Origin of the sequence: Enterobacter sp. Acro-832 (genome assembly GCF_011752745.1) — a bacterium.
Lineage (GTDB): Bacteria > Pseudomonadota > Gammaproteobacteria > Enterobacterales > Enterobacteriaceae > Enterobacter > Enterobacter quasiroggenkampii.
Genome location: NZ_VWWX01000001.1, coordinates 1,322,559 through 1,380,229 on the forward strand (window position 1 = coordinate 1,322,559; position 57,671 = coordinate 1,380,229).

At 57.5% G+C, this 57,671-nt stretch carries 51 protein-coding genes (2 of these 51 cut by a window edge); 11 read left to right on the plus strand and 40 right to left on the minus strand.

Translation table 11 applies throughout. The annotated features are described in order from the left end of the window. From F3J31_RS06070 to F3J31_RS06120, 11 genes are all read right to left on the minus strand, one after another. Window positions 1-387, minus strand: partial view of a peptide MFS transporter gene (locus F3J31_RS06070; RefSeq protein WP_167211921.1) — the 5' end (the start) only. It extends 1,158 nt beyond the left edge of the window; only the first 387 of its 1,545 coding nucleotides appear in the window; it begins with the start codon at window positions 385-387; its stop codon lies beyond the left edge, outside the window. A 300-nt stretch (window positions 388-687) separates the two neighbouring features. Beyond that, window positions 688-2,163, minus strand: a complete 1,476-nt coding sequence (der, locus tag F3J31_RS06075) for a ribosome biogenesis GTPase Der (protein WP_024908655.1) — start codon at window positions 2,161-2,163, stop codon at window positions 688-690. 112 nt (window positions 2,164-2,275) lie between these two features. Beyond that, window positions 2,276-3,454 carry an outer membrane protein assembly factor BamB gene (bamB, locus tag F3J31_RS06080; protein WP_167211925.1) on the minus strand — a complete coding sequence of 393 codons (1,179 nt, stop codon included), beginning with the start codon at window positions 3,452-3,454 and terminating at the stop codon, window positions 2,276-2,278. A 10-nt stretch (window positions 3,455-3,464) separates the two neighbouring features. Continuing rightward, entirely contained in the window at window positions 3,465-4,085 is a 621-nt protein-coding gene (locus F3J31_RS06085) for a YfgM family protein (RefSeq protein ID WP_008502136.1), read from the minus strand. A 13-nt stretch (window positions 4,086-4,098) separates the two neighbouring features. Beyond that, the gene (hisS, locus tag F3J31_RS06090; RefSeq protein ID WP_032622984.1) at window positions 4,099-5,373 is read right to left on the minus strand and encodes a histidine--tRNA ligase; all 1,275 of its coding nucleotides are present in this window, start codon (window positions 5,371-5,373) and stop codon (window positions 4,099-4,101) included. A gap of 80 nt (window positions 5,374-5,453) precedes the next feature. Further along, on the minus strand, window positions 5,454-6,572 hold the full coding sequence (ispG, locus tag F3J31_RS06095) for a flavodoxin-dependent (E)-4-hydroxy-3-methylbut-2-enyl-diphosphate synthase (RefSeq protein ID WP_008502138.1): 1,119 nt from the start codon (window positions 6,570-6,572) through the stop codon (window positions 5,454-5,456). A 26-nt stretch (window positions 6,573-6,598) separates the two neighbouring features. Next, window positions 6,599-7,615 (minus strand): cytoskeleton protein RodZ, encoded by a 1,017-nt coding sequence (rodZ, locus tag F3J31_RS06100; RefSeq protein WP_167211928.1) that lies wholly within the window; start codon window positions 7,613-7,615, stop codon window positions 6,599-6,601. 293 nt (window positions 7,616-7,908) lie between these two features. Beyond that, a complete protein-coding gene (locus tag F3J31_RS06105) occupies window positions 7,909-9,075 on the minus strand; it encodes a bifunctional tRNA (adenosine(37)-C2)-methyltransferase TrmG/ribosomal RNA large subunit methyltransferase RlmN (RefSeq protein WP_014171168.1) in 1,167 nt (388 codons plus the stop codon). A 169-nt stretch (window positions 9,076-9,244) separates the two neighbouring features. After that, complete coding sequence (gene ndk, locus F3J31_RS06110; protein ID WP_003860625.1) at window positions 9,245-9,676, minus strand: nucleoside-diphosphate kinase; 432 nt, start codon at window positions 9,674-9,676, stop codon at window positions 9,245-9,247. A gap of 156 nt (window positions 9,677-9,832) precedes the next feature. Next, complete coding sequence (gene pbpC, locus F3J31_RS06115) at window positions 9,833-12,157, minus strand: peptidoglycan glycosyltransferase PbpC (RefSeq protein ID WP_167211931.1); 2,325 nt, start codon at window positions 12,155-12,157, stop codon at window positions 9,833-9,835. 1 nt (window position 12,158) lies between these two features. After that, window positions 12,159-17,111, minus strand: a complete 4,953-nt coding sequence (locus F3J31_RS06120; RefSeq protein ID WP_167211934.1) for an alpha-2-macroglobulin — start codon at window positions 17,109-17,111, stop codon at window positions 12,159-12,161. Window positions 17,112-17,399: 288 nt separating this feature from the next. Between F3J31_RS06120 and F3J31_RS06125 the strand changes: the two genes are divergently transcribed. The 4 genes from F3J31_RS06125 to F3J31_RS06140 all read left to right on the plus strand — a co-directional run bounded on the left by F3J31_RS06125 (window position 17,400) and on the right by F3J31_RS06140 (window position 22,030). Then, complete coding sequence (locus F3J31_RS06125; protein WP_167211937.1) at window positions 17,400-18,944, plus strand: PTS transporter subunit EIIC; 1,545 nt, start codon at window positions 17,400-17,402, stop codon at window positions 18,942-18,944. A 12-nt stretch (window positions 18,945-18,956) separates the two neighbouring features. Further along, a complete protein-coding gene (locus F3J31_RS06130; RefSeq protein ID WP_167211940.1) occupies window positions 18,957-20,324 on the plus strand; it encodes a 6-phospho-alpha-glucosidase in 1,368 nt (455 codons plus the stop codon). Window positions 20,325-20,414: 90 nt separating this feature from the next. Further along, entirely contained in the window at window positions 20,415-21,260 is an 846-nt protein-coding gene (gene sseA / locus F3J31_RS06135) for a 3-mercaptopyruvate sulfurtransferase (RefSeq protein ID WP_032675337.1), read from the plus strand. Continuing rightward, window positions 21,260-22,030, plus strand: a complete 771-nt coding sequence (locus F3J31_RS06140; protein WP_167211943.1) for a MurR/RpiR family transcriptional regulator — start codon at window positions 21,260-21,262, stop codon at window positions 22,028-22,030. The genes sseA and F3J31_RS06140 overlap by 1 nt, the downstream gene beginning before the upstream one ends. A 17-nt stretch (window positions 22,031-22,047) precedes the next feature. Here F3J31_RS06140 and sseB read toward each other — a convergent pair whose 3' ends face one another. The 11 genes from sseB to trmJ form a co-directional block, all read right to left on the minus strand. Next, window positions 22,048-22,824, minus strand: coding sequence for an enhanced serine sensitivity protein SseB (sseB, locus tag F3J31_RS06145; protein ID WP_032648693.1), 777 nt, complete (start codon window positions 22,822-22,824; stop codon window positions 22,048-22,050). Window positions 22,825-22,965: 141 nt separating this feature from the next. Next, entirely contained in the window at window positions 22,966-24,252 is a 1,287-nt protein-coding gene (gene pepB / locus F3J31_RS06150; protein ID WP_024908644.1) for an aminopeptidase PepB, read from the minus strand. Window positions 24,253-24,312: 60 nt separating this feature from the next. Next, window positions 24,313-24,513, minus strand: a complete 201-nt coding sequence (iscX, locus tag F3J31_RS06155; RefSeq protein WP_003860650.1) for a Fe-S cluster assembly protein IscX — start codon at window positions 24,511-24,513, stop codon at window positions 24,313-24,315. A gap of 1 nt (window position 24,514) precedes the next feature. Beyond that, a complete protein-coding gene (gene fdx, locus F3J31_RS06160; protein ID WP_003860652.1) occupies window positions 24,515-24,850 on the minus strand; it encodes an ISC system 2Fe-2S type ferredoxin in 336 nt (111 codons plus the stop codon). Between the two features lies 1 nt (window position 24,851). Continuing rightward, window positions 24,852-26,702 (minus strand): Fe-S protein assembly chaperone HscA, encoded by a 1,851-nt coding sequence (gene hscA / locus F3J31_RS06165; protein ID WP_167211946.1) that lies wholly within the window; start codon window positions 26,700-26,702, stop codon window positions 24,852-24,854. A gap of 14 nt (window positions 26,703-26,716) precedes the next feature. After that, the gene (gene hscB / locus F3J31_RS06170; RefSeq protein WP_024908642.1) at window positions 26,717-27,232 is read right to left on the minus strand and encodes a co-chaperone HscB; all 516 of its coding nucleotides are present in this window, start codon (window positions 27,230-27,232) and stop codon (window positions 26,717-26,719) included. Between the two features lie 80 nt (window positions 27,233-27,312). Beyond that, a complete protein-coding gene (iscA, locus tag F3J31_RS06175) occupies window positions 27,313-27,636 on the minus strand; it encodes an iron-sulfur cluster assembly protein IscA (RefSeq protein WP_003860659.1) in 324 nt (107 codons plus the stop codon). Between the two features lie 13 nt (window positions 27,637-27,649). Next, window positions 27,650-28,036, minus strand: coding sequence for a Fe-S cluster assembly scaffold IscU (gene iscU, locus F3J31_RS06180; protein WP_003860661.1), 387 nt, complete (start codon window positions 28,034-28,036; stop codon window positions 27,650-27,652). Between the two features lie 24 nt (window positions 28,037-28,060). After that, window positions 28,061-29,275 (minus strand): cysteine desulfurase, encoded by a 1,215-nt coding sequence (gene iscS / locus F3J31_RS06185; RefSeq protein ID WP_008502157.1) that lies wholly within the window; start codon window positions 29,273-29,275, stop codon window positions 28,061-28,063. Window positions 29,276-29,394: 119 nt separating this feature from the next. Then, window positions 29,395-29,886, minus strand: a complete 492-nt coding sequence (iscR, locus tag F3J31_RS06190; protein WP_045399615.1) for a Fe-S cluster assembly transcriptional regulator IscR — start codon at window positions 29,884-29,886, stop codon at window positions 29,395-29,397. Between the two features lie 231 nt (window positions 29,887-30,117). Next, window positions 30,118-30,843 carry a tRNA (cytosine(32)/uridine(32)-2'-O)-methyltransferase TrmJ gene (trmJ, locus tag F3J31_RS06195; protein WP_008502159.1) on the minus strand — a complete coding sequence of 242 codons (726 nt, stop codon included), beginning with the start codon at window positions 30,841-30,843 and terminating at the stop codon, window positions 30,118-30,120. A gap of 131 nt (window positions 30,844-30,974) precedes the next feature. Between trmJ and suhB the strand changes: the two genes are divergently transcribed. Then, the gene (gene suhB, locus F3J31_RS06200) at window positions 30,975-31,778 is read left to right on the plus strand and encodes an inositol-1-monophosphatase (protein ID WP_003860668.1); all 804 of its coding nucleotides are present in this window, start codon (window positions 30,975-30,977) and stop codon (window positions 31,776-31,778) included. A gap of 59 nt (window positions 31,779-31,837) precedes the next feature. Here the strand turns inward: suhB and F3J31_RS06205 are convergent, their stop codons facing one another. Together F3J31_RS06205 and F3J31_RS06210 are read right to left on the minus strand one after the other, a co-directional pair. Beyond that, window positions 31,838-32,818 carry a nickel/cobalt transporter gene (locus F3J31_RS06205; protein ID WP_167211949.1) on the minus strand — a complete coding sequence of 327 codons (981 nt, stop codon included), beginning with the start codon at window positions 32,816-32,818 and terminating at the stop codon, window positions 31,838-31,840. Then, the gene (locus F3J31_RS06210) at window positions 32,809-33,447 is read right to left on the minus strand and encodes a DUF1007 family protein (protein ID WP_167211952.1); all 639 of its coding nucleotides are present in this window, start codon (window positions 33,445-33,447) and stop codon (window positions 32,809-32,811) included. The genes F3J31_RS06205 and F3J31_RS06210 overlap by 10 nt, the downstream gene beginning before the upstream one ends. Before the next feature lie 125 nt (window positions 33,448-33,572). Between F3J31_RS06210 and csiE the strand changes: the two genes are divergently transcribed. Continuing rightward, a complete protein-coding gene (csiE, locus tag F3J31_RS06215; RefSeq protein WP_126534752.1) occupies window positions 33,573-34,850 on the plus strand; it encodes a stationary phase inducible protein CsiE in 1,278 nt (425 codons plus the stop codon). Here the strand turns inward: csiE and F3J31_RS06220 are convergent. Beyond that, window positions 34,845-35,990, minus strand: coding sequence for a 3-phenylpropionate MFS transporter (locus F3J31_RS06220; RefSeq protein ID WP_167211955.1), 1,146 nt, complete (start codon window positions 35,988-35,990; stop codon window positions 34,845-34,847). The genes csiE and F3J31_RS06220 overlap by 6 nt on opposite strands. Before the next feature lie 173 nt (window positions 35,991-36,163). On the opposite strand from F3J31_RS06220, the gene F3J31_RS06225 reads away from it, so the two are divergent. Beyond that, window positions 36,164-36,586 carry a DoxX family protein gene (locus tag F3J31_RS06225; RefSeq protein WP_008502164.1) on the plus strand — a complete coding sequence of 141 codons (423 nt, stop codon included), beginning with the start codon at window positions 36,164-36,166 and terminating at the stop codon, window positions 36,584-36,586. A 53-nt stretch (window positions 36,587-36,639) separates the two neighbouring features. Here the strand turns inward: F3J31_RS06225 and glyA are convergent, their stop codons facing one another. Continuing rightward, window positions 36,640-37,893: a serine hydroxymethyltransferase gene (gene glyA, locus F3J31_RS06230; protein ID WP_008502165.1), complete on the minus strand. Its 1,254-nt coding sequence runs from the start codon at window positions 37,891-37,893 to the stop codon at window positions 36,640-36,642. 304 nt (window positions 37,894-38,197) lie between these two features. Between glyA and hmpA the strand changes: the two genes are divergently transcribed. Beyond that, the gene (hmpA, locus tag F3J31_RS06235; protein ID WP_167211958.1) at window positions 38,198-39,388 is read left to right on the plus strand and encodes an NO-inducible flavohemoprotein; all 1,191 of its coding nucleotides are present in this window, start codon (window positions 38,198-38,200) and stop codon (window positions 39,386-39,388) included. Between the two features lie 80 nt (window positions 39,389-39,468). Here hmpA and glnB read toward each other — a convergent pair whose 3' ends face one another. The 5 genes from glnB to purL all read right to left on the minus strand — a co-directional run bounded on the left by glnB (window position 39,469) and on the right by purL (window position 47,797). After that, the gene (gene glnB / locus F3J31_RS06240; RefSeq protein ID WP_003860685.1) at window positions 39,469-39,807 is read right to left on the minus strand and encodes a nitrogen regulatory protein P-II; all 339 of its coding nucleotides are present in this window, start codon (window positions 39,805-39,807) and stop codon (window positions 39,469-39,471) included. 80 nt (window positions 39,808-39,887) lie between these two features. Next, entirely contained in the window at window positions 39,888-41,225 is a 1,338-nt protein-coding gene (glrR, locus tag F3J31_RS06245; protein ID WP_045908542.1) for a two-component system response regulator GlrR, read from the minus strand. After that, entirely contained in the window at window positions 41,212-41,949 is a 738-nt protein-coding gene (gene qseG / locus F3J31_RS06250; RefSeq protein WP_023325881.1) for a two-component system QseEF-associated lipoprotein QseG, read from the minus strand. The genes glrR and qseG overlap by 14 nt, the downstream gene beginning before the upstream one ends. Before the next feature lies 1 nt (window position 41,950). Beyond that, the gene (gene qseE / locus F3J31_RS06255; protein WP_167211961.1) at window positions 41,951-43,378 is read right to left on the minus strand and encodes a two component system sensor histidine kinase QseE/GlrK; all 1,428 of its coding nucleotides are present in this window, start codon (window positions 43,376-43,378) and stop codon (window positions 41,951-41,953) included. Window positions 43,379-43,909: 531 nt separating this feature from the next. Continuing rightward, on the minus strand, window positions 43,910-47,797 hold the full coding sequence (gene purL / locus F3J31_RS06260; protein ID WP_167211964.1) for a phosphoribosylformylglycinamidine synthase: 3,888 nt from the start codon (window positions 47,795-47,797) through the stop codon (window positions 43,910-43,912). A 267-nt stretch (window positions 47,798-48,064) separates the two neighbouring features. On the opposite strand from purL, the gene mltF reads away from it, so the two are divergent. Then, on the plus strand, window positions 48,065-49,615 hold the full coding sequence (gene mltF, locus F3J31_RS06265) for a membrane-bound lytic murein transglycosylase MltF (protein ID WP_048029578.1): 1,551 nt from the start codon (window positions 48,065-48,067) through the stop codon (window positions 49,613-49,615). Here the strand turns inward: mltF and tadA are convergent. The 4 genes from tadA to murQ are packed head-to-tail and all read right to left on the minus strand — an operon-like array spanning window position 49,503 to window position 52,972. Then, window positions 49,503-50,042 carry a tRNA adenosine(34) deaminase TadA gene (gene tadA / locus F3J31_RS06270; RefSeq protein ID WP_045908538.1) on the minus strand — a complete coding sequence of 180 codons (540 nt, stop codon included), beginning with the start codon at window positions 50,040-50,042 and terminating at the stop codon, window positions 49,503-49,505. The genes mltF and tadA overlap by 113 nt on opposite strands. Before the next feature lie 24 nt (window positions 50,043-50,066). Continuing rightward, window positions 50,067-50,702 (minus strand): phosphatidylglycerophosphatase C, encoded by a 636-nt coding sequence (yfhb, locus tag F3J31_RS06275; protein WP_045908537.1) that lies wholly within the window; start codon window positions 50,700-50,702, stop codon window positions 50,067-50,069. A 3-nt stretch (window positions 50,703-50,705) separates the two neighbouring features. Beyond that, on the minus strand, window positions 50,706-52,067 hold the full coding sequence (locus tag F3J31_RS06280; RefSeq protein WP_167211967.1) for a PTS transporter subunit EIIC: 1,362 nt from the start codon (window positions 52,065-52,067) through the stop codon (window positions 50,706-50,708). An 11-nt stretch (window positions 52,068-52,078) separates the two neighbouring features. After that, complete coding sequence (murQ, locus tag F3J31_RS06285) at window positions 52,079-52,972, minus strand: N-acetylmuramic acid 6-phosphate etherase (protein ID WP_167211970.1); 894 nt, start codon at window positions 52,970-52,972, stop codon at window positions 52,079-52,081. A 117-nt stretch (window positions 52,973-53,089) separates the two neighbouring features. Between murQ and F3J31_RS06290 the strand changes: the two genes are divergently transcribed. Then, window positions 53,090-53,938: a MurR/RpiR family transcriptional regulator gene (locus F3J31_RS06290; protein ID WP_167211973.1), complete on the plus strand. Its 849-nt coding sequence runs from the start codon at window positions 53,090-53,092 to the stop codon at window positions 53,936-53,938. Window positions 53,939-53,984: 46 nt separating this feature from the next. Then, on the plus strand, window positions 53,985-54,245 hold the full coding sequence (locus F3J31_RS06295) for a YfhL family 4Fe-4S dicluster ferredoxin (RefSeq protein WP_008502177.1): 261 nt from the start codon (window positions 53,985-53,987) through the stop codon (window positions 54,243-54,245). Here F3J31_RS06295 and acpS read toward each other — a convergent pair. The 5 genes in view from acpS to rnc are tightly spaced (at most 33 nt apart) and all read right to left on the minus strand, a layout consistent with a single transcriptional unit that may run on beyond the window. Continuing rightward, window positions 54,242-54,622, minus strand: coding sequence for a holo-ACP synthase (gene acpS, locus F3J31_RS06300; protein ID WP_104950322.1), 381 nt, complete (start codon window positions 54,620-54,622; stop codon window positions 54,242-54,244). The genes F3J31_RS06295 and acpS overlap by 4 nt on opposite strands. Beyond that, window positions 54,622-55,353, minus strand: a complete 732-nt coding sequence (gene pdxJ, locus F3J31_RS06305) for a pyridoxine 5'-phosphate synthase (protein WP_045908533.1) — start codon at window positions 55,351-55,353, stop codon at window positions 54,622-54,624. The genes acpS and pdxJ overlap by 1 nt, the downstream gene beginning before the upstream one ends. A 33-nt stretch (window positions 55,354-55,386) precedes the next feature. After that, on the minus strand, window positions 55,387-56,094 hold the full coding sequence (recO, locus tag F3J31_RS06310) for a DNA repair protein RecO (RefSeq protein WP_023333058.1): 708 nt from the start codon (window positions 56,092-56,094) through the stop codon (window positions 55,387-55,389). Between the two features lie 17 nt (window positions 56,095-56,111). Then, window positions 56,112-57,017, minus strand: a complete 906-nt coding sequence (gene era / locus F3J31_RS06315; RefSeq protein WP_008502181.1) for a GTPase Era — start codon at window positions 57,015-57,017, stop codon at window positions 56,112-56,114. After that, window positions 57,014-57,671: the 3' portion of a ribonuclease III gene (rnc, locus tag F3J31_RS06320; RefSeq protein WP_003860711.1), read on the minus strand. Its footprint extends 23 nt past the window's final position; the window shows 658 of its 681 coding nt (coding positions 24-681); its start codon lies off the right edge, out of view; it ends in the stop codon at window positions 57,014-57,016. Before rnc ends, era begins: the two co-directional genes overlap by 4 nt.

Here is a 57,671-nt window from a genome sequence, read left to right on the forward strand (position 1 = left end):
GGAGCCGAGCACGATGAACATCAGGCCGATAAAGAACAGGTTGTTGCCCATCACCGCCGAGAGCGCAATCGACAGGTGGCCGAGCGCAATCAGGATCGAACCGTACCAGACGGCTCTCTGCTGACCGAGCCAGTTATCCGCCAGCCAGCCGCCCGGCAGCGCAGCCAGGTACATGGTACCGGCAAAGATACCGACAATCGCCGAGGCGTTTTCACGCGCCAGCCCCATCCCGCCGTCATAGACGGTGGCGGCCATAAACAGGATCAGTAACGGACGAATGCCGTAAAACGAGAAACGCTCCCACATCTCGGTGAAGAACAGCGAACCGAGCGGATACGGGTGGCCGAAGAACGTTCGGCTCTCTTTTTGATTAACAGTGGATTGCATAATTCTCCCGAAAGGTATGTCGTCGTACTTGTAAACACCAGCAGGTACGCCGGCCAGTTACGTATCTGGCCGATTTTTTACATGCGGCGAAAGGTTAGTTAACCATTTGATAACCAGGCGCTAGTTTTGTCTAGTACCGGCCCCTGGACTTTAAGATGAAAATTCGACGATTGTCTACTTTCTTAGATTTAAACATGGTTAAAAGTGAATAGTGATTGACTTCACACAGGGAAAACCGGCGGTATGATTGGGCAAAAAAAAGCCCGCGATCATCGCGGGCTTCCGTGAGAGCAGCAAAGCTTATTTGCTTTTCTTAATGTGCTTAATCAGGCGCTTACGCTTACGCATCTGGTTTGGCGTCAGGGTATTGCGCTTGTTGGCAAACGGGTTTTCCCCTTCCTTGAACTGGATACGGATAGGCGTGCCCATCACGTCCAGCGATTTGCGGAAGTAGTTCATCAGGTAGCGCTTGTAGGAATCCGGCAGGTCTTTCACCTGGTTGCCGTGAATCACCACGATTGGCGGGTTATAACCACCGGCGTGGGCGTATTTCAGCTTCACGCGACGACCGCGCACCAGCGGCGGCTGATGGTCTTCCGCAGCCATATTCATGATACGGGTCAGCATGGCGGTACTCTGACGACGGGTGGAGCTGTCGTAAGCTTCGCGCACGGATTCGAACAGGTTACCCACGCCGCTGCCGTGCAGCGCAGAGATGAAGTGCACGCGGGCAAAGTCGATAAAGCCCAGACGGAAGTCGAGGGTCTCTTTCACCTGCTCACGAACCTCGTTGCTCAGGCCATCCCATTTGTTGACCACGATAACCAGTGAGCGCCCACTATTGAGGATAAAGCCGAGCAGAGAGAGGTCCTGATCGGAGATACCTTCGCGTGCGTCGATAACCAGCAGCACGACGTTGGCATCTTCGATCGCCTGCAGGGTTTTGATAACGGAGAATTTTTCCACCACATCGGTGATTTTCCCGCGCTTACGCACCCCGGCGGTGTCGATGAGGACATACTCACGCTCATCGCGCTGCATCGGGATGTAGATACTGTCGCGGGTGGTGCCCGGCATGTCGTAAACGACCACGCGCTCTTCACCCAGAATACGGTTAGTAAGTGTAGACTTACCTACGTTTGGACGGCCCACGATAGCCAGCTTGATCGGCAGATCCTGCGGGTTGAAGTCGTCTTCAGGCTCTTCTTCTTCGCCCTCTTCTCCGTCTTCAAACTGCGCCCAGTATTCAGCGTCTTCGTCCACCTCTTCCGGCGGGTTCACTTCGTCAACCCACGGCAGCAGAACGGTTTCCAGCAGGCTGGTGACGCCACGGCCATGCGATGCCGCGATAGGGTAGATTTCACCCAGGCCCAGAGACCAGAAATCCGCGATGGCCTGATCGGCATCGATGCCGTCGGTTTTGTTCGCCACCAGGAAGGTTGGCTTTTCGCGTGAACGCAGATGTTTAGCAATAGCGGAGTCCGCCGGCATCAGTCCAGCGCGTGCATCCACCATGAACAGCACCACGTCCGCTTCTTCAATCGCCAGCAGCGACTGTTCCGCCATGCGGGTTTCCACGCCGTCTTCTGTGCCGTCAATACCACCGGTATCAATACAGATGAACTCGCGTCCTTCCACCTCTGCACGACCGTACTTACGGTCACGCGTCAGCCCCGGGAAATCCGCAACCAGCGCATCACGGGTGCGTGTTAAACGGTTAAAAAGAGTGGATTTTCCAACGTTAGGGCGCCCGACAAGCGCGACCACAGGTACCATGTTTGAAGCCTCATAAAATTCAAAATAACGTCGCTTTCGCGGCGTTTTTAAAAATGTCAAAACGGCTCCTGAGTGAACAGGAGCCGTTTAGTATACTACAACCGCCGGGTAATTAACGCGTGATCGCGTACAGCGTGCCGTCTTTTGCCTGAATCAGCAGTTTGCCGTCGGCCACAACCGGGTCGGTCAGGAAACCGGAGCTGTCGACTTTTTGCTGCGCAACAAAGCGGCCGTTATCCGGATCGATCCAGTGCATATACCCTTCGCTGTCGCCCACAACCAGGCTACCGTTGTACAGCGCTGGCGCAGTCAGCAGACGGTGCAGCAGGTCGCTTTGCGTCCACAGCGTCACGCCGCCTTCGGTACTCAGGGCCAGCAGACGGTCGTTCTGGTCAACCATATAGATGCGGTTACCCTCAACGATGAAATCATTTACCGAGCCCAGCTCACGTTTCCACATGATCTGGCCGCTGCGCAGATCCAGCGCGGTCAGGTTGCCGTTGTAGGCCAGCGCGTAAACCACACCGTTAACGATAACCGGCGTTGTGTCCACATCGCTCAGACGGTCAATTTCCGTTGAGCCAGTGGCCTGAGAGATACGCTGCTGCCAGATCATCTGGCCCTGCTGCATCAGCACGGCGCTCACGCGACCGTTGTCACCGCCCACAATGGCAGCACCAAATGCGGTAGCCGGGGCAGATTCGCCGCGCAGAGAGAGTGCAGGCATATCCAGGTTAACGGTCCATTTCACCAGACCGTCCGCTTCGTTCAGCGCCTGCAGCTGGCCGTTGCTGGTATGAATCAGCACCAGCCCGTCGCTTACTACCGGACGCGACAGGGATTCACCCGCCACGGTTGTTTGCCAGGCAATGGAGCCGTCGCTGCTGTTCAGGGCATAAACGTGCGCTTTTTCGCTGCCCACGTAGACGTGACCACCGGCAACGGTCAGGCCGCCAGACAGCAGTGCCGGCTTACGGGAGAACCAGCCGTCTTTTTCCGCCAGGTTAACGGACCACACTTCTTTCCCGTCATCCGCGTTCACCGCTTTCACGGTACCTTTGCGGTCAGCCGCATAGACAACGCTGTCTGCATACGCTGGATGAAGGTTGGAATAGAAATCACCAATCCCATTGCCCACGGAGACATCCCACGCGGTGGATGGGGTAAACTGGTTTTCAACCGTCGGCAGTGGGGACATTTTCACAACGTCTTCTTCGCCACTGAACAGTGAACAACCACTCAATAACGTAACAGAAAGCAGTCCTGGCAGAAGTAATTTACGCAATTGCATCGGGTCCCTCTCAGACGGACAAATTATTTATTTTCATCTGCATCATTTCGCTCAGCGCAGGTGAAGCATTGCTCTCTACGCCAGCTTGCCACGCTTTACGCGCGCCCGCTTTGTCACCTTTGCTCAGCAGTGCTTCACCGCGCAGATCGGCAACGATGGCAGCAAAGCCTTCGCCTTTGATGGTATCGAGCGTTTTCAGCGCATCGTCAGCTTTCTTCTGCTGAACCTGAATACGTGCCAGGCGCAGATTGATCACCGCTTTCAGGTTTTCATCACTGGCGGCAGCAAGGCCCTGAGACAGCTGTGCTACGGCTTTATCCAGTTCGTTCTTATCAACGTACTGCTGAGCCACTTCCAGCGCAGCCAGTGCACCGTAGGTGTTTTTGTTGTCAGCCGCAAATTTTTCTGCCGCCGTCAGCGTTTGCGGCTGATCGGCACGAATTGCGCTCACGGTATTTTCATAGGACAGGGACGCGCCGCGCGCGGAATCCGCCTGATGATTGTTCCAGTAACGCCAGCCTACCAGCGCACCGACACCTAAAATAACCCCAACAACCAGCGCTTTGCCGTTTTCAGCAAAGAAGCGTTTAATCGCATCGACCTGATCGTGTTCGTTCTCGTAAATTTCCACGCAGTCCTTCTCCTTAGCCCAATAGAGTGCGCAAGTGCGCCGCAACGCCGTCCTGCGTTACCGTTGTCTGCTCACCAGAGCGCAGGTCTTTCACCACCACTTCGCCGTTGGCCACTTCGGACTCACCCAGCACCAGTGCGATACTTGCGCCCCACTTATCGGCACGAGCAAACTGTTTTTTGAAGTTGCCGCCGCCATGGTTGGTCATCAGCTTAACGCCCGGCAGCGCATCGCGCACGCGTTCGGCAAGCTGCATTGCCGCAGACTGCGTTTCCGCGCCTGAGGCCACCAGGTATATATCGACAACGGAATCTGCTTTAAATTCCGGATTAACAGCCTGAACCAGCAAAACAAGTCGCTCAAGACCCATCGCGAAGCCTACAGCAGGTGCTGCGCGACCGCCAAGTTGCTCAACCAGACCGTCATAACGACCGCCCGCGCACACGGTGCCCTGAGAGCCGAGGCTCGTGGTCACCCACTCAAACACGGTACGGTTGTAGTAGTCCAGACCGCGTACCAGGCGCTGGTTTACGGTGTAGGCGATGCCAGCCGCTTCAAGCAGCTTGCACAGGCCCGCGAAGTGTTCGCGAGATTCTTCATCCAGATAATCACCCAGCGCAGGCGCATCGTTCAGCAGTGCCTGAACATCTGCGTTTTTGGAATCCAGAACGCGCAGCGGGTTGCTGTACATGCGACGTTTGCAGTCTTCGTCCAGCTTCTCTTTATGCTGTTCCAGGAACGCCACCAGCGCATCGCGGTAGTTAGCGCGCGCTTCCAGAGAACCGATAGAGTTCAGCTCGAGGGAAACGTGATCGGCAATACCGAGCGCACGCCACCAGCGGGCTGTCAGCATAATCAGTTCAGCGTCGATGTCCGGGCCCTGCAGGCCAAAGACTTCCACACCCAGCTGATTGAACTGGCGATAACGCCCTTTCTGAGGACGTTCGTGGCGGAACATCGGGCCGATATACCACAGGCGCTGCTCCTGATTGTACAGAAGACCATGTTCGATGCCGGCGCGTACGCAGCCCGCCGTCCCTTCCGGACGCAGGGTCAGGCTGTCGCCGTTGCGGTCCTCAAAGGTGTACATCTCTTTTTCAACCACGTCGGTAACTTCACCAATCGCGCGTTTGAATAACGGGGTCTGCTCTACAATCGGCAAACGGATTTCGCTGTAACCGTAGCTGCCGAGCACCTGCTTCAGCGTGCCTTCAATGCGCTGCCAGATGGCGGTTTCGCCAGGCAGATAATCGTTCATGCCGCGGATGGCTTGAATGTTTTTTGCCACGTTTATTCTCTTTCTATATACAAAAAAAACCCAAAGAATGGGTTCAATCATACATGGGAAGCTCGCGGCTTCCCATCACGTTATTTTTCAACCTGCTGAACGTTAATACGCTGTGTCTCGTCCATCATGGCGGCTTTCGCACGGATGCGGGCTTCAAGCTGGTCGATCATGTCGCTATTATCCAGACGATCTTTACGAACGCCATCTTCATAGAGACCACTTTTCTTGTTACCGCCGGTCACGCCCAGGGTTGACACCAGTGCTTCACCCGGACCGTTCACCACGCAGCCGATGATAGAGACGTCCATCGGGGTGATAATGTCTTCCAGACGTTGCTCCAGGGCATTTACCGTCCCGATCACATCGAACTCCTGACGCGAACAGGTTGGGCAGGCAATGAAGTTGATCCCACGCGCGCGAATACGCAGCGACTTCAGGATATCGAAACCGACCTTGATCTCTTCGACCGGATCGGCCGCCAGCGAGACGCGCAGGGTGTCACCGATCCCTTCAGAGAGCAGCAGCCCCAGACCGATCGCGGATTTTACCGAGCCGCTACGCAGGCCACCCGCTTCGGTGATCCCGAGGTGCAGAGGCTGGTCGATCTGCTTTGCCAGCAGGCGGTAAGATTCTACGGCCAGGAACACGTCGGAGGCTTTTACGCTGACTTTGAACTGATCGAAGTTGAGACGATCGAGATGATCGACGTGACGCATCGCGGATTCGAGCAGCGCCTGCGGCGTCGGCTCACCGTATTTTTCCTGCAGATCTTTTTCCAGCGAACCGGCGTTAACGCCTATACGGATAGGAATATTTTTATCGCGGGCGCAGTCCACGACCATGCGGATACGCTCTTCGTTACCGATGTTGCCCGGGTTAATACGCAGGCAATCGACGCCGTATTCAGCCACTTTCAGTGCGATGCGGTAGTCGAAGTGAATATCCGCCACCAGCGGAACGCTGACCTGCTGTTTGATCAGTTTGAACGCCTCAGCGGCATCCATGGTCGGGACGGAGACGCGAACAATGTCCGCGCCTACACGTTCTAATGCTTTGATTTGATTGACCGTCGCTTCCACATCGGTGGTGCGCGTGTTGGTCATCGACTGAACGGCGATAGGTGCCCCATCGCCGATTGGCACATTCCCAACGTAAATCCGTTTCGATTTTCTACGTTGAATCGGAGCCTGGTTATGCATGAAAAATCTCCCGCGTTGCCCGTCTGTTACTGTGCTGCTGATTGTTCGGCATTAACGGTAAGACGTGCAACCTGGTTAGTTCTGATAAAGCGGCTCAGGTCGACAGGTTTTCCTTGATACTGGATCTGTACCGCTGCCGGAGCGCCGATTTTAAGTTTATAGGGAGCCTGGCCTGTTAGGTTTAACGTGCCATCTTTACGCTGCAGGCCGCTGAACAGTTTTTTACCTGTCGCGTCAGTGACTTCCAGCCAGCAGTCGGCGCTGAAGTTCATTACCAGCGCGTTAGGATCGGCTACTGTTGTCGCCGTACCCGCCGGGCTGGTTGGCAGAGACGCTGCGGTATTGTCTGCAGGCTGAGTAGCTGCAGGCGCGTTCGCCGCCGTATCAACATTTGCCTGAGAAGGGGCAACCACCGCGTTTTGATCCTGAGCCTGCGGCGCAGCGGTGTTAGCCGTTGCTGCCGGGGCCTGTGCTGCACCAGTCGCCGATGCGTCTGGCGCTGCGGTCTGTGGCTCGCTGGAGGACGCCGCACCGTCGGTATTCAGCGGCACGCTCTGGGCGTTATCATTTCCGGCCTGGTTGAGTTCGGCGGAGGATTGATCGGCCATGGTGGTGATCTCTTCCTGCTGCGCCTTGTGGTTTTGCCACCACCATGCACCGGTCAGACCGACCACCACAAACAGCACCAGCCAGGTAAAGCTCATCAGCCAGCCATCACGTTTTTTACGACGTTTCCCCAGGGAGAAGGTCTGCATCGGCGCAACTTTTGCTGCACGGACCGGCGCCTGCTTCTCCATCATTGGCAGTAATTCGTTTTCGGGGATGTGCACCAGTTTTGCGTAAGAGCGGATATAACCGCGCAAGAACGTTGAAGCCAGATCGGCAGGCGCCTTATCTTCTTCAATATCGCGAACCGTGGAAACCTTCAGGCACAAGCGTTCCGCAACGGCTTGCTGGCTGAGTCCGAGTTGTTCACGGGCGTTGCGAAGACGAACGCCAGTGGAGAGTGCTTCATGTTGGTCGTGAGTGGCTTCAGTATTCATTCGCTACAACTACTGGTACGTGAAAAATAAGGGTTCAGGCGCCGGTGAGTCACAATGCCACCCGCACCGCGAAACTTCTGGTCAGTTAACCTTGAACAGAGAGTATAAGACTGTCAGCCCGGAGATGACAGTACAGCCCTGCCCGTACGGCTAAACTGTTGTTACGTCGTTACATACTGCCCGAAAGTCGGATGAAACGCACCGTAATTATTGATCAGTCTTCACGAATCTGACTGATTATTCAGTAAGGTTATGTCTCACGGCGCAGATAATGCGCCGCGAGTGCATAATAATCAAACAGCTTTAACCGCGATCGTCTCGCCCTGCATGCGTTTACGCAGGGTGCGCTTGGTACGGTCAATGACATCACCAGCCAGCTGTCCACATGCGGCATCAATATCATCACCACGCGTTTTACGCACGATGGTGGTGAAACCATACTCCATCAGTACCTTGGAGAAACGGTCGATACGGCTGTTCGAACTACGGCCATACGGCGCGCCCGGGAACGGGTTCCATGGGATCAGGTTGATTTTGCACGGCGTATCTTTCAGCAGTTCAGCCAGCTGATGCGCATGCTCGGTGCCGTCGTTGACGTGGTCCAGCATCACGTACTCGATGGTCACGCGGCCCTGGTTGGCGTTGGATTTCTCCAGGTAGCGACGTACGGCAGCGAGGAAGGTTTCGATATTGTACTTTTTGTTGATCGGCACAATTTCGTCACGAATTTCATCGTTTGGTGCGTGCAGGGAGATCGCCAGCGCGACGTCAATCATGTCGCCGAGCTTGTCCAGCGCAGGCACAACGCCTGAGGTCGACAGCGTGACGCGACGCTTGGACAGGCCAAAGCCAAAGTCATCCAGCATGATTTCCATCGCCGGAACGACGTTGGTCAGGTTCAGCAGCGGTTCACCCATCCCCATCATTACCACGTTGGTGATAGGGCGCGTGCCGGTGACTTTTGCCGCGCCCACGATTTTCGCGGCACGCCAGACCTGGCCGATAATTTCTGAAACACGCAGGTTACGGTTAAAGCCTTGCTGCGCGGTTGAGCAGAATTTGCACTCCAGCGCACAGCCAACCTGGGAGGAGACGCACAGCGTCGCGCGGTCTTCTTCCGGGATGTAGACGGTTTCAACGCGCTGATCGCCGACCGCAATCGCCCATTTGATGGTGCCATCCGCGGAGCGCTGCTCTTCCACCACTTCCGGTGCACGGATTTCAGCCACTTCTTTGAGCTTATTGCGCAGGACCTTGTTGATGTCAGTCATGTCATCAAAATTGTCGCTGCAGTAATGGTACATCCACTTCATGACCTGATCGGCACGAAACGGCTTTTCGCCCATCTCTTTGAAGAACTCGCGCATCTGCTGACGGTTCAGATCCAGCAGGTTGATTTTTCCATTTTTATTGGGAACCGCAGGAATGGCGACTTCGGAGGTATTCACTAATTCAGACATAATATTTACCGGCCTCGTTGTTACACGTTATGGCCCATGGAGGGTTGAATAGAAACGCCCCGGAAAGCGGTCTGCTCGTCCGGGGCGTTGCATTGTACAAAGTCTGGCGCAGGGATGCCACGTCTGGACGCGGCATTTACGAAAATAATGTGTAAACGAAACCGTTAAATTAACGGGTACGTGGACACACTTCGCCTTCTGCAAAGAAGAAAGCGATTTCGCGTGCGGCAGATTCAACAGAGTCAGAACCGTGGGTGCCGTTCTCGGTGAAGCTGTCAGCGTAGTCAGCGCGCAGAGTTCCTGCCAGCGCGTTGTCCGGGTTGGTTGCACCCAGCAGGTCGCGGTGACGCTGTACGGCGTTTTCGCCTTCCAGTACGGATACCACGATTGGACCGGAGGTCATGAACTCCACCAGGCCGTCAAAGAATGGGCGACCTTCGTGCTCAGCGTAGAAGCCGCGCGCCTGCTCAACGGTCAGGTGCAGCATTTTGGTGCCAACAATTTTGAACCCTGCAGATTCAAAGCGAGCGAAGATGCTGCCAATAACGTTTTTTGCCACCGCGTTTGGTTTGATGATGGAAAAAGTACGTTCAATAGCCATGATAACCTCTGTCAATGTTCTGTTGTTTTGCATACCTGAGTATGGTGTGGCGCGGATTATAATGAGCAATGGCGCCATTGCCTATGGATTCAGGTAACATTTTTTTAAAATAAGACGAGTTTTAGCAACAGCTCACATCAGAAAGCTGTTTTCAGGTCACTGAAGCGTAAAATTCACCGTCGCGACCTGCCCGGTCTCATCCATAACGAGTAACTGATAATCGCCCGACTTATCAAGCTGTAATGTGTAAACGCTTCCTTTCACATTCAGCGGTTCACCGTTCAAAAACCACCAGCGCTCACCGCTATTGCCGGTCGCCTGAAGCGGCAGCGAAACGCGGGATTCACCCGGGAGACGTTTAATAACGGCCCCTTCACGCACGCCGGTCAGAATGAGTGGTGCAGGTGCGTCCTGCAAGAGTGGAGGACAGGTTGTTGATGAAGGCGGAATCCGTACCGCACGACGCTCGGTTGCAGGCAGCCACGGCTCCAGCGGCAGCGGCCAGACATCCAGCACTTTTTCAGTAGCATCCGGGCAATCTGCGGCCACGCGTTTGCCGGTTTTATCCAGCCAGACCGGGAAACGGATCCCGCGTATGCCCTCCTGTTCGGGCAGGAGCAGCGTGGGCGGTTCACTCCCTTCCAGCAGCCAGGTCGACAGGCGACGTCGACAGTTTTCGCTGCCTTCCGGTAGCGACTGGCCGCCCGGCCAGCAGATCACGCCCCGCCCGACGCTTGCCGGACGCGGATCGCGCGGCAGGCGGGCTTCGTCTATCGTTGAGCGCGACTGAAGCAGGTTATTGACCTGGTTTAATAGCGGAACCGCGCTGGCAAACCCAAACTGTCCCGCCACGGGCGTGCCGTCCGGTCGTCCGGTCCAGATGCCTATCACATAACGGGCATTCAGACCGATGGCCCAGGCATCACGGTAGCCGTAGCTGGTACCGGTTTTCCACGCCAGCGGCGCAACCTGCGGTAGCGCATTATCCGGCAGCGGCTGCGCTTCATTGGCCAGAATACGGCGAATAATCCACGCCGAGCCCGGTGATAACAGCGGACGTTCAGTCAGCGGATCGCCCGGCTGCAGGCGCAGCCTACCCGTCTTACCGTGTCGGGCAAAAGCACTGTAGGCCGCGGCGATATCTGCCAGCCGCGCGCCTGCCCCGCCGAGGATCAGAGACAGATTCGGCTGCGCCCCCGCAGGCAGGATCAGCGGCAAGCCTGCGTTGCTCAGCATCCCGGCAAATCGTTTTGGTCCGTAGGCTTCCAGCACCTGAACGGCAGGCAGGTTGAGGGAGCGTACCAGCGCTTCACTCATGCTGACCGGTCCATGAAACCCGCTGTCAAAATTCCCGGGCCGATAGTCACCGGTTTTTCTGGGAACGTCCTGAAGCAGCGAGGCGGGATGGATCAGGCCATCATCCAGCGCCATGCCGTAGATAAAAGGTTTTAACACCGATCCCGGCGATCGGATCGCATTGACCATATCCACATGGCTAAAACGCGTGTCATCGTTGATATCCACCGATCCCACCCAGCCGCGCACTTTCATATCGGTATGATCGACCACGATCATCGCCAGCGAGCTGCGTGCCGGCAGGCGGGATTTCCAGTTCATCGCAAGCTCTTCCAGCTGCCGCTGCAGTCCGGCATCCAGCGTGGTGACAATTTTCGTGTCGCGACTTTTGCCGAGCATCATCCGAGCAAAGAGCGGCGCCAGCTGCGGCATCTGCCGGGGCGCCAGCCATACTGATTCTTCACGGGACTCTTTGACCTGCTTTGCGGACCAGACGCCCTGCGTCGCCATGCGGTCGAGCACTTTATTGCGCGCCGCTTCGGCCCGTTCAGGCCAGCGATCCGGGCGTAAACGACTCGGTGCCTGCGGCAGCACCGCCAGCAGCGCCGCGTCGGAATAGCTGAGCTGCGACGGCGGCTTGCCCAGATACGTCCAGCTTGCCGCTCCCACGCCCTGCAGCGTACCGCCAAACGGCGCGCGGTTGAGATAGAGCGTGAGGATTTCGCGTTTGGAAAGATGCCACTCCAGCTGCATGGCACGCCAGAGCTGGCGAATTTTACCGCCGAAGGTGCGCGGATGCGGGTCCAGCAGTCGCGCGACCTGCATGGTGAGTGTGCTTCCGCCAGAGATGACTTTCCCGGAACTGAGATCCTGCCAGGCAGCGCGCAGGACAGAAAGCGGGTTTACGCCGGGGTGATCCCAGAACCAGCGATCTTCGTACTGGATCAGCGCCTCAAGATAACGGGGAGAGACCTCTTCGATCGTCACCGGATAGCGCCAGATCCCGTCGCTATCGGCAAAACGCCAGAGCGGCGTGCCCTTCTCATCCACCACCACCCGGGCAGGGTTAACCTCTTTCAGCGGCAACGGCCACAGGCGGTCGGCGGCGACAATCAGCCCCCATAAAACGAGAAGCGCTCCCGCCAGCCACAGCCAGCGGGAGCGTGTCAAACGTGCCATTCGCATATTACGGAACAACAATCAGCGGGCCACTGGCCGCACCCGTTGCCCGCCACTGCGGCACATACATAGACTCGACCATCGGAACCGGCACCTGGTAGGTTCCCGGCGTCACGGCGCGCGCCAGATAAACCAGCGTAACCGGCTGACCTTCATTTACCGGCACGGCCGCCACAAAGCGGTCGTCGCGGAATTCCATATGCTGAATGTCCGCCTGCTGCATCTGGCTGAGCAGGTTCTGCACTTCGCTACCGCTGTCCTGCAGGCTGGCGCTGCTGCTTGCCAGGTTCTGGTTTTCCAGCTCCAGACCCGCAGGGAGGAGATCAACCACCAGCGCGTCCGGCACGTTCTGGCTGGCTTTGACTTCCAGCCATACCAGCACCAGCTCGCCGCTCTTCAGCGAAGAGAGCGATTTCGTGCTGCCGTCCGTTGCCAGAATATGGCGTTCAACCTGCAGCACGTTCGAGCTCGGCTGAGGAGCATAGTCAGGATAACCGGTGCTATCAAGGCGTACCCACAGCGGTGAAGTGCCGGTATTGGTCACCTGCAGCGCGCCAAGCTGGTCGCCGCTCACGTTTTGTACCTGCGCTTTATCGCCACCTGATGCGGAATCTGACAGGGAGGTTTTCGCCTGCCACGCACCCGACAAGGTTTGCAGCGAACGACCGGCCAGGAACAGCGCATTGCTCTCCTGAGTGGACAACCAGCGCTGGCTGAAGGCCTGCTCAGACAGGGCATTCAGCAGCGTATTTTGCGCATCCGGCAGAAGTTTGTACTCCTCCAGCAGAGAGAGCATCAGCGCGTTATCGCGAAGCTGGCTACCGAAATCGGCCATCCAGGTTTTGCTGTCGTTGCGCGGCGTTTTGAGCGCCAGATCCAGCGCCTGCTGGCTGCGCGGGGCATCGCCCATCAGCTTGAGCGCCATGCCCAACTGCATCAGCGGCAGGCCGGACGCCGCCTGAGCGTGACGATCCCAGATTTCACGCAGCGCGCCCAGCGGCGCTTTTTGCTGACGTGCCAGCACCAGCGCGGCATAGGCCTGCACGGCGAACTTGCTGGCCTGCGTATCGTCGCTGTAGCGAACAGACATCATGCCCGGGTCCTGCAGGTAGCGCAGCAACCGGCTATTGGCATTATTCACCGCATCGGCAGGCACGCTGTAGCCCTGCTCGCCCGCACGGACCAGGAAGTCGGTCACGTAGGCCGTCAGCCAGTACTCTTCCGGACCGTTTTTATCCCACAGCGCGAACCCGCCGTCTTCACGCTGCATCTGCAGCAGACGGGAAATACCGATATCAATGGCGGCACGGCGCTTATCGTCCGTATCACCTTTGATGCCAAGCGCCGTAAGCTGCGCCGCGTTGGTGTAGAGCGACGGGAACAGACCGCTGGTGGTCTGCTCCAGACAGCCATACGGATAGGCCTGCAGTTCGCGAATATAGCGCGCCAGGTTGAGCGGTGGTTTGCCGCTCAGCAGCAGTTGCCCCTGCAGGGTGGCAGGAGAGAAACCGTTGCTGTGCTGCGCCGGTGCAGTCCAGGATTCGCCAGGGTTCAGCATGGCACCGGTATTGACCGTCTGCGCCGGGAACGCCGGACGCACGCCGATTTTCCAGCTCTTCTGCTGCGGGGCGAAGGTCTCGCCTGGAAGCTGCAGGCCGGTCACCTGCGCGGTCACTTCACCGTCACCATAACCGTCCAGCGCGCGTACCGGAATAAACAGCGTGCTGCGCGCCCCCGGTGGCAGCTGAACCGGCTGAGGCTGCGCGCCTTCCAGCGCCAGTTTGCCTGTCGCGTTCAGGGCGATATTCAGCGTTTGCGGCTGGTCGGTCAGGTTAGTGATATCCAGCGTCAGCCGCGAGGTATCTCCGCTTGCCAGGAAGCGCGGGGTATTCAGTTCGGTAATGACCGGCGCGGCCACAATAATCTTGCTTTCGCTGCTGCCGAAATCCTCTTCCGTCCAGGCCTGCGCCATCAGACGCAGCTCACCGTTGAAGTCTCCAATCGGCAATGTAATTGTGCCTTCCCCGTTGGCATCCAGCGTGACCGGCTGTGCCTGCTGGGCAATGATGGTGACGTGGTTCACCGGCGGTTTGCCGCCGCGCTTCAGTTCATCCCCATCGCCACCAAAGCGCAGCGCGGCCAGACGGCCCTGCCCTTCAATGACCTGGCCGTAAATATCGTAGATATCCGCGCCGTAACGCTTCTGACCAAAGAAAGCCTGCCACGGATCCGGCGTGACGTAATCGGTAATATTCAGCACGCCGCTGTCCACCGCCGATACCAGGACATTCACCTTCTGCGGCACGGCCCCCTCTTTCACGCTGGCTTTCACCTTCACCGAGAGCGTCTGGTTTGGACGCATTTTCTGCGGGTTATCGAGCGCAATATTCAGGCGGCGATTTTCGTCACCCATCGGCAGATGCAGCAGGCCGACCGCGCGTTTCGGCGTGGCGGATTTGGATTTATCTCCGGGACGTACCACCAGTGTACTCAGGTAGAGGTCGTGACGCTTCCAGGCCTTGTCGACCGGGATAGCGAGATCCAGTCCGTTTGCCGGTACGTCGATCTCTTTCCACCACAGCGGCCCTTCGCTGGACTCGATCATCGCATAGCCCTTGCCTGCGGCTGGCGCGGCAATGTGCAGGTTGATGGTGTCGCCAGGCTGATAGGCTGGCTTATCCAGTTTCAAGGTCACACGGTCAGGGCGTGCCGCGCCGGTGCCGTCGCTGTTATCCTGCCAGCTGTACCCCGCCCAGAAGCGCACGCTGCTGACCATCTCATCAGGCGCTTTCACCTCCAGACGATAAGAGCCCCATTCCACCGGGAAGGTGACTTTACCCGTTTCATCGGCCTTAAGCGTCAGCTCCTGCTCACCTTCGACCAGATCTTTCTGATCGAACTGAGACTGCCAGCCTTCGCTTTCAGACCAGTTCAAGAAGTAGTCCCGACGCTCGCGAATCAGACGAACCTGTAACCCGGAAACGGCCTTTTTCGCGCCGCTGGCATCGGCATACACGATGTCGAAGCTGGCGTTGCCGTTCTCATCAACAATCGGTTGGTTGACGGTCGTATCGGTGCGGTAGTCGTAAACGGCTTTACTGGCGAACTGAGGGCGAATACCCGGCAATTCCGCTGCGGGCCAGATGGCCTGCTCAGCACGACGCGTCACCGGACGACCGCCCGACTCCAGCAGGCTGGCCTGCAGGATCAGTTGCAGCGGAGAGTGCACCTCTTTCCATTGGCTTTCGGTAGTAACCTGCCCACGTCCCTGCTCGTCCAGCGTAAGCTGCACTTCATCCAGGCTGCGGCTCAGGTTCTCTTCGGCGATATCACCAAACTGGAAGCCCGGCAGCGCGGCCACCGCGTCACGCAGCGGACGCAGGAAGAGCTGGCCCTGCAGAGAGTTACCGTTGGCCGGAGCGCCATACAGGTAATAGCCGACCACGTTAAAGTCGACGTTATCCTGCGGTGAAACCGGCGTTTTTTGTCCGCTCAGGTTGAGCGCCATACGCTCTGGCATGAAGTCTTCAACGTGGAAGTCCCACAGACGCTGCAGGTTATCGCCCGTGTTGGCGCGGATATGCCACATGCCGGTCTGCGCCCCGCTGTCCAGCGGATAGTTGAAGCGATAGAGTCCGTTCTCCGGCTTGACGACGATCGTACGCGCGACCTGTCCATCCGGTCGCAGCACGTCGAGCTTCACGGGCTGATCGGGAAGTGGCTTACCGTCACTGTCGCGCAGCAGGCCGTTGAGGATCACCGTTTCGCCCGGGCGGTAGAGATCGCGTGGGCCAAACATAAAGAACTGCTTGCTGTAGCCCGGACTCCCGGCGATATCAAACTCCGCCAGATCAAGAGCCGGTAGCTTGAGGTCAAGCAGCGTGGTCTGGCCGTCTTTACTGGCCAGGATCAGCGCGGCCTCTTTGTCGGTCTCAAGCTTTGCGTGGCCATCACCGTCGCTTTTCGCTTCGGCAAGCGTCTGCCCTTTATCGTTCAACAGGGTGACGGTGACGCCAGACTGCGCCGCACCGTTCTCCAGACTCTGGGTGAAGATGTCCAGGCGATTATGATAACGGTGAGCGGACAGGCCAATATCGCTTAAGGTAAAGAGCGTCGCGGCGTTGCTGTAGTTGTAGTGCCCGGCCTGGTTCATGACCGCGATATAAACGCCAGACTGCTGGAGCGGTTTAATATCCTTCAGGGGCAACAGTAATTTTTCGCGCGTGTTGCGCGCCGGATTAAGATCGAATCGACCGGTATAAACCAGCTCCGCCATCTTCAGCAGGTTGTCGGATTCCCAGTTGGTCAGCGAGTTACGGTACTCCCACTGGCTGACAAGGGAAGCCAGCGATTCCGGCTTCACGCGGTAGAAGTTGACGTCAACATTGTTGACGTTGAGCGCCATTACCGGCAACCCTTCCACCACCTTACCCGGCAGCAGCGAGCCGCGGCTGGCAAAACCAACGGTGGGTTCAACGTCCCGGGTGGTCAGGGCTTTCTCATAATCAATGCCGAACGTCGCCTTGTTCAGCGCCTGCAGGCCCCGTTCAACGGTGACGACCAGGTTGCGGTTGGGCTCCAGATGGCGCAGGCGAAGCTCTTTCAGGTTAGGCGCAAGTTCCCACGCCCCGTCAACTTTGCCGCTTTTTTTGTCCACGACATGCACGGTTTTCGCGAAATCCTGATCGGGATTCAGCGGAACCGAGAATGTCAGCACCAGCGTGGCGGCACCGTCGAGCTGAACTTCAGAGGCATCCAGCAGGGTCAGCGCTTTTCCCTGACTCTGGGCGGCGAGCTTAGCCAGCGTTTCAGCATTTGGCTTTTCCGCGGCTTTTGGTGTGGATGCGGTGGATGCCGCGGGAGCCGCAGCCTGAGATTTATCGTCGCTGTTATCACAGCCGACAAGCGTAAACGTGGTAAGCAGCGCAAGGGAGAGCGCGGCTAAGCGAAACGGTTTCATCCTTTGTCCCTGGCCCTGAGGGGGCCTGTTGGTCGTCGTCCGGATAAGTATTATCCGCAAGTTTCATTAATTCAAAAAGTCCAATTTTAGAATCTGGAAAGCGCCTCGCAGAATGGCAACACGCCGCTACGCCGTGATGGAACCGCGATCACAGCCCCAAACGTCACATGTTACCTTTCACGTCATTTGTTTTTAAAACAAGAGGATAGCTGGATAAGCGTCCCTGAAGGCTGCTAGTTTTATAACCATGACGCACCCCGAGTGCGCGGTTCAATAAGAGAGAAAGCCATGAAACGAGCCGTGAACGCCCTACAAAATTTCGGAAAATCATTGTACGGACCGGTGCTTATCTTACCGCTCGTCGGTCTGTTTATCGCCTTTGGTAACGTGCTGGGTAACGGTAATCTCGCTGAATACCTGCCCTTTCTTGGCCATCCGCTGATTCAGCATCTTGGTCAGCTTATCGCGAAATCGGCCGTGTCGGTGCTGGTGAACCTGGCGCTGGTGTTTGCCGTTGGTATTCCGATTGGTCTGGCGACGCGCGATAAAGGCTATGCCGCGCTGATTGGCCTGGTCACCTTTGTCGTGTTCATCAACGCCATGAACGTCACGCTGCAGCTGCAGGGCGCGCTGGCGCCTGCAGCCGAAATGAAGGCGGCCGGGCAGACCATGGTGCTGGGCGTCCAGGTGCTGGAGATGGGCGTTTTCGCCGGGATCCTGACCGGGGCGCTGTCGGGATACCTGTACAATAAATATTCCGGCGTACAGTTTAACGGCGCGATGGCGATTTACTCCGGCCACTGTTTTGTCGCCATTGTAATGCTTCCGGTCTCCATGGTGCTCGGCGTGGTGATGAGCGAACTGTGGCCGTTTGCCCAGCACGGCATTAGCGCCCTGGCGCTTGCCATCAAAGGCTCCGGACCATTTGGCGTGGCCATCTACGGCTTCCTGGAACGCATTCTGGTCCCCACTGGCCTGCACCATCTGGTCTATACCCCGTTCCTCTATACCGAACTCGGGGGCACGCAGGAGGTCTGCGGCACGGTGTATCAGGGTGCGCGCAATATCTACTTCGCTGAGATGGCCTGCCCGGACGTGAAGCAGCTCAGCAGCACGGTGGTGTGGGACGCCCGCGGCATCAGCAAGATGTTTGGCCTGCCCGCCGCGGCGCTGGCGATGTATATGACCGCCAGGCCAGAGCGTAAAGCGGCGGCGAAGGCGATTCTGATCCCGGCGGCGCTGACCTCGCTGCTGGTCGGCGTCACCGAGCCGATTGAGTTCTCCTTCCTGTTCGTCGCCCCGCTGCTGTTCGTGGTGCATGCGGTGCTGACCGGCATCGGCATGATGCTGTTCTCCCTGCTGGGCGTTCACGCCATCGGCGCCAACGGGATTATCGACTTCATCCTCTACAACCTGCCGCTCGGCACGGCCAAGTCCAACTGGCCGATGTACATCGTTGTCGGGCTGATCATGTTCGCCCTCTACTTCGTGGTGTTCCGCTTCCTGATCCTGCGCTTCAACATGAAAACGCCGGGTCGTGAAGATGAGGACCAGGAGACGCGCCTCTACAGCAAGCAGGAGTACCAGGCGAAGGGCAATAACGACGGTCTGGGCGAGTCCATCGTGGTGGGGCTGGGCGGCCGGGAAAATATTGAAGTGGTGGATAACTGCTACACCCGCTTACGCGTCACGGTAAAGGACGTCGCCATTATCGACGAGCCGCGTCTGAAGGCGACCGGCGCGAAAGGGATTATCAAACAAGGTAACAACGTTCAGGTGGTCTATGGGCTGCATGTCAAAAAAATGCGAGAAGCCGTTGAGACGTTTCTCTGAAAGGAGCTAAAGATGTTTACACCCCCATTCATTCTGTCGATTGCCGGCGGCGGCAGCACCTACACGCCGGGCATTGTGAAAAGCCTGATGGTGCGCCTGCAGGATTTCCCGCTGGCCGAAATTCGCCTGTACGATATCGACGAGGCGCGTCAGAACACCATTGCGCCGGTCGTCGAGAAGGTCATTCGCGACCACAGTCAGCACATCAAATTTACCGTCACCAGCGACCCGGAAGTGGCCTTCAGCGGCGCCCATTTCGTCTTTGCCCAGATGCGCGTCGGTCAGTATAAGATGCGCGAGCAGGATGAGAAGATCCCGCTGCGTCACGGCGTGGTGGGCCAGGAAACCTGCGGCCCCGGCGGGCTGGCCTACGGACTGCGCACGATCCTGCCGATGGTGGAGCTTATCGATCTGGTGGATCGCTACGCGCATGAAAAAGCCTGGATCGTGAACTACTCCAACCCGGCGGCGATCGTCGCGGAGGGCGTGCGCCGTCTGCGGCCAAATGCGCGGGTGCTGAACATCTGCGATATGCCGGTGGCCGCCATGCGCAATATGGGGGCGATTCTGGGTGTCGATCGCCGCAGGCTGGAAGTGGACTACTTCGGCCTGAACCACTTCGGCTGGTTTACCCGCGTGCTGGTGGACGGCGAAGACAAGCTCCCGGCGCTGCGTAAGCATATCGCTAAGTTTGGCCTGCTGACGGAAGATGCGGCTAAAACCGATCCGCAGCATTCTGACCCCTCCTGGGTGAAAACCTGGCGCAACATCAAGCCGATCATGGACAATTTCCCCGAGTATCTGCCGAACCCGTATCTGCAGTATTACCTGATGCCGAACCAGATTGTGGCGCACCAGAACCCGGACTATACCCGCGCCAACGAAGTGATGGACGGGCGCGAGAAAAAGCTGTTCGCCGCCGCCGAAGAATATCAACGCACCGGAATTTTACCGGATGCCTTCCACGTGGGCGTCCACGGCGAGTTTATCGTCGATGTGGCCTGCTCGCTGGCCTTTAACCTGCGAAGCCGCCATCTGGTGATGGTGGAAAACCGCGGGGCGATTACCAATTTGCCGTACGATGCGGTGGTGGAAGTTCCCGCTTATATCACCTCCGAGGGCCCAGAACCGATCCGTATTGGTCAGGTGCCGCTGTTCCATCAGACGCTTTTGCAACAGCAGCTCGCATCTGAACAGCTGCTGGTGGAGGCGACTATCGAAGGCAGCTATGAGAAAGCCTTGCAGGCGTTTACCCTCAACCGCACCGTGCCGACCATGGAACATGCAAAAGCCATTCTGGATGAGATGATTGAGGCCAACCGCGACTACTGGCCAGCGCTGCAAAAAGCCTGGCAGGACGGCGAACCGGTGAAAAAATAGGGGCTTGCTCGCGAGTTGAACGTGGTTTGCTTGTCGGTGTCAGAAAAAACACCGACAATCTTTTTTTACGGAAAAGAATGGAGGCAACCCATGTCCACCTCATATTTTGTCGCTGCCGACTGGCTGATTGAGCACGGCGACGATCCGGAAGTTCAGATTATCGACGCGCGTATGGCCCCTCCGGGACAAGAGCATCGTGACGTGCCCGGTGAATACCGTGCCGGGCATCTGCCGGGGGCGGTATTTTTTGATATTGAAGCCCTCTCCGATCACACCTCTCCCCTGCCGCACATGCTGCCGCGCCCGGAAGCGTTTTCCGTGGCGATGCGCGAGCTGGGCATCAGCAAAGACAAGCACCTCGTTGTCTATGATGAAGGTAACCTCTTCTCCGCGCCGCGCGCGTGGTGGATGCTGAAAAACTTCGGCGTGGAAAAAGTCTCGATTCTTGCCGGTGGGCTGGCGGGCTGGAAGCGCGACGAGCTGCCGCTTCAGCAGGGTGATGTCACGCTGCCGGAAGGTGAATTCGACGCGACCTTTGACACCCACGTGGTAAAACGCCTGACCGACGTGCTGGTCGTGAGCCATGAAAAAACGGCGCAAATCGTCGATGCCCGCCCTGCTCCTCGCTTCAATGCCGAAGCGGATGAACCGCGTCCGGGGCTGAAGCGCGGGCATATTCCGGGCGCGCTGAACGTGCCGTGGGGCGATCTGGTATTTGAGGGCGAGCTGAAAACTACCGACGAACTGCGCGCCATTTTTGACCGGGCAGGGGTTGATTTGCATCGTCCAGTGATTGCCAGCTGCGGTTCCGGCGTAACGGCCTGCGTGGTCATTCTGGCGCTCGCCACGCTAGGCGTAAGCGACGTCACGCTCTACGACGGCGCCTGGAGCGAATGGGGTGCGCGAGACGATCTGCCTGTCGAACCCGCAAAATAATGGATAACCGCCTGGCCACGCTGTTAACGCGCGGAGCGTCATTGACCCGCGCGGAGTATCGCGTCCTCGCCCACCTCACGGAGCATCCGCTGCTGGTGGGCAATATTACGGTTCGCGAGCTGGCGCAGGCGACGTTCGTTTCTACCGCCACCATTATGCGGCTGTGCCAGAAGCTGGGGTTCAGCGGCTTTAGCGAGTTTATCTGGCACTGCAAGCAGCTGCTCACCGACACGCCGCACATTGCCGTTCAGGGGCAATCGCCCCCTGAGCTCCCGGCGCTGTTTAATCAGTTTATCGCCAACTATCAGCACACCTTTCAGTGGGTCACCCAGGACAAACGCCAGCAGTTTGCTAACCTGCTGCGCCAGAAAGAGAGTTTCTTTCTCTACGGGGCCGGGTTCTCTTATCTGTTTGCGGAGTACCTGACCAAGAAGCTGCAGGTGCTGGGCAAAACGGCGTTTATCTCCGGACCGGGCGACAGCCGGAACATTTTTCTCAGCAATGCCGCTCGCTATCAGGTGTTTATTGCCGTCTCGCGCAGCGGCGAAACGGAGCAGGTGCTGGATAAAGCGCGGATAGCCAAAAACGTCGGCATGACCATCGTCGCGTTTACCCGCGCCTCGGCCAATACGCTGGCGGAGATGGCCGACGTTCACTTTGCGCTCTATGACGAAGCGGTACACTACGCCTCCGAAGCCGCAGGGGTGACGTCGTTTGAGTCGAATCTGGTGCTGCTGATGGATTTACTGCTGCTGGAAGCAACGGGGTGATATTCACCCCGCTGAAATCAGATGATGCGGTTGGTTTTGAGATCGCGCAGGAAGCCCCCCCAGCGACGCTCATAGAACGGCGTGATGTGCTCGGTAATAAAGTGGCTGATGCCCTTCTCACCGTTTTTCACCTGACAGATATCAATTGGTTCATCGCCCGGTAGCGTGTCGGTCGCCACGCTGCCCGCCGCCTGAACGATCTCGTCGAAATCGCCATCGGCTTCAATACCGATCAACAGCACCGGCTTTTCGTCCGCACGCTCTTTGATGGAGCAGAGAAACGCGCGCCTGACGGGCTTGAGCGTTTTGAACAACGTCGTCAGGGAATCAATCATCTGCGCGGGTGGCTCGGCCACTTCAGACAGCAGCAGCGTTTCGCCCCCTTCCAGCACTTCCTGCGTGCTGAGCGGGTTGCCCTCTTCGCCAATCAGGTGGCTGATTTCACGCGGCGTAAACTCTTTCCCGGTCGGCAGCTTGGCGTTGAGGAACAGCGTCTGGCCGAGCGTCATTTCAAACAGGGTACGCACCGGCATCACCACGAACGCCTGTTCGTCTTCAACCGCTTCCTGCAGCGCTTCTAGCGAGGTGAAGAACGGGATCACCGACGTGCCGTCGTCTTTCTCCCAGTGCAGCAGATCCAGCGCGCTGTCTTCTACGACCTGCTCACCTTCCGCGGCGGTACCCGGCACCCAGACGGTGGACTCCAGCAGCGTGCGGAAAAATGCCGGACGGTGGGCGGGCTCGGTCGCCGCCTGCTCCAGCAGGGTCTCTAATTCGTTTTTGGTATCTGACATAGTTTGGCTACTTCAAAAAACGCCGGGTGGCGCTTCGCTTACCCGGCCTACAAAACCGTAGGTCCGTGCAAGCGCAGCGCCGCCGGGCAATATGATGAATCCGAAGGCGCGCGTAAGCGTAGCGCCACCCGGCAAAAAAGATTACTCAGCCGTCAGCAGGTTCGCCACGGTACGCACACCCAGACCGGTCGCGCCCGCGGACCACTGCTCAACCGCCGCTTTGCGGTACGTTGCGGAGCAGTCAATGTGCAGCCAGCCTTCATGGTAGTTCTCAACGAAGTGAGACAGGAAGCCTGCTGCGGTGCTTGCACCCGCCGGGTACGCCGCGCTGGCGGTGTTGTTCAGCTCGGCAAAGTTGGACGGCAACTGGCTACGGTGGAACTCGGCCAGCGGCAGACGCCAGAACGGTTCGTTTTCCGCCGCAGCGCTGGCCAGCAGGCGTGCGGCCAGCTTGTCGTCAAAGCTGAACAGCGCGTGGTAGTCGTTACCCAGCGCGGTTTTCGCCGCACCGGTCAGAGTCGCCATGTCGATGATCAGCTCAGGCTTCTGGGCAGACGCGTCGATCAGGCCATCGGCCAGCACCAGACGGCCTTCGGCGTCAGTGTTCATCACCTCAACGTTTTTGCCGTTACGGTAGCGAATGATGTCGCCCAGCTTGAAGGCGTTACCGCTGACCATGTTGTCCGCGCAGCACAGGTACAGCTTCACGCGCTTTTTCAGACCGCGGGTGATGGCAAACGCCAGCGCACCGGTGATGGTGGCCGCGCCGCCCATGTCGGACTTCATTGAGTCCATGAACGCGCTCTGCTTCAGGCTGTAGCCGCCGGTGTCGAAGGTGATGCCTTTACCTACCAGGCAGGCAAAGACAGGGGCGTCTTTATCGCCGGTTGGGTTGTAGTCCAGCGCCAGCAGCACCGGTGGACGCTCAGAACCACGACCCACGGTGTGGATACCCATGTAGTTCTGCTCGCGCAGGTCTTCACCCTTGGTGATGCGGTAGGACATCTTGTCGCCCGCCACGCCACACAGCAGGTCAACGGCGCGCTGCGCCAGCTGCTCAGGGCCTAACTCTTCCGCCGGAGCGTTAATGGTGTCGCGTACCCAGTCGATGATTTGCAGACGGCTTTCCAGCTCTTTCTGACCGGCTTCGTCGAGGTTCGCCCACTCAATTTTGCGGGTGCCTTTCGGCCCTTTGTAACCCGCCCAGAACGCCCAGCTGCGGTCGGTGTCCCAGCCTTCGCCTTCCAGCGAGACATGCTTAATGCCCAGACCGTCAATTTTACGCGCGGCGCGCTGGATCAGGCCCAAATCATCGTTGCCCGTCAGGTGCAGGGTAATACCGTCGTTGTTGATGCTGTAGCTGGCTTTCTCGCCCCAGCGCGCGTCGGCGGGCTGCGTAGAGAGCGTAATCTTCATCGCTTCGGTCATTTTATTTTTCCTTATTAGCAACTAGCAAACGGGCCGCCTGAAGGCAGCCCGTTTTGTTATTTATTCTGCTTCATCTAACCAGACTAACAGAATCGCCTCCAGAATTTTTTCATTGGATGCGTTTGGATCGTCGTCGAAATCTTCCAGATCGCAGATCCACTGATGCATATCGGTGAATCGTACGGTCTTCGGATCGAGATCCGGGTTCGCGTCGTAGAGCGCTTCGCCGATTTCACGGCTGTCTGTCCACTTCAGTCCCATATTAATGCTCGCGTGCGTGGTTGATGGTGTAGCGTGGGAACTCCACGACCAGATCTTCATCGGTCACCGCAGCCTGGCAGCTTAAGCGGCTGTCTGGCTCCAGACCCCATGCTTTATCCAGCATGTCGTCTTCGTCTTCGGTGCTCTCGGCGAGAGAGTCAAAACCTTCACGCACGATGCAGTGGCAGGTGGTGCAGGCACAGGATTTTTCACAGGCGTGTTCCACTTCGATACCTGCACGCAGGGCAACATCGAGAATGGTTTCACCGGTCTTCGCTTCCAGAACAGCGCCATCCGGACAGAGGTCCGCATGAGGCAAAATTACAATCTTTGGCATATTAAACCTCGTCCACGGACTGGCCTTTCAGCGCGACGCGGACAGATTTGTCCATGCGGCGAGCAGCAAAGTCCTGGGTTTGTTTATCAACGTTTTTAATGGCTTCTTCTATTGCGTCAGCGTCATTACCTTCGGCCACGGCGCTTAAGCGCGCGGCGGCTTCGTCAATCACCTGGCGCTCAGCGGCGCTTAACAGCGCGGCATCGGCAGCGAGCGCGCCGTTCAGGCTCTCCAGCACGCGTGCGGCTTCAACTTTCTGTTCGGCCAGCATACGCGCCTTCACATCCTGCTCGGCGTAGCTCATTGAGTCCTGAATCATGGAGGCGATTTCGCCATCGGTCAGGCCGTAGGACGGCTTCACCTGAATGGACGATTCCACGCCGGTGGATTTTTCCATCGCCGTGACGCTCAGCAGGCCGTCGGCATCCACCTGGAAGGTGACGCGAATATGCGCCCCGCCCGCAGGCAGCGCCGGGATACCGCGCAGCGCAAAGCGCGCCAGAGAACGGCAGTCCTGCACCAGCTCGCGTTCGCCCTGCATCACGTGGATGGACATCGCGGTCTGGCCGTCTTTAAAGGTGGTGAACTCCTGCGCGCGCGCCACCGGAATGGTGGTGTTACGCGGGATCACTTTCTCCACCAGGCCGCCCATGGTTTCTAAGCCCAGCGACAGCGGGATGACGTCCAGCAGCAGCATTTCGCTGTCCGGCTTGTTGCCAACCAGAATATCGGCCTGGATTGCGGCACCTACGGCAACCACTTTGTCCGGGTCGATGGAGGTCAGCGGCGTGCGGCCAAAGAATTCGCCCACGCGCTCGCGCACCAGCGGCACGCGGGTCGAACCGCCCACCATGACTACTTCCAGCACCTCGTTCGTCTCAACGCCCGCATCTTTCAATGCGCGACGGCAGGCCAGTAAGGTGCGTTTCACCAGTGGGGCGATCAGATCGCTGAACTGATCGCGAGAGATCTCACCCTGCCAGCCCGCAACATTGACGGTAACCGTCTGCGCATCGCTCAGGGCGATTTTGGCGTCGATGGCCGCATCCAGCAGTTCACGCTGTACGCGCGCATCGCTGCGATCGCTGATGCCCGCCTGCTCGCGGATGTAGTCCGCCAGCAGATGGTCGAAGTCATCACCGCCCAGTGCGGAATCCCCACCGGTCGCCAGCACTTCAAACACCCCGCGGCTCAGGCGCAGGATAGAGATATCAAACGTCCCGCCGCCGAGATCGTAAACCGCGATCACCCCTTCCTGACCGGAATCGAGGCCGTAGGCAATCGCCGCCGCCGTCGGTTCGTTCAGCAGACGCAGCACGTGCAGACCCGCCAGACGCGCGGCGTCTTTGGTGCCCTGACGCTGTGCATCGTCAAAGTAGGCAGGAACGGTGATCACCACGCCGTCCAGATCGCCACCGAGCGTTGCCGTAGCGCGCTCAGCCAGCGCTTTGAGGATGTCAGCAGAAACACGAATCGGGTTCAGCAGACCGGCCGCGGTCGCAATCATCGGCAGGCCGTTTTCACTGGCCTGCAGTTGATACGGCAGATGCGGATAGCGGGTCTGAATATCGGCCAGCGAGCGGCCCATCATGCGCTTGACGGAGCTGATGGTATTCGCCGGATCGCGCGCGGCATTCGCGCGGGCGTCATAGCCTACCGCGTGACCCTGCTGCTGGTAGTGGACCACGGAAGGCAGCAGATGGCGCCCCTGCTCGTCAGCCAGCGTTTCCGCCTGGCCGCTGCGCACGGTCGCCACGAGGGAATTGGTGGTGCCCAGATCAATACCCACCGCCAGACGACGCTGGTGCGGTGCGGCACTTAAGCCAGGCTCACTAATTTGTAATAAGGCCATAATTGCTTCCGAAATTAAAAATCGAGCAGCTTTTCTTCGAGTTGTTCAGCACTGCTTCGCAGTTTATCGAGAAAACGGAGTTTGCGCACAGTATCTGCCGCCACGTCCCAGGTCTCGTTGTTCAGTTGCTCCACCATCTGCTGATGGCGGGTATCGAACATGCCCTTCACGCGCGTAATAAAGCTTTCCAGACGCGCTTCGTCTTTGGCCTGTTCAATCTCATCGAGCTCTTCGCGAAGCTCCAGCTGCTCCATCAGAAACGCCGTGTCACGCACGGTGTGCTGTTCGCTCGCCAGATCAAAACCGTGGAGCGAGAGCAGATATTCAGCGCGCGCCAGCGGATGGCGCAGCGTCTGCCAGGCCTGGTTGATGGTGGCAGAGTGGGAAACCGCAGCCAGCTGCTCTGCCTGAGTACCGCTCGCGAATTTGTCCGGATGGTACTGACGCTGCAGATCCTGAAAACGGATCGTCAACGCCTGGAGATCAATCGGGTATTGAGCGGGTAGTCCGAAGAGAGTGAAGTAATCCATAACAATCTCAGGGGTAGCCTGTTAAAACAAACCCCACGCGTAGCGGGTAACGCCACGGTGGGGTTTCGGATGACGCGCGGTTAAACGTGGAAGCTTTCGCCGCAACCACACTCGTCTTTGACGTTCGGGTTCGTGAATTTGAACCCTTCGTTCAGGCCTTCTTTAACGAAGTCCAGCTGAGTGCCGTTGAGGAATTGCAGGCTTTTGCCATCGACCACCACCTTCACGCCCTTGTCTTCAAACACGGTGTCGTCAGACGCCGGTTCGTCAACAAACTCCAGTACGTAAGCCATACCAGAACAGCCGGAGGTACGTACGCCCAGTCGCAGGCCAAAGCCTTTACCACGGTTCGCCAGAAAAGAGCTTACTCGCGCGGCAGCGCTGTCGCTAAGGGTAATCGACATACTCAAACCTCAATTATTTTGCTTCACGTTTGCTTTTGTAATCCGCAATGGCGGCTTTGATCGCGTCTTCTGCCAGAATTGAGCAGTGAATTTTCACCGGTGGCAGTTCGAGTTCTTCAGCAATATCCGTGTTCTTGATTGCCTGTGCTTCGTCCAGAGACTTGCCCTTCACCCATTCGGTAACCAGGGAGCTGGACGCAATTGCAGAACCGCAGCCGTAGGTCTTGAAGCGCGCGTCTTCAATGATACCTTCATTGTTGACTTTAATCTGCAACTTCATCACGTCGCCACACGCTGGCGCACCGACCATGCCGCTACCAACAGATTCGTCGCTGTTGTCAAAAGAGCCAACGTTGCGTGGGTTTTCGTAATGATCGATGACTTTTTCGCTGTATGCCATGATTGAATTCTCCTTATGTACCGATTAGTGATGTGACCATTCAATGCTGTTCAGATCCACGCCCTGCTTGAACATTTCCCACAGTGGAGAAAGGTCGCGCAGACGGCCAATGGAGTTGCGAACCAGCTTGATGGTGTAGTCAATCTCTTCTTCGGTAGTGAAACGACCTAAAGAGAAACGGATAGAGCTGTGTGCCAGCTCGTCAGTCATACCCAGCGCACGCAGCACGTAGGATGGCTCAAGGCTTGCAGACGTACAGGCAGAACCGGAAGAAACTGCCAGGTCTTTCAGCGCCATGATCAGCGACTCGCCTTCAACATAGTTGAAGCTGACGTTGAGGATGTTTGGTGCGCCCTGCTCGAGATCGCCGTTCAGATACACTTCTTCCATATCTTTCACGCCGTCCCACAGACGGTTACGCAGCGTGCGCAGGCGTGCCATCTCGGTTTCCATCTCTTCTTTTGCAATGCGGTAGGCTTCGCCCATGCCCACGATCTGGTGAACAGGCAGTGTACCGGAACGCATGCCGCGCTCGTGACCGCCACCGTGCATCTGCGCTTCGATGCGGATACGGGGTTTACGACGAACGTACAGCGCGCCAATCCCTTTCGGGCCATAGATTTTGTGGCCGGAGAAGGACATCAGGTCCACTTTCAGCTGGCTCAGGTCGATAGGCAGTTTGCCCACGCTCTGGGTCGCGTCTACGTGGTAGATGATACCGCGCGCGCGGCACATTTCGCCGATGGTCGCGATGTCTTGTACCACGCCGATTTCGTTGTTGACGTGCATGATGGAGACCAGAATGGTGTCATCACGCATGGCCGCTTCGAGCTCTTTCAGATCGATGATGCCGTTGCTCTGTGGCGCCAGGTAGGTGACTTCATACCCTTCACGCTCCAGCTGACGGCAGGTGTCCAGCACGGCTTTGTGTTCGGTTTTGCTGGTGATGATGTGCTTGCCTTTTTTCTGATAAAAGTTGGCTGCACCTTTGATCGCCAGGTTGTCGGATTCGGTCGCACCGGAGGTGAAAACAATCTCACGCGGGTCGGCACCCACCAGGTCAGCAATCTGATTACGGGCGATATCAACCGCCTCTTCAGCATGCCAGCCAAAACGGTGTGAACGGGAAGCTGGGTTACCAAAGTTTCCGTCCAGGGTCAGACACTGCATCATTTTCTCGGCAACACGCGGGTCCACCGGCGTGGTTGCGGAGTAGTCGAGATAAATCGGTAATTTCATTGCTCTATAAACTCCGTACATCGCTTCAATGCAAGGAATCAGGCAACCGGCTGGATGTACGACCGAGTACACGGGGCGAGTCTTCGCCCCGGCCTGATTCTGAAATACTTATCGTTTTATTACGCGCGTAATTTGACGTCGATAGCGTCCTGCGCGCGGGTGCTGCGTTGGGAATCATGGCCGTGCTGACGGCCCGATACGTCCAGAACTTCCTGGTTATTCACCAGCTCACCGAGGGTGATGTTGTTCAGGAAGCCGGTCAGACGGTCGCTCAGATCGCGCCACAGCGCGTGGGTCAGGCACTTATCGCCGCCCTGGCAGCCGCCTTTACCCTGGCAACGGGTCGCGTCAACGGATTCGTCAACTGCGCTGATCACTTCGCCAACTGCAATACTGCCCGCGTCTTTACCCAGCAGATAACCGCCGCCTGGGCCACGAACGCTGGAAACCAGTCCATTTTTACGCAGTCTGGAGAACAGCTGTTCCAGATAAGAGAGGGAGATCCCTTGTCGTTCAGAAATATCAGCCAACGGAACCGGGCCCGCTTCGGAGTTGAGCGCAACGTCCAGCATCGCGGTCACGGCATAACGCCCTTTAGATGTCAGTCTCATGTCTTACTTAACCTCAAACTCGCCCCTGCCCGGGGTTTTTTATTGTAAAATGGGGTATTGCATAGCAGGGCCAAGTCTGACATTCCTGACTAAAATGGTCAACTATTTACTTGACTGTTTTAGTCAGGTATTTAACCTTCCGTGCCGTTTTTTGTCGGGTGACGCTTCGCGTAGCCGACCGACGGTTTTGTAGGCCGGGCAAGCGAAGCGCCACCCGGCGAACAGACGACACTACTCTTTATTCTTCTGCTCAATCGACGCCAGGATCCCGCGCAGGATGTTCAGCTCCTGGCTTTCCGGACGCGCGCGGGTGAACAGACGGCGCAGCTTATTCATTACCTGACCCGGGTGGCCTTCGCGGATAAAGCCGGTCGAGAGCAGCGTCTGCTCCAGGTGACCGTAGAAACGCTCAAGGTCGTCCACCAGCGGGTAAGCCGTCTCTTCTTTAGGCTCAACCTCTTTTTCCTGCGTTGCCAGCCACGCCATACGCACTTCATAGGCGATAACCTGCACCGCCATCGCCAGGTTCAGCGAGCTGTACTCCGGATTTGCCGCAATCGCGACGTGATAATGACACTTCTGCAGTTCATCGTTGGTCAGGCCAACGCGTTCGCGGCCAAACACCAGTGCAACCGGTGCCTGTTCTGCTTCCGAGACACTTTTCAGGCCGCATTCACGCGGATCGAGCATTGGCCACGGCAGCGTGCGCGAACGCGCGCTGGTACCAACAACGAGGCTGCAGCCAGCCAGCGCTTCGTCAAGAGTATCGACGATCTGGGCATTGCCGATCACGTCGCTGGCCCCGGCCGCCAGCGCGATAGCCTGCGAGTCAGGTTTCACCAGCGGGTTAACCAGCCACAGGTTCGTTAAGCCCATGGTTTTCATAGCGCGGGCAACGGAGCCCATGTTGCCGGTATGCGATGTTTCGACCAGCACAATTCGAATGTTTTGCAGCATAATTTTTAATGTCTGAATTCAGTGTCTGAAGAATATTCGGGCATATTATCATAAACGGGAGACATAATCCGATCCCGCTGCTATACTCTGCGCCGATTTTCCTGTTCTTTAACATCCAGTGAGAGAGACCGATGCATCCGATGCTGACCATCGCCGTGCGCGCAGCGCGCAAGGCGGGTAATGTAATTGCCAAACACTACGAAACGCCAGACTCCGTAGAAACCAGCCAGAAAGGCAGCAATGATTTCGTGACTAACGTCGATAAAGCCGCAGAAGCGATTATTATCGAAACGATCCGCAAATCTTACCCACAGCACACCATCATCACCGAAGAAAGCGGTGAACATGAAGGTACCGATCAGGATGTTCAATGGGTTATCGATCCACTGGATGGCACCACCAACTTCGTCAAACGCCTGCCACACTTCTCTGTGTCTATCGCAGTACGCATTAAAGGCCGTACTGAAGTCGCCGTTGTGTACGATCCAATGCGTAACGAACTGTTCACCGCAACCCGCGGTCAGGGCGCGCAGCTGAACGGCTACCGTCTGCGCTGCAGCAACGCACGCGATCTGGACGGCACCATCCTGGCGACCGGTTTCCCGTTCAAGGCGAAACAGCACGCGACCACCTATATGAATATCCTGGGTAAACTGTTCACCGAATGCGCGGACTTCCGTCGCACCGGTTCTGCTGCGCTGGATCTGGCCTACGTGGCAACCGGCCGCGTTGACGGTTACTTCGAACTCTCACTGAAGCCATGGGATTTTGCTGCGGGCGAGCTGATCGCGCGTGAAGCAGGCGCCATTGTTTGCGACTTCACCGGCGGTCATAACTATATGTCTACCGGCAACATCGTTGCGGGTAACCCACGCGTTGTTAAAGCCATGCTGGCCAACATGCGTGATGAACTGAGCGATGCGCTGAAGCGTTAATCCAGTTTGTTAAGCCCGGTGGCGCTACGCTTACCGGGCCTACAAAATCCCTCTGTACGCTAGAAAGGCCGCAACCCCCTTCCCACCGGTACCGCACTCATCCACATCGTCACCGCCGCCGCCAGCAGAATCATCCCACCCGCCAGCGCAAGCGTGGTCCACCCTATCTGTCGCCACAGCACCGGCGTTTTATTGCCGCTGAGTTTGACCGCCAGCTGACGGAAGCTGTGTACCAGCAGCGCTAAAGACGAAATGGTGAGAGAGGTTCCAGCCGCCATCGCCAGCGCGGACAGCATGCCCCAGCCGAACACGCCGATGACCTTACTGAACAGCAGCACCATGATGGCACCCGAGCACGGGCGCATCCCCATCGAGAGAATAATCATCAGCCGGGCGCGCCAGTCGTCGCCGTTCTGTAATTGTTCCTGCGTGGGCAAATGTTGATGTCCGCAGCCGCAGTGTTCATCATGAACGTGGTGCGGCGTAAAGGTTTTGAATGTCGGTTTTTGCAGCAGCACGCGCAGCTTTTTCAGCGCCCGCCAGCACAGGATCAGCCCCAGCACGCCCACCAGTGCGTAGCTCCCTTTCTCCAGCCAGAAGCTGCTCATGTGCAGCTGGCGCGCCGGAAGCTGCAAAAGTGAAAGCACAACAACGACCAGCGCAATCGCCACGCCGCCCTGCAGCAGCGAGGAGGCCAGCGTCAGGCCGATGCTCGATTTCAGCTTTGACGGATGGGTGGCGAGCCAGGTCGTAATCACGATTTTGCCGTGCCCCGGCCCCAGCGCATGCAGAACGCCATAGACAAAACTGAACGCCAGCAGGGATCCGCCCGCTTTGGTCGGGTTCTCCGCCACCGCCTTCAGCAGTCCGCTCATCTGCTGGTTGACCTCACGCTGCCAGATAATGCTTTTCATCATGACCTGCGGCCAGGCCTGCCACAGCCACAGCGCGCCGCAAACCGCTAACAGCAAAAAGAGCGCCAGCGGCCAGAGATGCAGCCAGCGGCGAGGTTTCCGAACCGGAGAGGAGATCACTGACATTGTAACGTCACCTCCTGTGCGAACTGTTTACCCAATTCCATATCCTCGGGTGGGGCATCGTCCTTGTCGAGTGAGACCGCAAAGTTCAGCATCTCTTCGCTGGGCTTCGGGGTATGAACGCCAATTTTGCAGCTTTTTTGCAGCGCGTCCGGCAGTCGTACGTCGCTGTCTTTGTCATAGCGCATATCAACATAGTAAGTGGGATCAAAAGTGGAAAATGTGTACGTTTGCCCGGCCAGCGGCTGAGGATGCGCCAGCGGAAGCACGAACGTCAGCACCGCCTGGTGCCCTTCACGCGTCATCCCGTATTCCGTTGGTCGGTTCAGAAATTTGACCTTTTGGCCGTTATGCCAGAACTCGGTGAAGTAGTGCTGGCCGAGCACGTTGGCCATTACTTCCGCTGCCAGCTTTTTCCAGATTTCGTCGCCGGGCTTCGCATTTCCCGCGTCATAGAGCAGGTCAGCCGAGGTGATTTCATCCATCGTCCAGCGCATTTTCAGGCCGCTCAGCTGCGTGCCGTCGGTGACCAGCTCGGTTTTGAGGTCAATAAAGCTGTGAGGGTGTGCGCTGGCAGTTAAGCTGATAACCGCCAAAAATAACGCCATCGCACATTGTTTAACTGTTTGCATCAATTCCTCACGTCAAAAATTCTGTGATGTTCCCCAGCAATCCTGAATGAAAGGCCTGCCGGCGCGCTTTTCAGCGCTCATCCTTTAGCTATTCTTATCAAACATTCACACTGGATACCCGACAGATGATGACGACGCTTGAAATTCCATCTGTGCTTTCCAGTTCGCAGCGCCGCTGCCAGGTGCTTTTGATGCTTTACCTGCCCGATGCTGCCGTCACCGCACAGAGCATAATCGCTGCCAACGGCGTGGACGACGCGATGGCACGGCAAGATATAGCCGAGACGCGCGATGAAATCCAGCGCTATCACCGGCTGGATATCGTTACGCACCACGACGGCTGCTACCGGATTGAAGGCACAGCCCTGAATCAGCGTTTATGCCTGCTGCACTGGCTGCGCCGGGCGCTACGGCTTTGCCCGCAGTTCGTCTCGCACCAGTTTACCCCCGCATTAAAAACCGCGCTTAAACAACACGGCATCGCGCGCCCGCTTTACGACGATGCGAACCTGCGGGCGCTGATCGGCTTCTGCTCACGCAAGCTCCAGCGCCAGTTTGAATGCCGCGACGTCCAGTTTTTACAGCTCTATCTGCAATACTGCCTTATTCAGCACCAGCTCGGGAATACGCCGCAGTTTTCCCACGTTCAGCGCAGCTGGACCCAGTCGAGGGGGGAGTATTTTACAGCGCAGGAGATCGTGCGCCACTGGAGACGGCGCGTCCCGCAGGGTGCCCACGGGGATGAACAGCTGTTTCTGGCGCTGCTGTTTATGATGCTCCGCACGCCCGATCCGGTGCTTGATAAGCACCAGCAGGACCAGCGTCTGCGCCGGGCCATCGTGCGCATGGTGGCCCGCTTTCGTTCGCAGACCGGGATGAACTTCAGCGATGAACAAGGGCTGACCGATCAGCTGTATATCCATCTGGCTCAGGCGCTGGACCGTTCGCTGTTTGAGATTGGCATCGACAACAGCCTGCCGGAGGAGATCCACCGCCTTTATCCTCGGCTGTTACGTACCACGAAAGAGGCGCTGTTTGAGCTGGAGGCGGAATTCGGGCTGCGTTTTTCCGACGAAGAGATGAGCCTCGTGGCGGTGATTTTTGGGGCCTGGCTGATGCAGGAGACCGACCTGCATGAAAAACAGGTGATCCTGCTGACGGGAGACGATAAAGCCAGTGAGGAACAGATCGAACAGCAGCTTCGCGAGTTGACGCTGCTGCCGCTCAACATTCGCTATCTGACGCTACAGGCTTTCCAGAAAGAGGGGGCACCGCGCGAAGCCGCGCTGGTTATCACCCCCTACCCGACTGCCCTGCCGCTGTTCTCGCCGCCGCTGATCCATGCCGTTGAGACACTGAACGCGCAGCAGCAAGAACATATTCGCGCCATGCTAGAATCATAGCGACGCGCGTGCGGCCACTTTCGGTCGAACAAACATTGCCGGTAGCGCCACCAGAGCCATTACCCAGAACACGCCATGCCCCAGATGCTGGTAGAGGAACCCTGCAAAGACCGTCATGATCGCGATACTGCCCCCCATTGCCACTGCCGAATAGACGGCCTGCAGGCGAATCACGTCCCCGCCCTCGCGTGCAGCGATATAGCGCATGGCCGCCAGATGGCACACGGTAAAGGTGCCGCAGTGAAGAATTTGCGCCACAATCAGCCACGGCAGATCGGTCGTCCAGCCCATAATCCCCCAGCGCGCCACGCCGCACACGGCGGAAAGGAGCAGCAGGTCACGCGCGCCAAAGCGGCGGAACAGTTTTTTGCTCAGGGCAAAGATAATGACTTCGGCCACCACGCCCAGCGACCACAGATAGCCCACGGCGGAAGCGGAATATCCTGCGCCTTGCCAGTAGATGGCGCTGAAACCATAGTACGCCGCATGTGCCCCCTGAAGGAGGCACACGCACGCCAGAAAACGCCAGCTCTGTGCGACCAGGCTCCGCCATGCGGGCCAGCCAGCGCTCTCCTGATGGCGGCTTTCCCCTTGCGGCATCACCGATGGTCGCAGCAGCATGCCCAGCAGCATCGAGGCAATACCGATGCTCAACAGGGCAAGAATGGCGCGGTAATCGTACAGGCTGACCAGTTTGCCCACCAGCGCCGAGCCAATCACAAAGGCGATAGAGCCCCACAGGCGCACGCGACCGTAGTCCATGGTGATCTGCTTTTGCCAGGTGTTCGCCAGGGCATCCGTTAAAGGCACCAGCGGTGAGAAGAACAGGTTAAAGCCGACCATCACCACCATCAGCCAGGCAAACTGGTGGCTGACCCAGAAGCAGGCCACAAAGACCAGGGTCAGCAGAGCAAGAATACGCACGGCCTTGATCAGTAAGGAGGGATCGCTGACGCGCGGAGCGATCAGCAGGCTGCCGAGGAAACGCGCCACCAGCCCGGCTCCCAGCAGGACGCCGATGGTCTCGGGCGTCAGGCCGATACCCTTAAGCCAGACGCTCCAGAAAGGCAGAAAAATGCCGTAGCTAAAGAAATAGGTGAAATAACTGAGCGCCAGCCAGCGCGTGGAATGCAAGACCATGAATCCCTCCCGAAATCGAGGCCATAGTCTGGCGAGAATATAAAAATTAAGCAAGTAGATAGCCTGCTATAAATTAACGAAAATTTAACATCTTGTGCAATCGTCTGGCTTATGGCAGGGAATGAAAATATGTATTACGTTTAAATTACTCCACTTGCAGAGGTTTTTCTGCCATGAACTCACTACGTTATCTCGATTTCGGCCAGTCACGTCACCTGCTGCTGCTCATTGGCCGCATCGCACTTGTCGTGCTGTTTATTATCTTTGGTTATCCAAAACTGACGGGGTTTAGCGGCACCGTACAATACATGACCTCGCTGGGCACGCCGATGCCCATGCTGGCGGCCATTATTGCGGTAGTCATGGAAGTGCCTGCCGCCATTCTGATCGTACTGGGGTTTTTCACCCGTCCTCTCGCGGTACTGTTTGTGTTCTACACCCTCGGAACGGCGGTGATTGGGCATCACTACTGGGATATGACCGGCGATGCGGTCGTACCGAATATGATTAACTTCTACAAGAACGTCAGTATTGCTGGCGCCTTTATTTTGCTGGCGATTGTGGGGCCAGGCGCCATCTCCCTGGACCGGCGTTAGCCATAAAAAAAGGCCGCATGCGCGGCCTTTTTTATTTCTGCAAAGCAGAGGAATTATGCGTAAACCGGGAAGCGTGCGCAGATATCCAGAACTTTACCTTTGACGCGCTCGATAACCGCTTCGTCATTGATGTTGTCCAGAACGTCACACATCCAGCCAGCCAGCTCTTTCACTTCTGCTTCTTTGAAGCCGCGGCGAGTCACGGCCGGAGAACCGATACGGATACCGGACGTCACGAACGGGCTCTTCGGATCGTTTGGCACGCTGTTTTTGTTTACGGTGATGTTGGCGCGGCCCAGGGCTGCGTCAGCTTCTTTACCGGTCAGGTTCTTATCAACCAGATCCAGCAGGAACAGGTGGTTTTCAGTCCCGCCAGATACCACTTTGTAGCCACGGTTCAGGAACACTTCCACCATCGCTTTGGCGTTCTTAGCAACCTGCTGCTGGTAAACCTTGAACTCTGGCTCCATCGCTTCTTTCAGCGCGACCGCTTTTGCCGCGATAACGTGCATCAGTGGGCCACCCTGCGCGCTTGGGAACACCGCAGAGTTCAGTTTTTTGTACAGCTCTTCGTCACCGCCTTTCGCCAGGATCAGGCCACCGCGTGGACCCGCCAGGGTTTTGTGGGTGGTGGTGGTCACAACGTGAGCGTGTGGAACCGGGTTCGGGTAAACGCCTGCAGCGATCAGACCCGCAACGTGCGCCATGTCAACGAACAGGTAAGCACCGATGCTGTCTGCGATTTCGCGCATTTTTGCCCAGTCAACGATACCGGAGTAAGCAGAGAACCCACCGATGATCATCTTCGGTTTGTGCTCTTTAGCCTGCTTCGCCATGTCTTCGTAGTCAATTTTGCCGGACTCATCAATACCGTAAGGGATGATGTTGTACAGTTTGCCGGAGAAGTTAACCGGGGAGCCGTGAGTCAGGTGGCCGCCCTGCGCCAGGTTCATACCCAGAACGGTATCGCCCGGCTGCAGCAGCGCGGTGTAGACCGCGAAGTTAGCCTGAGAGCCAGAGTGCGGCTGGACGTTTGCATAGTCAGCGCCAAAAAGTTCTTTCGCACGATCGATAGCCAGCTGCTCAACGATATCAACGTACTCGCAACCGCCGTAATAGCGTTTGCCCGGGTAACCTTCAGCGTATTTGTTGGTCAGCTGAGAACCCTGCGCCTGCATAACGCGCGGGCTGGTGTAGTTTTCGGAGGCGATCAGTTCGATGTGCTCTTCCTGACGTACTTTTTCCTGCTCCATAGCCTGCCACAGTTCGGCATCATAATCGGCAATGTTCATTTCACGCTTTAACATCCGCATCTCCTGACTCAGCTAACAAGTAAATTTTGGCCTGAAAAGGCAGTCCTGTTGGACGACGGGCAACAGTATAACTGATTAGTTCTGTGATAACAGGTCTTGACAAACGATTTTACGCAAACGTTTTCCTACCCGCCACGCAAGGGTTTGAGGAATAAAGATCTCGCCCTTTCCAGCGGATTTCTTTTCAGGTTTGTGATGCATATTTTTCATCTTGCAAAGAACCATTTACAACGCAGGGGTATTTTTTATAAGATGCATTTAAAATACATCATTAAAGTGACATCAAAAGGACGCGCTCATGCTCGACGCTCAAACCATCGCTACCGTAAAAGCCACCATTCCCCTGCTGGTGCAAACCGGCCCTAAACTCACCGCCCATTTCTACGATCGCATGTTCACGCACAACCCGGAGCTCAAAGAGATTTTCAACATGAGCAACCAGCGTAACGGCGATCAGCGTGAAGCACTGTTCAACGCCATCGCGGCGTACGCCAGCAATATTGAAAACCTGCCAGCGTTGCTGCCTGCGGTGGAAAAAATCGCGCAGAAACATACCAGCTTCCAGATCCAACCCGAGCAGTACGACATCGTGGGTGGTCACCTGCTGGCAACCCTGGACGAAATGTTCAGCCCGGGCCAGGAGGTGCTGGACGCGTGGGGTAAAGCCTACGGGGTGCTGGCAAACGTGTTTATCAACCGTGAAGCGCAGATCTACAGCGAAAACGCCAGTAAGAACGGCGGCTGGGAAGGCACGCGCGCGTTCCGCATCGTTGAGAAAACGCCGCGCAGCGCGTTAATCACCAGCTTCGAGTTTGAGCCGGTGGACGGTCAACCGGTGGCCGATTACCAGCCAGGGCAGTATCTGGGCGTGTGGCTGAAGCCTGAAGGTTTCCCGCATCAGGAGATCCGTCAGTATTCTCTTACCCGCAAGCCAAACGGTAAAGGCTACCGCATTGCGGTGAAGCGTGAGGACGGCGGTCAGGTTTCCAACTGGCTGCACAACGAAGCGAACGTGGGCGACGTGGTCCATCTGGCCGCGCCAGCGGGCGACTTCTTTATGGCCGTTGAAGCCCATACGCCGGTCACGCTGATCTCTGCGGGCGTCGGCCAGACGCCGATGCTGGCGATGCTCGATACGCTGGCAAAATCACACCACGGTGCACAGGTTAACTGGTTCCATGCCGCCGAAAACGGCGACGTGCACGCCTTTGCGGATGAGGTGAAAACGCTCGGGGCCTCCCTGCCACGTTTCACCGCGCACACCTGGTATCGCCTGCCGACGGAAGCAGACCGCGCAGCTGCCCGCTTTGACAGCGAAGGTCTGATGAATTTAAGCCAGATGGAAGGGGCGTTTAGCGCGCCGGACATGCAGTTCTACGTCTGCGGGCCGGTGGCGTTTATGCAGTATGCCGCGCAGCAGTTGGTGGGGCTGGGTGTGAACAAAGACAGCATTCATTACGAGTGCTTCGGCCCGCATAAGGTGCTGTAATCGCCCGGCGGCGCTTCGCTTGCGCGGGCCTACGAAGAGTTTTGTAGGCCGGGTAAGCGCAGCGCCACCCGGCAAGAACGTTAAATCGCGGCGTCGTCTTCTTCGCCGGTACGGATACGGATCACGCGCGCCACGTCAAAGACGAAGATTTTACCGTCGCCAATTTTGCCGGTTTGCGCCGTGCGGATAATGGTGTCCACGCAGGTGTCCACGATATCGTCGCTGACCACGATTTCAATTTTCACTTTCGGCAGAAAGTCGACCATGTATTCTGCGCCACGGTAAAGCTCGGTGTGACCTTTCTGACGACCAAAACCTTTCACTTCCGTCACGGTCATCCCGGTGATGCCGACTTCCGCCAGCGCTTCACGCACATCATCCAGTTTGAAAGGTTTAATAATCGCATCAATCTTTTTCATGGTGGGTCCTTAAACTCTTGCCTGTAAGCTGCCTCGTAATCGATTGCTCACAGTACCATATTCAGGCGAATTTTGCGGTACTACTCTTTAAAATCGTTCGCTTCCAGCTCGTGACGCGAGAGCAGCTTGTAAAACTCGGTGCGGTTGCGCCCGGCCATCCGCGCCGCGTGGGTCACGTTGCCTTTGGTGATCTGCAGCAGCTTGCGCAGATAGTTCAGCTCAAACTGGTTACGCGCTTCGGCAAAGGTCGGCAGCGCCGTGTTTTCCCCTTCCAGCGCCTGCTCCACCAGCGCGTCGCTGATGACCGGTGAGGAGGTCAGCGCCACGCACTGCTCAATCACGTTGACCAGCTGACGCACGTTACCCGGCCAGCTTGCGGCCATCAGCCGCTTCATCGCATCGGTGGAAAACGCGCGCACGAACGGTTTATGACGATCGGCCGCCTGACGCAAAAGATGGTTCGCCAGCAGCGGGATGTCTTCCGCACGTTCGGCCAGCGCCGGGATCTTCAGGTTGACCACGTTCAGACGGTAGTAGAGATCTTCGCGAAACTCGTTGCGGGCCATCACTTTTGGCAGATCGCGGTGGGTAGCGGAGATAATTCGCACGTTAATATCGATATCGCGGTTGCTGCCCAGCGGGCGCACTTTGCGCTCCTGCAGCACGCGCAGCAGCTTGACCTGCAGCGGCGCAGGCATGTCGCCAATCTCGTCCAGGAACAGCGTGCCGCCTTCCGCCGCCTGGAACAGCCCTTCACGGCTGCTTACCGCGCCGGTGAATGCGCCGCGGGCGTGACCAAACAGTTCGGATTCAAGCAGCTGTTCCGGAAGCGCGCCGCAGTTAATCGCAATAAAGGCGTTCTTGCTGCGCGGGCTGGCGTTATGAATCGCCTGCGCGAGGATCTCTTTCCCGGTTCCGCTCTGGCCGTTGATGAGCACGCTGACGTCAGACTGCGCCACCATCCTCGCCTGTTCCAGCAGGCGCAGCATCACGGGGCTGCGGGTGACGATAGGCTCCCGCCACGCTTCATCCCCCGCCGGAGCGGCATGTTCCAGCGCGCTGTCGATAGCCTTATACAGCGCATCTTTGTCCACCGGCTTGGTCAGGAAGCTGAATACCCCCTGCTGCGTCGCGGCAACCGCATCCGGGATCGACCCGTGCGCGGTCAGGATAATCACGGGCATCCCCGGCTGCTGCTTCTGGATCTCCGCAAACAGCTGCAGGCCGTCCATTTCATCCATCCGCAGGTCGCTTATCACCAGATCGATTTTCTCGCGGCTGAGAATTTTCAGCCCCTCCAGCCCGCTTTCCGCGGTCACGACGCTGTAGCCTTCACTCACCAGACGCATCCCCAGCAGCTTTAACAGACCGGGATCGTCATCCACCAGTAAGAGATGGGCTGGTTTACGGCTCGTCATGCTTCACATCCTCTTGTTTCGGCGTATCGCTGTCCGGCGCAGCGGATGAACTCCCCGGCTGATATTTACGCGACGAGAGCTGTCTTTCGATATCGGTCAGGTTCTCCAGCTTACGCGTCGTGGTATCCAGTTGCGTACGTAAATGTTGCTGCTGTTGGCGCAGTGTATCAAGCTCGCTATCGGTTGACTGTTGCAGCTTGCTGTAGCGAGAGCGCTCTTCAGAAAGCTGAAGCTGTAGCGTCTGTCCCTCGCGCCAGAGCTGGTATACCGGGCGGATCTGTACCGGAAGATTGACCACAAACGTGTCCAGTCGGGTCACGTTGGCGCGGCGTTCAACGGGAGTGATTTTCGCATCCGCCAGCAAAATCCCACGCTTGAACGCGTCCTGCCAGGTATCATCATCCAGCATCGCCGCTTTCGCGCGGGCATCAACCGGCGCCAGACGCTGGGCGCAATCTATCCCGCGCAGCCAGAACAGCGGGTTACTTTCGACGTCATGGCCTGAGAGGTTCCAGATGTCGTCACAGCGGGTTGAGAGGAAATCAGCCAGCTGGTTATCGGGCCATTTATCTTCTTGTTTATCGCTAATCGCACTTTGCGGCACATGGGAAACACACCCAGCCAGAAATAAACAGGGCAGGCTCAGGCGAAGCGTGCTGCGGGAAAACACCGCGCGTACGGCGCGGGAAAAGACGTGTGACATACTCACCAGACATAGATTCATTTTATTGATTTTTCCGGCTCAGGGGCAGTTCAATACGGAAGCAAACATCCGAACGTTCGTCCGTGGCAATGTTTAGCTCACCCTGCATGCGTCGTATGCAGTCCCGGGCGATGCTTAAGCCCAGACCACTGCCTTTCACCGCACCTTTCCGCTGATGACTCCCCTGGAAAAAGGGCTCGAAGATCATGGTTTTTTCGTCATCGGGGATCGGGGTGCCGGTGTTAGCGACGTCTATAAACACCCGGGAACCCTTCGTATAGCTTCGGATATAAATGTTACCGGATTCAGTACCATAGTGCACCGCATTGGAATAAAGATTATCCAGCACGCTCATTAGCAGCATGGGTTCAGCGAGACAGGTCGGCGCATTCAGCTCTACACCGGTATGCATCATTTTAGCTCTTGCTGGCAAGCTATGGGCGGAGATCACCATATCCACCAGCGGTTCAATGTCGACGTTTTCCAGTACAACCGCCCCGTCAGCCAGCTTGCGGTTGTAATCCAGCAGTTGCTCAATCAGCTTCTGCAGATTGCGGCTGCTGTTATCCAGGATCTCGACAATTTCTTTCTGTTCGGGCGTAAGCGGCCCTGCCACTTCGTCCGCCAGCAGTTCCGTCCCTTCGCGCATGCTGGCCAGCGGCGTTTTAAGCTCATGGGAGATATGGCGCAGGAACTGATGACGCTGTGATTCAAGCCACGCCAGGCGCTCGGACAGCCAGATAATACGCTGACCCACCGATCGCAGTTCCCGGGGACCTTTAAAAGCGACCGTATCACCCAGTGATTTTCCCTCCCCCAGGCGGTTGATCATCCGCTGGATCCCCTTCACCGGGCCGATGATCATGCGGGTAAAGAGCAGAACCAGCCCGAGGCTCACGAGGAACAGCACCAGCGCCTGCCAGCCGAAGAACTGGCCGCGCTCGGCGATCTCCTGCTGAAGCTGCTGGCCGCGAGAGAAAATCACCGTGCGGGTTGACTGCACCATCTCGGTGTTCGCGTTGGCGAAGGCTTCCAGGCGCGCGGCGGCGGCGGCATCCGGGCCGCTGTTACTACACTGCAGCTGCGCGAGGTCGTTCAGATCCTGACGCAACGCCTGATACAGCTTGTCGTCAGGCAATACGCCGGCGTGGGCATCCAGCATTTCGCTGTAGCGCTTGCGCTGACTCTGGTACACCTTTTCCAGCGTGCGATCGTCAAGCACGCAGTACTGACGATAGCTGCGCTCCATCTCAAGGGCGGCGTTGGTCATGGCCTCACTGCGCCGGGCGTCAATGAGCGTCGTGCGGTTGGTTAATGCCGCCTGCGCGCTCAGCGCGTTCAGGCTTTGCCACGCCTGCCAGGCAAGGATCAGCAACGGCAGCAGGATCAGCAGAAAGGCCATCATGACGAGCTGTCGCAGGGAGCGGGGAAAAACGGGCCAGCGTTTCAACGCATTACTCTCTTAATGGGGTTTACGCAGAGCGTAACTGAGTCTGCCCTTCAGATACAACAAAGCCGGGTAAAAACCCGGCTTTGTCATGGAATGAGGCGGTGCCTAACTCGACGTTTCGCCCTGGCCTGATAAAGCATCGCTATGATCAGTAGTTGGACGGCAGGCACCTTTTTGTGCGTCATTCGAAGTTTATGTAGCACGTCCCGAAGGGGCTGACATAAGAAGGTGAATGAGCCACTGGTTAACATTATGCAACACCCGTGCCAGAATGCAAAACAAAAAATTAACACCTTGAAATATATGATCTTTGCTCGTTTAACCCGTTCGTTATCGGTTGAATGATTTTCAGGCTAAGTGTCGCTGTTCAGCAACACCTTAACGGGAACCTTTCCTACCACATATAAATCAATAGGTTAAATGTCTCCTTTTGGAGACACTCAAACCAGAGGGTTGTCGCGATTTTGCGACAGAGACAAAAAAGCCCGGTGGCGCTTGCGCTCACCGGGCCTACAGTCAAGACGCTGAAACTTAACCCAGCTGCTTACGCGCGTTGCGGAAGATACGCATCCACGGGCTGTCCTCGCCCCAGTTTTCCGGGTGCCAGGAGTTGCTCACGGTGCGGAACACACGTTCCGGATGCGGCATCATGATGGTTGCACGACCGCTTTCGCTGGTTACCGCGGTAATACCGTTGGCGGAGCCGTTCGGGTTAGCCGGGTAGGTTTCCGTGACCTTGCCGAAGTTATCGACAAAGCGCAGCGCTACCAGACCTTTGCTCTCCAGCTGAGCCAGATGCGCGGCATCACGCACTTCGACCTGACCTTCGCCATGGGACACCGCGATTGGCATCTGCGACCCGACCATTCCCTGCAGCAGCAGAGACGGGCTCTGGGTCACTTCCACCAGGCTGAAGCGCGCTTCAAAGCGGTCAGACTGGTTACGCACAAAGCGCGGCCAGGCTTCGCTGCCCGGGATCAGTTCGCGCAGGTTAGACATCATCTGACAGCCGTTGCACACGCCCAGCGCCAGGGTCTGCGGACGATGGAAGAAGGTTTCGAACTCGTCGCGCACGCGGCTGTTGAAGAGGATAGATTTCGCCCAGCCCTCGCCTGCACCCAGCACGTCACCGTAGGAGAAACCACCGCACGCCACCAGCGCCTGGAAATCTTCCAGACCGATACGTCCGGCCAGCAGGTCGCTCATGTGAACGTCGATAGCGTCAAAGCCCGCGCGGTGGAAGGCGGCAGCCATCTCAACGTGGGAGTTAACGCCCTGCTCGCGCAGCACGGCCACTTTCGGACGCGCACCAGTCGCAATGTACGGCGCGGCGATGTCTTCGTTGATGTCGAAGGAGAGCTTCACGTTCAGGCCTGGATCCTGGTCATTGGCCTTCGCGTTGTGCTCCTGATCGGCACATTCCGGGTTATCACGCAGGCGCTGCATCTGCCAGGTGGTTTCCGCCCACCACATGCGCAGCGTGGTGCGGCTTTCGCTGAACACGGCGTGACCGTCAGCTTCAATGACGAAGCGATCGCCCTTAACGGCTTTACCCAGATAGTGCACACAGTCAGCCAGACCGTGCTGCGCCAGAATCGCTTCAACCGCGTCGCGATCTGCCGCACGCACCTGAATCACGGCACCCAGCTCTTCGTTAAACAGCGCCGCCAGACGATCTTCACCCAGCGTAGCGATGTTGGCTTCAACCCCGCAGTGGCCGGTGAAGGCCATCTCTGCCAGGGTTACCAGCAGGCCGCCGTCGGAACGGTCGTGGTAGGCCAGCAGCTTACGCTGCGCCACCAGCGCCTGGATGGCGTCGTAGAAGCCTTTCAGCTGCGCTACGTCGCGCACGTCGGCTGGCTTATCGCCAAGCTGACGGTAAACCTGCGCCAGCGCGGTGGCGCCCAGCGCGTTGTGGCCTTTACCCAGGTCAATCAGCAGCAGGGCGTTATCTTCGGTCGCCAGCTGTGGCGTAACGGTGTGACGCACGTCTTCCACACGGGCAAACGCGGTGATCACCAACGACAGCGGGGAGGTCATCTCGCGCTGCTCGTTACCTTCCTGCCAGCGGGTTTTCATCGACATGGAGTCTTTGCCCACCGGAATGGTCAGGCCGAGGGCAGGACACAGTTCCTCACCCACCGCCTTCACGGCTTCATACAGGCCCGCGTCTTCGCCAGGGTGACCGGCAGCGGCCATCCAGTTTGCGGAGAGCTTGATACGTTTGATGTCGCCAATCTGCGTGGCGGCAATGTTGGTCAGCGCTTCACCGACCGCCAGACGGGCAGAGGCCGCGAAGTCCAGCAGCGCGACCGGGGTGCGTTCACCCAGCGCCATCGCTTCGCCATAGTAGCTGTCGAGGCTCGCGGTGGTTACGGCGCAGTTCGCCACCGGGATCTGCCACGGGCCAACCATCTGATCGCGGGATACCATACCGGTCACGGTACGGTCGCCGATGGTCACCAGGAAGGTTTTCTCAGCAACAGCTGGCAGGTGCAGCACGCGATTAACGGCTTCAGCTACGGTAATGCCCTGGCGATCCAGCGCTTTGCCCGCCGCTTTACGGGTCTGCACGTCGCGGGTCATCTTCGGCGTTTTACCGAGCAGAACGTCGAGCGGCAGATCGATCGGCTGGTTGTCGAAATGGGTGTCGCTCAGAGTCAGGTGCTGCTCTTCGGTCGCTTCACCGATGACGGCATACGGCGCGCGCTCGCGGCGGCACAGCTCGTCAAACAGCGGCAGCTGATCCGCCGCAACGGCCAGCACGTAGCGCTCCTGGGATTCGTTACACCAGATTTCCAGTGGGCTCATGCCCGGCTCATCGCTCAGGATATCGCGCAGGTTGAAACGGCCACCGCGGCCGCCGTCGCTCACCAGCTCCGGCATGGCGTTGGACAGACCGCCCGCGCCCACGTCGTGGATAAAGAGGATCGGGTTAGCATCGCCCAGCTGCCAGCAGCGGTCGATCACTTCCTGGCAGCGACGCTCCATCTCAGGGTTGTCACGCTGCACGGACGCGAAGTCGAGATCCGCATCAGACTGGCCGGAGGCCATCGAAGAGGCCGCACCGCCGCCCAGACCGATGTTCATCGCCGGGCCGCCGAGCACGATCAGCTTCGCGCCGACGACGATCTCGCCTTTCTGCACGTGATCGGCACGGATGTTGCCGATCCCGCCCGCCAGCATGATCGGTTTGTGGTAGCCGCGCAGCTCTTCGCCGTTGTGGCTGTCCACTTTCTCTTCATAGGTACGGAAGTAACCGTTCAGCGCCGGACGACCAAATTCGTTGTTAAACGCCGCGCCGCCCAGCGGGCCTTCGGTCATGATATCCAGCGCGGTCACAATGCGCTCTGGCTTGCCGAAGTCTTCTTCCCACGGCTGTTCAAAGCCCGGGATACGCAGGTTGGAGACGGAGAAACCGACCAGACCGGCTTTGGGTTTTGCACCACGACCGGTCGCCCCTTCGTCACGGATTTCACCGCCGGAGCCGGTCGCCGCACCCGGCCACGGGGAGATCGCGGTCGGGTGGTTGTGGGTTTCAACCTTCATCAGGATATGCGCGGGCTCCTGATGGAAGTCATAGCGCCCTGCTTCGCGATCGGCGAAGAAGCGGCCCACCTCGGAACCTTCCATCACCGCGGCGTTGTCTTTATAGGCAGACAGCACGTGGTCAGGAGTTTGCTCCATGGTGTTTTTGATCATTTTGAACAGCGACTTTGGCTGCTGTTCGCCGTCAATAATCCAGTCGGCATTGAAAATCTTGTGACGGCAGTGCTCAGAGTTCGCCTGCGCGAACATATAGAGTTCGATGTCGTTCGGGTTACGGTTGAGCTTAACGAACGCATCCTGCAGGTAGTCGATTTCGTCTTCTGCCAGCGCCAGGCCGAGACGCAGGTTGGCGTCAATCAGTGCCTGACGGCCCTGCCCCAGCAGGTCCACGCTCTGTACCGGCGCAGGCTTATGGTGGGAGAAAAGCTTCTGCGCGTCATCGAGAGAGGCAAACACGCTCTCCATCATGCGGTCGTGCAGTTCAGCCGCAACCGCCTGCCACTGCGCGTCGCTCAGAGTAGAGGCTTCCACGTAGTACGCCACGCCGCGCTCCAGACGGTTAATCTGGCTCAGGCCACAGTTGTGGGCGATGTCGGTGGCTTTGGAAGACCAGGGGGAGATGGTGCCCGGACGCGGCGTCGCAAGGATCAGTTTGCCGGTTGGCGTATGGCTGCTGAGGCTTGGGCCATACTTGAGCAGGCGTTCCAGCTGTACGCGCTCCTCTGCATTCAGGGGGGCATTCAGGTCAGCAAAATGGACATACTCAGCGTAAATATTGCTTACCGGAAGGTCGGCCGCCTGAAAACGTGCCAGCAGTTTGGTAATACGGAAGGCAGACAGTGCAGGCGAACCACGCAGAATTTCCATCATAAGTCTCTCGTCTTCGAAGCGCCGGGGCGCTTACAGTGTGCGCAAGGGGGGAAAACGGGCGTCATTATAGAGAATCCTGAGCGCCGACGAAACCGTTTGCGTCGAAATAAAATTGACGAAGAGATTTAACAATAGATGTGACCTGTCTCTCTAATTGGTTGCCAAGTGGCGCAAGTTTACGCAAAATGCCGCTCATTCAATGGCAAACCTTATTGTTAACATGGCTACAGCAGACTGAGGCAACCGGCGTCGCAGAGAATTAACTAATTGAAAAAATTAAAGATTAATTATCTGCTCATCGGCATTGTAACGTTGCTGCTGGCAGTGGCCCTCTGGCCTTCCCTCCCCTGGATCGGCAAAGCCGAAAACCGTATCGCCGCCATTCAGGAGCGGGGGGAATTGCGCGTCAGTACCCTTAACTCTCCGCTGATTTACAGCGACATCAACGGCAAAATCATTGGTCTGGATTATGAACTGGCACAACAGTTCGCCGATTATCTTGGCGTGAAGCTAAAAATCACCGTCCGCCAGAATATCAACCAGCTGTTTGATGACCTCGATAACGACGATGCCGATATGCTTGCCGCCGGGCTGGTGTATAACAGCGAGCGCAGCAAAAACTACCAGCCAGGCCCGACCTACTACTCCGTTTCGCAGCAGCTGGTTTATCGCGTCGGGAGTCTGCGCCCGCGCTCACTGGCCTCGATTAACGATCGGCAGTTGACGATTGCCCCCGGTCACGTGGTGATTGACGATCTGCGTGAGCTCAAGGAGAAGAAATATCCGGACCTGAGCTGGACGGTGGATGCGAAACTCGGCACGACGGAGCTGCTGGAGCAGGTAAAAGATCAGAAAGTCCCCTACACCATCGCCGATTCGGTCGCGATCAGCCTGTTCCAGCGGGTGCATCCTGAAATCGCCGTGGCGCTGGACGTCACCGACGAGCAGCCTGTGACCTGGTTTACTCAGCTCGATGACGATCAGACCCTCTCTGCCGCGATGCTCGATTTCTTCAACACCATGAATGAAGACGGTACGCTGGCGCGCCTGGAGGAGAAGTACCTCGGGCATGGTGATGACTTTGATTACGTTGACACCCGCAGCTTCCTGCGTGCGGTAGACAGCGTCCTGCCGGACCTGCAGCCGCTGTTCGAAAAATACGCCCAGGAAATTGACTGGAAACTGCTGGCAGCTATTTCTTATCAGGAATCCCACTGGGATACCCAGGCCACGTCTCCGACTGGCGTACGTGGTTTGATGATGTTAACCAAAAATACCGCGCTGAGCCTGGGCGTCAATGACCGTACCGATGCGGAACAGAGCATCAGCGGCGGCGCGCGCTACCTGCAGGATATGATGGCCAAAGTCCCGGAAACGGTGCCGGAAGAGGAGCGGATCTGGTTCGCGCTGGCAGCCTACAATATGGGCTATGCGCATATGCTGGATGCGCGAGCGCTGACGGCCAAAACGAAAGGCAACCCGGACAGCTGGTCAGACGTAAAGCAGCGGCTGCCGCTGCTGAGCCAGAAGCCATGGTATAACAAGCTGACGTACGGCTACGCGCGCGGGCATGAAGCCTACGCCTACGTGGAAAATATCCGTAAATATCAGATTAGCCTGGTCGGGTATCTGCTGGAGAAAGAGAAAGAGGCGACAGAGGCCAAACAGTTGGCCCAAAGCTACCCTGTCGTGGCGCCGGACGAGCTTAATCGGCCGACGGCTTCAATTCTGCCTTTTGCTGCTTTTTCTGCTGACGGCGCATTCGAAAGAAATCGCTTAATAGCCCCGAACACTCTGGTGCAAGCACCCCGCCGATAGTCTTCACCTGGTGGTTCATCCCCGGGTGACCCAGCACGTCCATCAGTGAACCGGCCGCGCCGGTTTTTTCATCCCGCGCACCGAAGACTAAAGTCCCGATCCGGCTGTGCACCATCGCCCCGGAACACATCACGCATGGCTCAAGCGTCACATACAGCGTGGTATCAAGCAGGCGATAGTTTTGCAGCACCAGACCGCCCTGACGAAGCGCCATGATTTCGGCGTGCGCGGTAGGATCGTGGCGGCCAATGGGGCGGTTCCATCCTTCACCAATCACCTGGTTATTGTGGACCAGCACGGCGCCCACGGGCACTTCGCCCTCGTCCCAGGCACGCTGAGCCAGCGTCAGCGCATGGCGCATCCAGTATTCATGGTCGAGTTCAGGGTTGGACAACGGTTGATACTCCAGTCGAAAAGCGGGCGGCATTATACACGCCGATTATGGATAAGACTATTCGAGTTGCTGGAGTTCACCTGATGGCGTAACGCGCCAGCGGTGCTGGCAAAAATAGAGCAGCGGGTTGTCCTGTTTACTGTCGCTGTAGCCGCTGTACAGGCGCAGCGGCGTACCGATGCGTTTCTCCAGCTGGACCACTTTTTCATGTCCCAGGCAGCGCATCGTCAGCACCCAACCTCCATAGCCGCGGGCAATTTGCGTGGCAATAAGATTCACGCGCGGAAGCCAGGGGGTATCAAAATAGACTTGCTCCACCAGCGTCTGCGGGGAGCCGGTAATCAGCCAGATGTCGGCATCGTTCGCGTCGAGATAGCCGGTAAGGCGCGCCTGCACCACCGGAAAGGCGGCAACGTGGCCGCGAAACCAGTGCGCAAAATCCTGCTCCAGCTGTTTAAGCCGCGCTTCGCTGTGCCCAAACGTACATCCCCACAGCAGCAGGCTCATCGGCCATCGCGCCGCACGGCCTTTCACCAGCAGCGCGATACCGATCGCCGGTAAGAGCGGTAGCACGAGCAGCGCATTCAGAGGTAGACGCCGCAGCAGGTAACGCATAAACGTACCAAACATATCCTGCTGATGCAGCGTGCCATCCAGGTCGAAAAAGACAACGCGACGCGCGTGATTTGCCAAACCTTACTCCTCTGGGTCGTTGAATCCTAATAGCCAGGTAAACAGGAACCCGGCGATCACCGCTACTAAATAGCCTAACAGATAGAGCATCACTTTTCCGGTCACGATGGTTAATGCCAGCGGTAAACCCGAAATGCCAAAGGTAATAACGGTTGCGACCTTCCAGTAGCTGATCAGCGCCCCGCCTACCGCGCCGCCCAGACAGGCCGCGAGGAACGGTTTACCCAGCGGCAGCGTGACGCCAAAAATCAGCGGCTCGCCAATACCGAGCAAGCCGACCGGGAGTGCGCCTTTAATCACCTTTTTCAGACGCGCGTTGTGGGTTTTCATCAGTACCGCAATTGCCGCGCCGACCTGCCCTACCCCCGCCATCGACAGGATAGGCAGCAGCGCATTATAGCCATGCGCCTGCACCAGTTCGACGTGGATCGGCACCAGACCCTGATGCAGCCCGGTCAGCACCAGCGGCAGGAAAGTACCCGACAGCACCGCGCCCACTAACAGGCCACCACGGTCAATCGCCAGCGACGCACCGTGGGCGATGGCTTCAGAGATCCACCCGCCTAACGGCTGGAGGGCGACAATCGCTACGCTACCGGTAATCAGCGTAGTCAGCAGCGGGTTGAGAATCAGCTCAATCGAGCCTGGCAGAACCGCGCGCAGCCTTTTCTCAATCCAGCACATCAGGATGACCACCAGCAGCACCGCAATCACCCCGCCGCGGCCGGGCTGGAGCGCCTCACCAAACAGCGTGATCTGCGCCAGCTGCGGGCTGGACAAGATGCCCGCCATCACGCCGCCCATCGCCAGCGATCCGCCAAACACCTTCGCGGTATTGACCCCGACCAGAATGTTCATAATGGCGAACACCGCGCTGCCGAAGATCCCGAGAATCCCCAGCAGGTTCGGATACTGCGTGGCGAAATCCCCCACAATATCCGGTCGCTTGAGGATATTGATGATCCCGGTGATCAGGCCCGAAGCAATAAACGCCGGGATCAGCGGAATGAAGACGTTTGCGAGCTGTCGCAGCGCGTCGCTCATCGGGGCTTTATATTTGGCCTTCACCTGCGCCTTGGTGCGCTCAGCATCATCAATCGACACGCTCGCGCTAACGCCCATCAGCGCCCGCATGGCATCGACAACCTGCGCCGCTTTCCCCGGGCCGACGATCAGCTGATGCTGCTGACCCTGTTTCACGTAGCCGCTGACCCCGGACAGTTGCTTCAGACGTGGCACGTCAAGCTGGTCGTCGTTATGCACCTCGACGCGTACCCGCGTCATGCAGTTTTCGAGACGCTGAATATTTTTTTCCCCACCGATCCCCTGCAGGATACCGCTGGCGAGCGCTGCTGTTTTGTCCATACACGCCTCTGTTAGTTTTCTAATGCCGCCCGTAAGAAGCCGTTATGCGCATCGAGTTTGGCTCTCGCGCTCGCCGCATCCAGCCCGCTTAAGATCATCAGAATGGCAGGCTTAACATCGTGATCGGTCTGTTTGAGTACCGCTTCCGCCTCTTCACGCCCTGCGCCCGTCGCCTCCATCACCATGCGGCAGGCTCTGTCCACCAGCTTGACGTTGGTGGCCTGCATATCCACCATCAGGTTCTGATACACCTTGCCGAACTTCACCATCGCGCCGGTGGAGATCATATTGAGCACCAGCTTTTGCGCGGTCCCGGATTTCAGGCGCGTGGAGCCGGTGAGCGCTTCCGGCCCGACTACCGGAGAGATAGCGATAGCGGCCACCTGTGCAATCGGTGAGCCTGGGTTACAGGAGATGGCGACCGTCGTGCAGCCGGTCTGGTTAGCGTATTCCAGCCCACCAATGACGTACGGCGTGCGCCCGGATGCAGCCAGCCCGACCACCAGATCCTTCGCCGTCAAATTCAGCGCCTTCAGGTCATCCTCGCCCAGCTGTTTGTTATCTTCCGCTCCTTCAACGGCTTTCAACAACGCACCGGGTCCACCGGCAATCAGCCCAATCACCAGACCATGCGGCACCCCAAAGGTGGGCGGACATTCTGACGCGTCCAGGACCCCAAGACGCCCGCTGGTCCCCGCCCCCATGTAAATAATGCGTCCACCGGCCTTGAGGGCTTCCGCCGCCGCATCTACCGCTTTCGCCACCTCAGGTAATGTCTCTTTCACTGCCTGCGCGACCAGCGTATCCTGTTGATTAAAGCGGTTAACCAGCTCCAGGGTGGAGAGCGCATCCAGATCCATGGTTTGCGGGTTACGCGTTTCAGAAACAAGTGAGCCAAGATTCATTTTTGTACCTCAAGAATTTTTAATTCATAATAATCACACTATAATGGAATATAAAATTCATTCAGGCGAGCAAAATCCGTATTTGCGCAGATAATCACATTTTCGCCAGGAGACCGTATGAACTGTTTAATTCGCATTCGCCAGCGCTACGCAGGCTTTGCCCAAAGCGACAAGAAGCTGGCGGATTTTCTGCTTTCTCAACCCGATCACGCGCGCCATCTCAGCTCGCAGCAGCTGGCGAGTGAAGCCGGGGTGAGCCAGTCCAGCGTGGTGAAATTTGCGCAGAAGATTGGCTTTAAGGGATTCCCCGCCCTCAAGCTGGCGATCAGTGAAGCGCTGGTCAGTAACCCCAATCCGCAGTCCATGCCGGTGCATAATCAGATCCGCGGAGACGATCCGATGCGGCTGGTCGGCGAAAAGCTGATCAAAGAGAACGTGGCGGCCATGCATGCGACGCTCGATGTGAATACGGAAGAGAAGCTGCTGGATAGCGTGGCGATGTTGCGCGGCGCGCGGCGGATCGTTCTGACCGGCATCGGCGCGTCCGGACTTGTGGCGCGTAACTTTGGCTGGAAGCTGACAAAAATTGGCCTTAACGCCATCGTCGAGCAGGATATGCACGCCCTGCTGGCGACCGTACAGGCGATGGATCCTGACGATCTGCTGCTGGCGATTTCCTATTCCGGCGAGCGCCGCGAGATCAACATGGCCACCGATGAAGTCCTGCGCGTCGGCGGTAAAATTCTGGCGATTACCGGTTTTACGCCGAATGCCCTGCAGCAGCGGGCCACGCGCTGTTTATATACCATTGCCGAGGAGCAGGCCACGCGCAGCGCGGCTATCTCGTCCACCAGCGCACAAATGATGCTGACGGACCTGCTGTTTATGGCGCTGGTGCAGCAGGATCTGGAGCGTGCGCCAGAGCGCATTCGCCACAGCGAAGAACTGGTAAAGAAACTGGTTTGACGCGTATAATGCCCGCCCAGTTTGTGTTGTTTCTGAGAATTTCCTGATGGCGCTGTTAATTACCAAAAAATGCATTAATTGCGATATGTGCGAGCCCGAATGCCCGAACCAGGCCATTTCGATGGGCGACAGCATTTATGAGATTAACAGCGACCGCTGCACCGAATGCATCGGCCACTATGAAACGCCGACCTGTCAGAAAGTGTGCCCGATCCCCAATACCATCCTGAAGGATCCGGCACACGTCGAGAGCGAAGAGCAGCTGTGGGATAAGTTTGTCCTGATGCACCACGCGGACAAACTTTAACTTTCGATAATCACCGTTGCGCTGGCATAGTGGCGCTCATCGGCGATCGTCACGTGCACGTGATTCACGCCCAGCTTCTCGGCCAGCTTTTCCGCCTCGCCCCATAAGCGCAGGCTTGGCTTACCCAGCTCATCGTTAAACACTTCAAACTGGTTGAACGCCAGACCGTTACGAATGCCGGTTCCGAAGGCTTTGGCGGCCGCCTCTTTTACCGCAAAGCGCTTCGCCAGAAAACGCACAGGCTGCTGATGCGCTTCCCAGATGGCCCATTCATTATCGCTCAGCACGCGTCTTGCGAGGCGATCGCCGCTGCGGGCGATCACCGCTTCAATGCGGGCTATTTCAACGATATCGGTGCCTAAGCCCAGAATGGCCATTACTGACGCGCTTCCTGCATTAGGCGTTTCATTTCTGAGACCGCCTCTTTCAGGCCGCTCATCACCGCACGGCCAATGATCGCGTGACCGATGTTCAGCTCGTGCATTTCCGGGATGGCGGCAATGGGCTTCACGTTATGGTAGGTCAGGCCGTGACCGGCATTGACCTTCAGACCCAGGCTCGCCGCGTAGGTGGCCGCTTTAGCAATACGCTCCAGCTCTTTCGCCTGCTCTTCATCATTTTTGGCATCGGCATAGCAGCCGGTGTGAATTTCGATATACGGCGCGCCCACGTCGGCTGCCGCTTTAATCTGGGTGAAATCGGCGTCGATAAACAGAGAAACCAGGATACCTGCATCCGCCAGGCGCTTGCAGGCATCGCGCATTTTGTCGAGCTGACCGGCCACATCCAGACCGCCTTCGGTCGTCACTTCCTGGCGTTTTTCCGGCACCAGGCAGCAAAAGTGCGGCTGGGTCTCACAGGCAATCGCCAGCATCTCTTCGGTGACCGCCATCTCCAGATTCATACGGGTATCCAGCGTCTGGCGCAGAATGCGCACGTCGCGGTCGGTGATGTGGCGACGGTCTTCACGCAGGTGAACGGTAATGCCGTCGGCGCCAGCCTGTTCAGCGATAAACGCCGCCTGAACCGGATCGGGATACGCCGTACCGCGCGCATTACGCAGCGTGGCGATGTGATCGATGTTGACGCCTAACAGTAATTCAGCCATGACAATCCTCGGTTTTCTTTTCGATTCTGTGGTCTAACGTTTCGGCACAAACTGCCTGAATAATTCGCGGCTCTTTAAGGGCTTGCCGCCAAGATACGGCTTGAGGGCAATCCGGGTAAAGCGTTTTGCTGCGCGCAGGGTATCCTGATCGGGAAACTCGCGCTCATACAGCGCCCGGAGCTGGCGCCCGGTAAAGGTGCTGTTGTCGATCACGATGCTGGCAATAAAGCCCTTTTCTTCGCGGTAGCGGTAGGTCATGGTGTCTTCCACTTCGTCACCGCTGCCCGCACAATGCAGAAAATCGACCCCGTACCCAAGATGGCCCAGCAGCGCCAGTTCAAAACGCCGCAGCGCAGGCTCGGGCGTGCCGGTTGCGCCAGCCAGCGCCTGGATACAGTGCAAATAATCAAAGAAAAGTTCAGAGAAGCGCGTCTCATGTTCAAGAACGCGTGAGATGAGTTCATTGACATACAGGCCGCTGTAGAGCGTGATGCCCGAGAGAGGAAGCGCCAGGGAGACGGCTTCGGCGCTGCGCAGGGTTTTAACTTCCCCTCGCCCACCAAAACGTACCAGCAGCGGCGTGAAAGGCTGTAAGGCGCCTTTCAGGTTAGAACGTTTGGAACGTGCGCCTTTTGCAACAAGGCGCACGCGGCCCGACTCTTCCGTGAAGACGTCCAGCATCAGGCTGGTTTCGCTCCAGGGACGACTATGCAGGACAAAGGCACGCTGCCATCCATCCATATGCTCGTCGTCTTGAGTTACTGGTCTTCGCCGTAACCGAGGCTGCGCAGAGCACGCTCATCATCGGCCCAGCCAGATTTCACTTTCACCCACAGTTCGAGGTGAACCGGCGCTTCGAACATCTCCTGCATGTCCTTACGGGCTTCAATGCCGATGGTTTTGATCTTGGCGCCTTTGTTGCCGATCACCATCTTCTTCTGCCCTTCGCGCTCAACGAGGATCAGGCCGTTGATGTCGTAGCCGCCACGCTCGTTGCTCTGGAAACGCTCGATCTCCACCGTCACAGAGTACGGCAGTTCAGCACCCAGGAAACGCATCAGCTTTTCACGGATGATTTCAGACGCCATAAAACGCTGAGAACGATCGGTGATGTACTCTTCCGGGAAGTGGTGAATCGCTTCCGGGAGGTGCTTACGCACGATGCCCGCGATGGTGTCCACGTTCAGCCCCGTCTCCGCAGACAGCGGGACGATATCAAGGAAGTTCATCTGGCTACCGAGCCACTGCAGATGCGGCAGCAGATCGGCCTTTTCCTGCACGTTGTCAACTTTGTTGACGGCGAGGATGACCGGCGTTTTGCCGTCGCGCAGCTTGTTCAGCACCATCTCGTCGTCCGGCGTCCAGCGGGTGCCTTCCACAACGAAAATCACCAGCTCCACGTCGCCAATCGAGCTGCTCGCCGCCTTGTTCATCAGACGGTTGATAGCACGCTTCTCTTCCATGTGCAGGCCCGGGGTATCGACGTAGATCGCCTGATACGCGCCTTCAGTATGGATACCGACGATGCGGTGACGCGTGGTCTGCGCCTTACGCGAGGTGATGGAAATCTTCTGCCCAAGCAGATTATTCAACAGGGTGGATTTGCCGACGTTCGGGCGCCCGACGATGGCAATAAATCCGCAATAGGTCTTTTCTTCGCTCATTCCAGCTCCAGCATTTTTAACGCCTGTTCGGCGGCAGCCTGTTCAGCCTTACGACGGCTTGAACCAGTGCCCACCACCGGTTCACTCAGGCCACTGACCTGGCAATGGATGGTAAATTCCTGATCGTGCGCTTCGCCACGAACCTGCACCACCAGATAAGATGGCAGCGGCAGATGACGACCCTGCAAATATTCCTGCAGACGCGTTTTTGGATCTTTCTGTTTATCGCCCGGGCTGATTTCGTCCAGACGGGTCTGATACCAGTTCAGGATCAGCTTTTCGACGGTCTGGATATCGCTGTCCAGGAACACACCACCAATTAATGCTTCGACCGTATCGGCAAGAATAGATTCACGACGGAAGCCGCCGCTTTTCAGTTCACCCGGCCCAAGACGCAGACATTCGCCCAGTTCAAATTCGCGCGCGATTTCCGCAAGGGTATTACCCCGAACCAGCGTGGCACGCATGCGGCTCATATCACCTTCATCCACACGCGGGAAACGATGATAAAGCGCATTCGCAATCACGAAACTTAAAATAGAGTCGCCTAAAAACTCGAGACGCTCATTATGTTTGCTGCTGGCACTGCGGTGGGTTAATGCCTGTTGCAACAACTCCTGATGATGAAAAGTGTAGCCCAGCTTCCGTTGAAGC

What these genes read in the sequence shown, in the direction of transcription:
- trmJ (WP_008502159.1), bottom strand. Translation starts at nt 30,843, where the DNA reads ATGCTGCAAAACATTCGAATTGTGCTGGTCGAAACATCGCATACCGGC.
- glrR (WP_045908542.1), bottom strand. Translation starts at nt 41,225, where the DNA reads ATGACGAGCCGTAAACCAGCCCATCTCTTACTGGTGGATGACGATCCC.
- suhB (WP_003860668.1), top strand. Translation starts at nt 30,975, where the DNA reads ATGCATCCGATGCTGACCATCGCCGTGCGCGCAGCGCGCAAGGCGGGT.
- F3J31_RS06290 (WP_167211973.1), top strand. Translation starts at nt 53,090, where the DNA reads ATGAACTGTTTAATTCGCATTCGCCAGCGCTACGCAGGCTTTGCCCAA.
- sseA (WP_032675337.1), top strand. Translation starts at nt 20,415, where the DNA reads ATGTCCACCTCATATTTTGTCGCTGCCGACTGGCTGATTGAGCACGGC.
- recO (WP_023333058.1), bottom strand. Translation starts at nt 56,094, where the DNA reads ATGGATGGATGGCAGCGTGCCTTTGTCCTGCATAGTCGTCCCTGGAGC.
- F3J31_RS06105 (WP_014171168.1), bottom strand. Translation starts at nt 9,075, where the DNA reads ATGTCTGAATTAGTGAATACCTCCGAAGTCGCCATTCCTGCGGTTCCC.
- F3J31_RS06220 (WP_167211955.1), bottom strand. Translation starts at nt 35,990, where the DNA reads ATGGTCTTGCATTCCACGCGCTGGCTGGCGCTCAGTTATTTCACCTAT.
- ispG (WP_008502138.1), bottom strand. Translation starts at nt 6,572, where the DNA reads ATGCATAACCAGGCTCCGATTCAACGTAGAAAATCGAAACGGATTTAC.
- sseB (WP_032648693.1), bottom strand. Translation starts at nt 22,824, where the DNA reads ATGTCAGATACCAAAAACGAATTAGAGACCCTGCTGGAGCAGGCGGCG.
- qseG (WP_023325881.1), bottom strand. Translation starts at nt 41,949, where the DNA reads ATGAATCTATGTCTGGTGAGTATGTCACACGTCTTTTCCCGCGCCGTA.
- hscB (WP_024908642.1), bottom strand. Translation starts at nt 27,232, where the DNA reads ATGGATTACTTCACTCTCTTCGGACTACCCGCTCAATACCCGATTGAT.
- purL (WP_167211964.1), bottom strand. Translation starts at nt 47,797, where the DNA reads ATGATGGAAATTCTGCGTGGTTCGCCTGCACTGTCTGCCTTCCGTATT.
- F3J31_RS06295 (WP_008502177.1), top strand. Translation starts at nt 53,985, where the DNA reads ATGGCGCTGTTAATTACCAAAAAATGCATTAATTGCGATATGTGCGAG.
- hmpA (WP_167211958.1), top strand. Translation starts at nt 38,198, where the DNA reads ATGCTCGACGCTCAAACCATCGCTACCGTAAAAGCCACCATTCCCCTG.
- F3J31_RS06140 (WP_167211943.1), top strand. Translation starts at nt 21,260, where the DNA reads ATGGATAACCGCCTGGCCACGCTGTTAACGCGCGGAGCGTCATTGACC.
- F3J31_RS06120 (WP_167211934.1), bottom strand. Translation starts at nt 17,111, where the DNA reads ATGAAACCGTTTCGCTTAGCCGCGCTCTCCCTTGCGCTGCTTACCACG.
- fdx (WP_003860652.1), bottom strand. Translation starts at nt 24,850, where the DNA reads ATGCCAAAGATTGTAATTTTGCCTCATGCGGACCTCTGTCCGGATGGC.
- F3J31_RS06280 (WP_167211967.1), bottom strand. Translation starts at nt 52,067, where the DNA reads ATGGACAAAACAGCAGCGCTCGCCAGCGGTATCCTGCAGGGGATCGGT.
- F3J31_RS06205 (WP_167211949.1), bottom strand. Translation starts at nt 32,818, where the DNA reads ATGTCAGTGATCTCCTCTCCGGTTCGGAAACCTCGCCGCTGGCTGCAT.
- iscS (WP_008502157.1), bottom strand. Translation starts at nt 29,275, where the DNA reads ATGAAATTACCGATTTATCTCGACTACTCCGCAACCACGCCGGTGGAC.
- iscR (WP_045399615.1), bottom strand. Translation starts at nt 29,886, where the DNA reads ATGAGACTGACATCTAAAGGGCGTTATGCCGTGACCGCGATGCTGGAC.
- ndk (WP_003860625.1), bottom strand. Translation starts at nt 9,676, where the DNA reads ATGGCTATTGAACGTACTTTTTCCATCATCAAACCAAACGCGGTGGCA.
- rodZ (WP_167211928.1), bottom strand. Translation starts at nt 7,615, where the DNA reads ATGAATACTGAAGCCACTCACGACCAACATGAAGCACTCTCCACTGGC.
- csiE (WP_126534752.1), top strand. Translation starts at nt 33,573, where the DNA reads ATGATGACGACGCTTGAAATTCCATCTGTGCTTTCCAGTTCGCAGCGC.
- era (WP_008502181.1), bottom strand. Translation starts at nt 57,017, where the DNA reads ATGAGCGAAGAAAAGACCTATTGCGGATTTATTGCCATCGTCGGGCGC.
- iscA (WP_003860659.1), bottom strand. Translation starts at nt 27,636, where the DNA reads ATGTCGATTACCCTTAGCGACAGCGCTGCCGCGCGAGTAAGCTCTTTT.
- pbpC (WP_167211931.1), bottom strand. Translation starts at nt 12,157, where the DNA reads ATGCGAATGGCACGTTTGACACGCTCCCGCTGGCTGTGGCTGGCGGGA.
- der (WP_024908655.1), bottom strand. Translation starts at nt 2,163, where the DNA reads ATGGTACCTGTGGTCGCGCTTGTCGGGCGCCCTAACGTTGGAAAATCC.
- F3J31_RS06125 (WP_167211937.1), top strand. Translation starts at nt 17,400, where the DNA reads ATGAAACGAGCCGTGAACGCCCTACAAAATTTCGGAAAATCATTGTAC.
- F3J31_RS06210 (WP_167211952.1), bottom strand. Translation starts at nt 33,447, where the DNA reads ATGCAAACAGTTAAACAATGTGCGATGGCGTTATTTTTGGCGGTTATC.
- murQ (WP_167211970.1), bottom strand. Translation starts at nt 52,972, where the DNA reads ATGAATCTTGGCTCACTTGTTTCTGAAACGCGTAACCCGCAAACCATG.
- hscA (WP_167211946.1), bottom strand. Translation starts at nt 26,702, where the DNA reads ATGGCCTTATTACAAATTAGTGAGCCTGGCTTAAGTGCCGCACCGCAC.
- glnB (WP_003860685.1), bottom strand. Translation starts at nt 39,807, where the DNA reads ATGAAAAAGATTGATGCGATTATTAAACCTTTCAAACTGGATGATGTG.
- iscU (WP_003860661.1), bottom strand. Translation starts at nt 28,036, where the DNA reads ATGGCATACAGCGAAAAAGTCATCGATCATTACGAAAACCCACGCAAC.
- glyA (WP_008502165.1), bottom strand. Translation starts at nt 37,893, where the DNA reads ATGTTAAAGCGTGAAATGAACATTGCCGATTATGATGCCGAACTGTGG.
- acpS (WP_104950322.1), bottom strand. Translation starts at nt 54,622, where the DNA reads ATGGCCATTCTGGGCTTAGGCACCGATATCGTTGAAATAGCCCGCATT.
- iscX (WP_003860650.1), bottom strand. Translation starts at nt 24,513, where the DNA reads ATGGGACTGAAGTGGACAGACAGCCGTGAAATCGGCGAAGCGCTCTAC.
- tadA (WP_045908538.1), bottom strand. Translation starts at nt 50,042, where the DNA reads ATGCCGCCCGCTTTTCGACTGGAGTATCAACCGTTGTCCAACCCTGAA.
- F3J31_RS06130 (WP_167211940.1), top strand. Translation starts at nt 18,957, where the DNA reads ATGTTTACACCCCCATTCATTCTGTCGATTGCCGGCGGCGGCAGCACC.
- pdxJ (WP_045908533.1), bottom strand. Translation starts at nt 55,353, where the DNA reads ATGGCTGAATTACTGTTAGGCGTCAACATCGATCACATCGCCACGCTG.
- bamB (WP_167211925.1), bottom strand. Translation starts at nt 3,454, where the DNA reads ATGCAATTGCGTAAATTACTTCTGCCAGGACTGCTTTCTGTTACGTTA.
- pepB (WP_024908644.1), bottom strand. Translation starts at nt 24,252, where the DNA reads ATGACCGAAGCGATGAAGATTACGCTCTCTACGCAGCCCGCCGACGCG.
- F3J31_RS06225 (WP_008502164.1), top strand. Translation starts at nt 36,164, where the DNA reads ATGAACTCACTACGTTATCTCGATTTCGGCCAGTCACGTCACCTGCTG.